Consider the following 57,193-nt stretch of genomic DNA (forward strand, 5'->3'; position numbering starts at 1 on the left):
GGGGTCCAGGAACCATGTGCGCAGAACCTGGGAGGCTTTCACGGCGTACCGCTTCTCACCGGTGTAGTACCAGGCGAGCGCGAGGTCGTACGTCGAGTCGAAGACCTTCTCGACGTCCTGGCGGTCCGTACCGGTGTCCACCTCGGGATTGCGCTGCCCGTCGCGCTGGACGTACGGACAGCCCCAGGGGTTGTCCGCGGTGGCCGGCTGCGAGGGCCACCAGTAGGGGGCCTGGCTGAGGTAGTCGTGAACATCGCCGCCCGGGGCGGGTTTCGGCTTGTCGACGACCGTCCAGGGGCCCTGGTCCAGCCAGTTGTCGGCGCGGGCCGTCAACCGGCGCAGAGCCAGGGCGAGCCGGCGGTCGCCGTGGTCCAGGCGGGCGCGGGTGCGCCTCAGCCGGCCGCCGTCGAGGACCACGGTCCTCGGCAGCCCGGTCGCGGCCCGTCCGGACACCGCGGGGCCGCCCGTGGACTCCGTACGCGCCGACACCGCGTGGGTGGCCGCGGACGCGGCGCGGCCGGATGCCCGAGGCGCGTCCGCGGACGCCGTACGAGCGGACGCCGAGGGGGCGACGAGGGTCGCGAACATGACGGTGGCCGCCACGGCCACCAGGCCCAGTCCGGATCGTGCACTCACAGAACACTCCGATCAGAGATATGAACGATGTTCATGAGAAGGACCGTGCGAGCGTAGAGCGGCTGGTTGGACGTGACAATGGGCCGGACAGATTCACGTACAGAGAAAGCGAACCCTCACCATGGACCTCGGCGTGCGCTGGACACTGCACGGCGACGGGCGGACTCCCGCCCCCGGAGCGGTCGTCCGCCCCGATGAACGCCTCTCCTGGCCCCGGACCTTCGGTCTCGGCGCCCAGCATGTGGTGGCCATGTTCGGGGCGTCCTTCGTGGCACCCGTCCTGATGGGGCTCGACCCCAACCTCGCGATCATGATGTCCGGTGTCGCGACCGTCATCTTCCTGCTCGCCACCCGCGGCCGCGTGCCCAGCTACCTGGGCTGTTCGCTCTCCTTCGTGGGCGTCGCCGCCGTGATCCGCGCGCAGGGCGGCACCAGCGCCACGGTGACCGGCGCGTGCTTCGTGGTCGGCGTCGCGCTGTTCCTGGCGGGTCTGGCCGTCCAGCGGTTCGGGGCGAGGATCATCCATGCCGCGATGCCGCCGATCGTGACCGGCGCGGTCGTCATGCTGATCGGCTTCAACCTGGCGCCGGTGACCGCCTCCACCTACTGGCCGCAGGACCAGTGGACGGCCCTGCTCACCATGCTGGTGACCGGCGCGGCCGTGGTGTGCCTGCGAGGTTTCTGGTCACGCATCGCGATCTTCCTGGGGCTGCTCTTCGGTTACGCCGTCTCCTGGGCCTTCGACCGGATCTTCGGCCGGATCCACTCGGCGGACGCGAGCGGCAAGGTCACCGACCACTGGCGCCTGGACCTCTCCGGGGTCGGGAAGGCCGACTGGATCGGACTGCCGTCGTTCCACGGACCCTCGTTCCAGTGGTCCGCGATCCTCGTCGCCCTGCCGGTGGTCATCGCGCTGGTCGCGGAGAACGCGGGGCACGTCAAGGCCGTCGGCGAGATGACCGGAGACCCGCTGGACGACGAACTGGGCACCGCGATCTCCGCGGACGGCGCCGCCTCCATGCTCTCCACCGCGGTCGGCGGCCCGCCCAACACCACGTACTCCGAGAACATCGGCGTGATGGCCGCGACCCGGGTCTACTCCACCGCCGCCTACTGGGCCGCCGCCGGCTTCGCCCTGCTCTTCGGACTGTGCCCCAAGTTCGGCGCGGTGGTCGCGGCGATCCCGGGTGGTGTCCTCGGCGGCATCACCGTCATCCTCTACGGCATGATCGGCCTGCTCGGTGCCCAGATCTGGCTCAACGCCCGGGTGGACCTGCGCAATCCGCTGAACCTGGTGCCCGCCGCCGCGGGCATCATCATCGGCATCGGCGGCGTCACCCTGAAGTTCACGGACAACTTCTCGCTGAACGGCATCGCGCTGGGCACCATCGTCGTGATCACCGGCTACCACGCGCTGCGGGCGATGGCCCCGGCCCACCTCCGCCAGGAACCGCTGCTCGACTCGGGGACCTCGGCGTACGACGGGCCCGGTGATCAGCCCGCCAGCTCATAGGCGTACTCGGCCGAGAAGGTTCCCGGTTCGCCCCGGCAGCCGTCCGACTCCCCCGGTGGCTTCACCCACAGATAGGCGTCGATCCCGGCCTCCCCGGTGCTCAGCGTCGGCGCCGGACCGATCCTGCGGCCCGGCGGATCGCACCAAGCTCCGCCCGGGGCGGCGCCGTTGCCGTTGCGGCTGGTGTCGATGACGGCACCGAGGCCCGAGGACCCGCCGAGCGCGGCGAGGACGCGCCGGGCGTACGCGATCTCGTCAGTCGTCCGGTTGAAGTTGGAGACGTTGGTGAAGACACCGTCGGAGGAGGCGGCGGAGGAAGCGCCCGCCCGCCGCAGCAGCGCGGCCTGCGCGGCCGCCGGGTTCCAGTCGGAGTTGCCCGCGTCGTAGTAGACCCGGGCCCTGGGGTCCGCCGCCTTCAGGACGCGTCCCGCGCGGGCCAGGGAGGCGAGGCGGCCCGCCCGCTCCGGCCCGGTGAGGCAGTCGGCCTGGGCGATCGAGTCGGGCTCCAGGACGACGACGGCCTCGCGGGAGCCCAGCCCCGCCGCGAAACCGTCGATCCAGCCGTCGTAGGCGGCGAGGTCGGGCGCCCCGCCCTCCGAGGCCCCGCCGCAGTCTCGACGCGGGACGGCGTACGGCACGAGGACCGGCACCCCGCCCCGCTCGGCGGCGGCCGAGGTCACGGCCTCGACCCGCGCGGTGATCGTGGACGGTGCGAAGTCCGCGAACCACACCGCGGCCGGACGGTCGGCGATCCGGGACGCGATGACCGCGCGCCGGGGATCACCGGGGTGGCCGTCGACCCATGCGCGCACCTGGGAATCGGGGTGGCGGTAGAGGAGGGCGGGCCTCGCCGCGGTCCGTGGCCGGCCCTTACCGGGCGAGGGATCGACGGCCGGTTCCGGGGAGGGCGGCCGCGAAGGGGACGGCGTGGCCGAACCGCCAGCCGGTGTCCGCGCACCGGACGGCGAGGGGGCGGACGAGCGGGTCACCGGCGCTCGGGCCTCCGGCGACGGGCTCCCGTCGCCGAGCGCGGACACGGTCCCCGTCACGGTGCCGGCCGCGACCACGACCGAGGCGACGGCGACCATGACACCGCGTCCCACGGATCTGCCGCGCTCCGCCCCGCGCTCGACGAGCCGTTGGACACGTAAGCCTGACACGTACGGTTCCCCCACTCCGGCCCCGTCCGCGTTCCCCCGTTCTGGGGAAGCCGTCGGCCCGGCGGCACGCGGGCCACCCTAGGACTGGGACGCTGCCCCCATGGCGCAGTCGGCACAGTTCACCGTTCCCGTTGACACGGTCGTCGCCCGTATGCGCGCCCTGGACGCGACCCTTCCCGAGCGGGACGGACTCGCGGTCTTCAACCGCGTCTACCTCACGGTCACCGAGGAGTTCGACCGCCGTCTGGACGCCGGGGTGTTCCCCGACCGACGGGCCGCGCAGACACTGGACGTACGGTTCGCGGAACGCTATCTGGCGGTGGCCGAGGAGGGCCGGGCGCCCGCCTGCTGGCAGCCGCTGCTGCGCTTCCGCCGCCATCCGGGAGTACGCCCCCTGCAGTTCGCGCTCGCGGGCATCAACGCGCACATCGGGCACGATCTCGCGCTCGCCGTGGTGGACAGCTGTCGTACGCTCGACTGCGAACCGGCCGACCTGGAGGACGAGTTCGACCGTGTGGGCGATCTCCTCGTCTCGCTGGAGGAACGCGTCCGCGAAGAGCTGATGCCGGGCCCCGACCTGCTCCAGATCGCCGATCCGCTCACCCATCTGCTCGGCTCCTGGAGTCTGGAGCGGGCCCGCGAGGCGACCTGGGCGGCGGCGCGCGCCCTGTGGGCGCTGCGCGGGATCCCCGACCTGGCCGAGGAGTTCGGCGACCGTCTCGACGCGGCGGTGGGCCTGGTCGGCCGGATGCTGCTCACTCCCCTGCGGGCCTGATCCGGCCACGCGCCACGGTCCTCGCCGGAACAGCCGGACGCTCACTGTACGTTGACACTTCGGCACACCCCGATGCGAAGGAGTACAGCTGTATGACGACGCGACTCGGCCTCACTCTCCCGCAGATGAAGCAGTACGACCTCGGACGGGACGTGCCCGCCGTGGCACGCGCCGCTGAGGCGATCGGGTTCGACAGCCTCTGGGTCTTCGAGCGGGCCCTGTTCCCGGACCCCCCGACCCAAGGGCTGTACGGCGTCGCGGGGCTGGCCTGGCCGGACTCCTACCGGGCTGTCGCCGACCCGCTGGTGACCCTGACCCTCGCGGCCGCGGTGACCGAGCGCGCCGAGCTCGGCACCAGTGTCCTGGTCGCTCCGCTGCACACGCCCTTCCAGCTCGCCAAGTCCCTCGCCTCCCTCGACGCGGCCAGCGGCGGCCGGGTCGTGGCGGGCCTCGGCACGGGCTGGTCTCTCGACGAGTACGCGGCGGCCTCCGCGCGGCCCTTCGCGGAGCGCGGCGACGCCCTGGACGAGGTGATCGAGGTGTGCCGCGCGGTGTGGGGCCCCGACCCGGTGGTCTACGACGGCACCCTCACCAGGATCGCCTCGGCCGTCGTCGGCCCCAAGCCGGCCCGGCCGATCCCGATCCTGCTCGCCGCCAACACGGGCAAGGCGCGCCGCAGGCTCGTCGACCACGCGGACGGCTGGATGCCGGTCGGCATGGGCGTCGACCAACTGGCCTCGCAGTGGCGCCAGTTGCAGGACCTGGCCGCCGAACGTGGGCGCACCCGGCCGCTGCGGACCGTGCTGCGCACGAACCCGCGCTACACGCCCAAGCCGTACGCGGGCGACGACCGCCAGGCCTTCCAGGGCGACGTCGGGCAGATCGTGGCGGACCTGGTCGCCCACGCCGAGATCGGCCTCGACGAGATCTTCCTCGATCTCCAGAGCGCGATGCGGGACGCCGAGGAGCTGAAGGACGTGGCGGCCGAGGTGTACGAGGCGGCGCGGGCGGCCGGGGTGTGACCCGACCGCCCGCGCCTCCCGTTCGAGGATCAGTCCTCGGGCAGTTCCACCGGCGCGATCTCGTCGTACACGTCGCCGGGCCCGGGGTTGGTCGGGTCGGTCGTCCCGCCGAGCTGGTGCATGACGCCCCAGACCGCGTTCAGCGCGGTCTGGACGGCGCCCTCGGCCCAGCCGGCCGTCCAGGAGATGTCGTCGCCGGCGAGGAAGATGCCCCGCTTGTCCTCGGGCAGCGACTCCTGCATGAAGTGGGTGAACAGGCGGCGCTGGTAGCGGTAGTGACCCGGCAGGTTGGCCTTGAAGGCGCCCATGAAGTAGGGCTCGTTCTCCCAGGACACGGTCACCGGGTTGCCGATGATGTGCTTCCTGATGTCGACCTTCGGATAGATCTCGCCGAGCGACTTCAGCATGACCTCCATGCGCTCGCTCGCGGACAGCGGCAGCCACTTCAGGCTGTCGTCGCACCACGTGTACGAGAGGCAGATGACGGCGGGCTTGTCCGGGCCGTCGTCGAGGAGGTAGGTGCCGCGCGTCATCCGGTCGGTGAGCGTCATCGACATGACGTCACGGCCGGTCTCCTCGTCCTTGTCCAGCCAGAACGGCCGGTCGACGGGCACGAAGAGCTTGCTGGACTCCATGTAGTGCGTGCGCTCGATCGCCGTCCAGTGGTCGATCGGGAAGAGCGAGTCGTCGCAGGCGACCTTGGAGAGCAGCATCCAGGACTGGGCGGTGAAGATCGCCGCCTTGAAGGTACGGATGTCGCCGTTCGCGTCCGTCACCGTGATGCCGTTGCCCGCGGTGCGGTTCAGCCGGGTCACGGCCGGACGCGGGGTGCCGTCGTGCAGCGTCGACAGCGAGGTGCCGTACGCCCAGTGCACGATCTTCTCCGGTTCGCGCTCCCACAGCCGCAGCGGGAGCTGCTGGGAGCCGCCGACGATGCCGCGGTGGTGGTCGTCGGCCTCGGTGTAGACGACCCGCAGGATCTCCAGGATGGAGTTCGGGAAGTCGGTGTCCCAGCCGCCGGTGCCGAAGCCGACCTGACCGAAGATCTCACGGTGGCGGAAGGACTTGAAGGACTCCGAGTCGCACAGGAAGCCGTAGAAGGTCTGGTTGTCGAGCTTCTCGACGAGCTTCGACCAGATCTCCCGGATGCGCGGAACGTCGCGCTCCCGCATGGCCTGGTTCATGTCGGAGAAGTCGGCGCCGTCCTCCAGGCAGGCGTTCCAGGCGTTCATGACGTCGCGGTAGACCTGCGGGAGGTCGTCGACGGAGGTCGCGTAGTGCGACTCGCCCTTGAGGTCGACGACCGTCGAAGGCGTGGACTCGGCAAGGGGGTTGGGGAACGGGCGGGTCTGAAGGCCGGCCAGGTCGATGTAGTGCTGGAGGGCGGTGGAGGAGGGCGGGAAGCGCATCGCGCCCATCTCGGCGGTCAGCGAGGGGTCGCAGCCCTCGAAGCCGACCGTGCGCAGCCGGCCGCCGATCTCGTCGGCCTCGTACACGACGGGCTTGAGGCCCATCTTCATCAGCTCGTACGCGGCCACGATGCCGGACAGTCCGCCGCCGATCACCGCGATCTCGGTGCCGTGCTCGGTCGCGGGTATCTGCCCGAGGCCCGCGGGGTGCGCGAGGAAGTCGTCGTAGGCGTAGGGGAAGTCCGGGCCGAACATGGTGATCGGCGGCTGCTGCACGTCGGCGTGCTGGACGGCGTTGGGCACGGTGGACGTCATGGGGTACGGACTCCTTGCGCGGAAACTGGTGAGGGAGGGCTTGCGTGACCGGCCGGGGACAGGCCGGGCGGGAGGTCAGACGAGGGACCCGTAGAGTCCGGGGCGGCGGTCCTTCAGATACGGGTTCGTCTCGCGCGAGGCGGCCAGGAAGACCGGGTCGGCGTCCGCCACGACCAGTTCCTCGCCGCGACCGGCGCGGGCACGGGCGACGCCGTCGGGACCGGCCAGCGTGGACAGTCCGACGAACTCGAACTCCCCTTCCGGGCCGGTGCGGTTGACGTAGGCGACGTACATCTGGTTCTCGAACGCGCGCACCGGGACGACGGACTCGGCGACGAACTGGAACGGGTGCATCTGCGCGGTCGGCACGAGCAGCAGGTCGGTGCCGGCGAGAGCGTGCCCGCGGACGTTCTCCGGGAACTCGACGTCGTAGCAGATCATGAGGCCGACCCGCAGGCCGTTCAGTTCCGCCTGTACGACGGGCTGGTCGCCGGGTGTGAAGTGGTCGTGCTCGAAGCAGCCGAAGAGGTGGGTCTTGCGGTAGTTCGCGAGCCGGGTGCCCTCCGCGGAGATCAGCTGCACGGAGTTGAAGATCCTCGCCCCGCCGTCGGTCCCGGGGGCCTCGCTCTCTGTCCGCGCGGCCTCGCGCTCGGGGTAGCCGTAGGCGACGGCGACGCCGTGCCGGGTGGCGATCTCGGCCACCGCGTCGGCGGAGTCGCCGTCGGCGGGCTCGGCGAGGCGCGCGATGTCGTCGCCGATGGCGTAGCCGGTCAGGAACATCTCCGACGTCACGATCAGCCCGGCGCCCGCTGCGGCGGCACGGCCCGCGGCCTCGTCGAGGACCTTGAGGTTCTCGGCGACCGAGCCGGGGCGGCCGGAGCTCTGGAGCAGGGCTGTGCGCATACGGGTTCTCCGCCGGTACGAGGGGGTTCGGGGGGCCACCTAGACGGTACGGTCGGCCGGCTCGGGGGAACAAGAAGGACCCGTTGCGCGCCACTGAACGATTCGTTGCGTGCCTTCGGCCCCCGGCGGCGATTCGTTGCGCGCCCCGCCGCGCCCCCTGCGGTCAAGTACCGAACGTCCTGAACCCCGGGAGACGCAGGTCACAGGCGGGGGCGGTCCCTGTGACGGGACGGAGGCGGCCCGACGCCGGGACGAGGCCGCCACGGCGGGGTGCGCCGGCCCCGGGATGCCGGCTCGGGCTCCCCGGGCCGGGGTCCCCGCCCCCGTCCCCGGGATGCCCCCTCCCGGCCGGGGTCACAGCTCGCGCAGCCGCTCCACGATCTCGCGGAGCAGCTCCGGGTCGGCCGCGGGAGCGCCGTCCGGCGGACGGTACGGCTCGTCGATGGTCAGCAGACCGGCCTCGGCCAGGTCGCCGAGCAGGACACGTACGACGGTCAGCGGCAGGTCGGCGTCCGCGGCGAGCTCGACGACCGGCCGGGGGCCGCGGCGGGCCAGGTCGAGCAGCGCGGCCGCCGCGTGGTCGAGACCGGGCCGACCGGTGTCCGTCTCCAGGACCGTGACCCGCGACATCAGGTCGATGACGTGCCGCCGCGAGGGCCGGGTGCGGCCCCCGGTGACGGTGTAGGGCCGCACCATCGGCCCGGTCTCGTCCTCGTACCAGTGCTCGTCGGTCACAGCCGGATCAGTGGCCCGCGGGGTCTGCCGCCGAGCGTACGGCGGCGGCCATGTGGCGGCCGACGCGGCGGACGAGCAGTTCCATCTCGTGCGCGAGCTGGCCGACGTCCGTCTGCACCTCGCTCAGCACGGCGAGCCGGCTCCCGTCACCCGCCGGGGTGATGAAGAGGTAGGCGTCGTCGAGCATCACCATGGTCTGGCGCACCCCGCCCGCGGCGAAGCGCTCGCCCACCGAGCGGGCGAGGCTGTGGAAGCCCGAGCAGACCGCGGCGAGATGTTCGATGTCCCGTCTGCGCATGCCGTCCGAGCAGCTCAGCGGGAGGCCGTCGGCGGTGAGGAGCACGGCCTGACGGACGTGGTCGGTCCTGGCCACGAGATCGTCGAGCAGCCACCCGAGATCGGTGCCGGGCCGTTCGGCGTCGTCCCCGGACCCGAGGCCGCCGCCCGCCGGATCCGGGTGCCGGGCCTCCAGGGTCCGGGCGGGGTGCTCTGGGAGCTGGTCAGGGCGCATCGTGGGCGTCCGTCCCTTCCTCTGTGTCGGTTCGCTGCGCGGGGCCGGACGGCGCGGAACCGGACCCGCCGGTGTCCGGCTCCGCGGGCAGTCCCTTGCGGCCTCGGTCGAGACCACGCTGGAAGGCTCCGAAGACCGCGCGCATCTCCTCCGGCGTGATCTCACGTTCCGGCGTCCCGTCGGCCACCGGTGCCGCGGTGCGCAGCTCCGGGGCCAGGGCCCGCTGACGGACCCGGGTGGGCAGCACGGGCTGTTCCGGTGCCTCCGGCGGCACGGAGTCGGCCTTCTGTTCCCCGGACGCCTTGCGCTGCGCCGGCAGGAGCGCGGTGCCGGTCCGCGTGGGAAGCGCCACCGGAGCCGTGTCCGCCGCCGGCTGCGTGGTTTCCACCGGTGCGAGGACGGCCTCGGGGAGCAGCACCACTGCCGTCGTACCGCCGTACGGGGAGCGGCACAGCGTGACCTTGATGCCGTGCCGTGCGGCGAGCCGGCCCACGACGTACAGACCGAGCCGGTCGTGCCGGGTCGGGTCGAAGTCCTCCGGCGTGGTGAGGGTGCGGTGGGCCTCGTCGATCTGGTCGGGTTCGAGGCCGAGACCCCGGTCGTCGATCTCCAGGACGAACCCGCTCCCGGCCCGCCCGGTGCGCAGGGTGACCTGGGTGCGGGGCGGCGAGAACACGGTGGCGTTCTCGACGAGTTCGGCGATCAGGTGCACGACATCGGCGACGGCGTCCGCGGCGATGCCCACCTCGGGCATCGGGGGGACCACGACGCGTGTGTACTGCTCGATCTCGCTCACCGCGGAGGACACCACCTCGGCGACGGGTACCGGCCGTCGCCAACGGCGGCCCGGGGCGGAGCCGGAGAGGATGATGAGGCTCTCCGCGTGGCGCCGCATGCGGGTGGTGAGGTGATCGATCCGGAACAGGTCGTCCAGCACGTCGGGGTCGTCGGTACGGCGCTCCAGCGTGTCGACCAGCTTGAGCTGGCGGTGGACGAGCGCCTGGTTGCGGCGGGCGATGTTCAGGAGCACCGCGAACAGCCCGCGGCGCAGGGTGGCTTGCTTGACGGCGGCCTCGACGGCGGCGAGACGGGCGGTGTTGAAGGACCGGCCGACCTGGCCGATCTCGTCGGCCACCGCCTCCACGTCCGCCAGCGGCGGCGCCTCGGCGGCCGCGTCGACCTCCTCACCGGCGCCCAACCGCTCCATGACCTGAGGCAGTTGGCGATTGGTCAGCAGGTCGGCGGCGTCGCGCAGCGCCTCCAGGCGGCGCGAGATGCGACGGGCGCCGCGCACCGCGAACCAGAGGGACAGTCCGACGGCTGCCAGTCCGAGCACACCGACGATCGCCGCCTTGGTCAGCTCCCGGTAGGCGAACGTCCGCCCGCGCGCGGCGGAGTTGATCGCGGACTGGGTGCACAGCCGCATGTACCGCTTGACGGCGCGGTCGCTGGTGGTGCGCCAGGTGCCGGCCGCGACGGCCTTGCCCGCCTGCCGCGCGCCCGCCCGCAGCAGTGCGTCCTCGTCCCGGGTCAGTTCCCGGTGCAGGTCGTCGCGCTGGAAGGTCTCGAAGAGGGCGCGCGAGTCGGCCGGCAGGTCGGGCACATAGGTCTGCTCGAAGACCCGGCGGTCCTCGATGGTCGCGGTGAGGGTGTCGTACTGGCGGTCGGTGAGCGTGCCGGCGGCCCGTGCCCCGGCGACGAGCGCGTCCTCGCGCGACACGAACTCCCGTACCCGCACCAGCTCGACGACGACCTGGGCCTCGCGGGCCAGTTGTCCCGCCTGGAGCGCCGTGAGCGCGGACTGGACGTCGAAGGACGGTTCCACCAGGGTGCTGTATTCGGCCACGGCCCGGTCCCAGGTGACGGTGTGTGCCAGTACCCGGCCGCGCAGCCCCTCCAGCCCGTCGACGGAGTGGAGCAGGGCGTCGAGCGCCTGGCGCTGCTGTCCGGAGAGGCTGCTGCGGTCCCCGTCCCTGACCGCCGCGCGCAGGGCGGTCACGGCGCGGTCGGTGCGGCGTTGCTGGGTCAGCAGGTCGACGCCCGCCGTCGTCCCGCGCTTCGCGCCCAGATACGCGGCGGCGAGGCGGCGTTCGATCTGGATCTGGCCGATCGCCGTGTCGGCCGGAGTGCCGAAGGTGTTGTAGACATCCTGCAGACGGACGAGTGCGCGCAGATCGCCGGTGACGGACACCATGGCGAAACTCCACAGCGTCATGAGGGCGATCACCGGAGCGATCGAGAGGGCCACGATCCGCGAACGGACCGTGGGCGTACGGCCGAAGGGCCAGCGCATGGTCTCCCCAGGGCGACGGGACGGTCGGGTGGCCGGGTGACGTGTGGTGACCCGTGTGTTACTCGCGGGTAGCGGGCGCGCGGCTCAAACTAGTCGATGCCGCGCCCGGACCGCAATGGTCCGGACTGACTGAGCGTTCAACGCGCGCTGCGCGCCGTCACCGGATCCGTCCCGTCAGTCGCCCCTGGCCACGGCGAAGACGGTGACGACCGCCGCGTGATCGGAGGGCCAGTCGTTGCCCGCGACATCCGGCAAGGGCCGCGGGTCACCGCTGACCAGGGTGCGGGAGTCGAGGACGGTCAGGCCCCGGTGCAGGACGAAGTCGATCCGGTCCTGCGGCTCCGGGCGCCCGCTGCCGTCCTCGTGCTCGGCGTGGACGGGCGACCAGGTGTGTCCCGGATCCCGAACCGGGTCGGGGTGGGCCTCCCGGTAGGAGTCGCGCAGGCCCGCCTCCTCGGCGGCGCGCGTCACCGGCCAGGCGACATCGGGCCAGTCCAGGTGCGAGGGCACGTTGAAGTCACCGGTCAGGACGACCGGCACGGACTCGTCGCGGGTGTCGGCGACCCTCCGCAGGATCTCCCGCATCCGGGCGAGCCGGCCGCTCTCGTGCGCGATCAGTCCGGCCGCCGGGAGCCCGTCGAAGCGGGCCTCGTAGGGACCGTACGGCGCACAGTCGAGGTGGACGCTCCAGACGTCCACCCGCTGCCCGCCGTCCAGTTCGATCCGGACCCCGGTTCCCCCGTAGAAGCCGACGTCCGGGTCGCCGAGCACGGAGGTGATCGGGTGGCGGCTGATGACGCCGAGGTTGTCGCCCGCCCGGTGGTGGTACCAGCCGAGGGCGTCGGCGAGTTCGCGGGCCGCGTCCCCGTACGTCTCCTGGAGACCGACCACGTCCGCGCCGGTCTCCGTGATGACCTTGAGCTGCTTCTCGCGGTACCCGTCGACCTGGGTGCCGCCGAACCAGAGGTTCCAGCTCATCACCCGCAGCTCACCCGGGGCGACCATGGCCCGCAGCCGGGCCGGGGAGACGCCCTCCAGGCTGCCGAGCACGGTCCGGCCGGCCGCGGGCTCGATCGGCGCGAGCGAGGGCACCGCGAGGACGGCGCAGCCGGCCGACTCGGCCGAGGTGACACCGGTCTGGGTGTCCTCGACGGCGACGCAGGCCGCGGGGTCGACACCGAGGGCGCGGCAGGCGGCGAGGTAGGGGTCGGGGGCGGGCTTGGTGCGCCCGGTGTCGTCGGCGGTGACGGAAACGGCGAAGTGTCCGGTGCCGAGCGCCTCCAGCACGGTGTCGGCGACCGCGCGCGGGGAGGCGGTCACGAGGGCGGTGGGCACGCGTTCGCGGGCGAGCGCCCGGAGCAGTTCCCTCGCCCCGGGGCGAGGGACGACGCCCGTACGGACCCGGTCCGCGAACTGTCGGTGCAGCTCGGCGGCGGTCTCCTCCCCCGGCGCGCCGGTGACGCCGGCCAGCCATGCGGCGGTGTGCTCGACGGGCCGTCCGAGGACATGCGGCTGATCGGCCGCCGTCAGTACGTGCCCGAGCCCGCCGGCCACCTCCTCCACCGCCTCCCACCACAGCCGCTCGGTGTCCACGAGCGTGCCGTCCATGTCGAACAGAACGGCCTGGAGGGGAGGTCGGGCGGTGGTGCGACGGGTCACGGTGATCTCTTTCTTCGGTGGGGGGATCGAGCGTGGTGCGGCGGCCCCGCCCCCGGGGGCCGGGGGACCACCTGCCGCCCCGGGGCCGGGGCGACATCCCGACCGCAGGCACCGGGGCGGCACGTGTGGCCGGGGGCGGGGTCAGGGGCCGAGGTCGGGGGCCGAGGTCGGAGTCAGGGGTCAGGGTCAGAGGTCGAGGGCGGGGTCAGGGGGCCGGGGGCAGGGCCAAGGCCCGGGCGCCGAGGCCGGGTGCCAGGCGCCGGGTGCCAGGAGCCGGGGCCGCAAGCCGGAGGCCGGAGGCCGAGGGCCGGGGCCCGGGAGCGGGGGCCAAGGGCCGGGGCTGGAAGCCGGAGGCCCTGAGCCGAGGGCCGAGGGCCAAGAGCCGAAGTCCGACACCGGAAGCCAAGAGCCGGAGGCCAAGGCCAAAGACCGGGAGCCGGAAGCCGAAGGCCGAAGCCAGAGGCCGGGAGCCCGTGACCGGAAGCCGGGGCCGGTGACCGGTCATCGATGGCCCGCTGACCGCTGGCCGCTGGCCGCTGGCCGGGGAGGGTACCCCTCGTCCGGGGCGGCACCGGGTGTGCCTCAGCTCGTGCGCTCGGCGACCAGGACCGGACGGTCCGGCAGGGTGACGGTCACAGCGGCGCCCGACGCGAGCGTCGCGGCCTCGTGCGTGGGCAGGTCGGCCTTGGCCTCGGTACCGTCGGCGAGCCGCACGGTCACCCGGGTGGCCGCGCCGAGGAACGCGGTGGCCATGACCCGGGCCGCACCCGACGCGTCGGCGCTCACCCGGACCGCCTCGGGCCGTACCAGCACATCCACCTCCCCCGGTGCGGGCGCGTCCCCGTCCACCGGCAGCCGTCGGCCGAGTACCTCGACCCGGTCGCCGTCGAGGGTCCCCGGGATCCGGCTCATCGTGCCCACGAACTCGGCGACGAAGGCGGTGGCGGGACGCCCGTACAGGTCGGCGGGCGACGCGCACTGTTCCAACCGGCCGGCCCGCATCACCGCGACCCGGTCCGCCATGGACAACGCCTCTTCCTGGTCGTGGGTCACGAACAGGGTGGTGATGCCGAGTTCGAGCTGGAGCCGGCGGATCTCCTCGCGCAACGAGAGCCGCACCTTGGCGTCCAGCGCCGACAGCGGCTCGTCGAGCAGCAGGACACGGGGCCGCAGGGCGAGCGCGCGGGCCAGCGCGACCCGCTGCTGCTGGCCGCCGGAGAGCTGGTGCGGGAACCGGCCGCCCTTGTCCCCGAGGCCCACCAGATCGAGCAACTCGGCGGCACGGGAGCGCCGTTCGGCCGTACGCACCTTACGCATCCGCAGTCCGAAGGCCACGTTGTCCCGTGCGTTCAGATGCGGGAAGAGGCTGTACGACTGGAAGACCATCCCCGCGTCGCGCCGGTGCGCCGGAACCCGGGTGATGTCCTCGCCGTCGACCAGCACCTCGCCGGAGTCGGGGTGTTCGAAGCCGGCGAGCATGCGCAGCGCGGTGGTCTTGCCGCAGCCGGAGGGACCGAGCAGGGCGAGCAGTTCACCGGGCCGGACGGTGAGGTCGAGGCCGTCGAGAGCGACGGTCGGGCCGAACTCCCGCCGGAGTCCCCGGAATTCGACGGTGGCGGCCTTGTCGAGCGTGGCGACGGTCATGTTCATCCCTGGGAGGCGGAAGCGGTACGGGAGCGGCCGCCGAGGACGGCGAGCGCGAGGAGGAGTGCCCAGGTGAGGAACAGGCTGAGCACGGAGACGGCGACGGACATCTGGGCCTGCGAGCCGCCGACGCTGTAGATCCACACGGCGAAGGGCTGATAGCCGAGCAGGGCGGCGACCGTGAACTCGCCCAGCACCAGGGCCAGGGTGAGGAAGGAGGCGTTGAGCAGCGCGCCGCGCAGATTGGGCAGCACAGCGCGCACGAGTGCCTGCGGCATGCTCGCGCCGCAGCTCCGGGCCGCCTCGACGAGCGTGCGCACGTCGACGGCGCGCAGTCCCGCGTCCAGGGCCCGGTACACGAACGGCAGCGCCATCACGACGTACGCGAGGACGAGGACGACCGGGAAGCCGGGATCCTGGATCGCCACGAACGTCTGGAACAGCGGGGTGCGCGAGAGGTGTTCGGGCCCCCATTTGAGGACGGTGGAGATGCCGGCGACGAACGCGATCGGCGGCACGACGAGCGGCAGTGAACAGACCACCTCGACGACCGGCCGCAGCCGGGGTGAGCCGAGCCGCAGCGCGACCGTGGCGGGCACCATCAGGAGCAGCACCACGGCGATGGTCACGGCGGCGAGTTCCAGCGAGAGCAGCAGGCTGGAGACGAATCCGTCGGCGGACACGATCGAGCGGTAGGCGTCGAAGGTGACGCCCTGCCCCGGCACGTCGACCGTGAAGATCACCGACGCGGCCATGGGCACCAGGAAGTACAGCGCGGCGAGGGCGAGGACGGCCCAGCGCCACAGGTTCAGGCGAGCCATCGCGCGCTCCGTCGTTGCAGGGGCAGGTACACGGCCATGACCAGGCCCGCGATGAGGACCATGTCGAGGCTGAGGGCGAGCGCCACGTTCTCCTGGCCGACCAGCACGTTGCCGGAGATGGCGTCGGCGATCTGGAGGGTGACCAGCGGCACCGCACTGCCCACCATGGCGGCGGCGGTGGCGTACGCGGCGAAGGCGCTGCCGAAGAGGAGCACGAGTCCGCCGAGGAGCGAGGGCGCGAGGACGGGCAGAGCCACGTGCCGCCAGTACTGGACGGTGGTGGCGCCGTTGTTCCGCGCCGCCTCGCGCCACTGGGGGCGCAGGCCGTCGAGGGCGGGCGTGATGGTGAGGACCATGAGCGGGATCAGGAAGTACAGGTAGACGACGACCAGGCCCCAGAAGCTGTAGAGGTTCCAGCCTCGGTCGGTGAGGCTCAATTCCCGTGTCAGGACACCGGAGTTGCCGAGTGTGGCGACGAAGGCGAAGGCGAGCGGGACACCGCCGAAGTTGGCGAGCACCCCGGACGCGGTGAGCACGGCCTCACGCAGCGCGCGGAACCGGGAGGTCACCACGGCCTGGGCGAGCGGGAGTCCAAGGACGGTCGCGAGGCCCGCGGAGACGGCGGACAGCTTGACGCTGCCGATCAGCGCGGTCAGGTAGGCGCCCTGGAACGAACCGGTCAGGTTGGCCGTGGTGTACGAACTGGCGCCGGTGGCCTGGTCCTTGACGGTGAACGCGCCGTTGAGCATGGCCAGCGCGGGGACACCGAAGGAGATGGCCACGAAGACGAGCAGCGGGAGGACGGCGAGCGGGCCGGTGGCGCGGCGGCGCCGCCGCTGCCGGTGGGCAGCGGCGGGCGCCACGTCGGCCGGGGCCTCGGTGAGAGCGGTGGTCATCCGGAGACGGCCTTGCCCCAGCCCTGGGCCAGCACGGTCTTGGCCTTGCTCTGCTGGGCCTCGGTCGGGAAGCTCGGGGTGCCCGAGACGGCGGGGAGCTTCGCGGCGGCGGCCTTGTCGAGCGTGCCGGCCTTCTCCATCGCGGTCATCAGGGCCGGGCGGGCGTATCCCTTGAGCCACAGGTTCTGGCCCTCGGCGCTGTAGAGGTACTCCTGCCACAGACGGGCCGCTGCCGGGTGCGGGGCGTCCTTGTTGACGGCCTGGGAGTAGTACTGGGAGAACTGGCCGTCGGAGGGCACCGAGACCTTCCAGTCGACACCCTTGGACTTGAACTCGTCGGCGTATCCGGCGTTCAGGTAGTCCCAGTCGATGCTGATGGGCGTCTCGCCCTTCTCGACGGTGGCCGGGGTCGACTCGACAGGCGTGTAGTTGCCGTTCTTCTTCAACTCGGCGAAGAAGTCGAGGCCGGGCTGGATGTCGTCGAAGGAGCCGCCGTTGGCCAGGGCGGCGGCATACACGCCGCCGAAGGCGGAACCGGACTTGGTGGGGTTGCCGTTGAGCGCGACCTGGCCCTTGTACTGCGGCTTGAGCAGGTCCTTGAAGGTCGTGGGGCACTCCTTGACCTTCTTGGCGTCGCAGCCGATGGAGATGTAGCCGCCGTAGTCGTTGAACCAGCGGCCCGCGGTGTCCTTCTGCCCCTCGGGGAGGTCGCCGAAGGCGGTCACCTTGTACGGGGCGAGCAGCCCCTGCTGGGCCGCGCTCAGCGCGAAGGAGCTGCCGAGGTCGAGGACGTCGGGGGCGCGGTCCTGGCCCTTGCGCGAGGTGACGGCGTTGATCTCGTCCTGGCTGGAGCCGTCGGGGCTCTCGACCTGGATCTTGATGCCGTACTTCTTGGTGAAGCCGTCGATGAGAGCGCCGTAGTTGGCCCAGTCGCGGGGAAGGGCGATCGCGTGCAGCGTGCCCTCCTTCTTCGCGGCCTTGACCAGGGCGTCGAGACCGCCGAAGTCCGCGGCGGAGGTCGCGGTGGCCGCGCTCTTGCCGTCGGCGGTGGTCGCCTTGTCGTCGGGAGCGGCGCCGCAGGCGCTCAGGGTGAGCGCTGCGGCGACGGCGAGGCCGCCGGTGAGGAGGGCGGTCCTCGGCAGGAACACGGTCACGGTCTCTCCAGGGTGACGCACGAGGGTGGGGCGGGACGGAGAACTTGTCTGAACAAGTTGGCCCCAGTAGGCACGCCGATGGTGTCCTGTTCGTAAACTTTGGTGAAACCGTTACCCCCTATTCCCTGCACAATCCCGGCCGACGCGGATCACCGCCCGATGTCGATTAGGCTGATCAAGCTGTGCACAGCAGTCGAATCAGAGGGGAAGAATGGCGGCGCGACACGAGGAGATCGCCGAGGAGCTGCGGCGGGCGATCGACCGCGAGGAGTACACCGTGGGCAGTCTGCTGCCGGCGGAGACGGACCTCGCGGCCCACTACGGCGTCGCGCGCGGCACGGTCCGCCAGGCCGTCGCGGCCCTGACCGCCGAGGGCCTCATCGGGTCACGCCAGGGCGCCCGGCGCGTGGTCCTGGCCGGCCGTCGCAGCCAGAGCTTCGCCGAACTGCGCAGCTTCGCCCAGTGGGCGCGGGCGATGGGGCGCGAGGCGACGGGGCACGTGGTGGCCCAGGAGTACCGTCCGGCGACGGCTGAGGACGTCGTCCGCCTCCAGCTCCAGGAGGGGACGCCGGTGTTGCACGTGCTGCGGGTCCGGGGACTGGACGGCGAACCGGTGCTGCTGGAGCGCACGGTGTACGCGGACTGGATCTCCCCCGCCGTCGCGGCGATCGAGCCCGACTGCCCGTCCGTCACCCAGCGGCTCCTCGAGGACACCGGCCTGGTCTTCGCGTACGGCGAGCACGTCATCGACGCCGTCGCGGCGGGCGCCCAGGACGCCGACCTCCTCGGAGTCCGCCGCACCAGTCCCCTGCTGCGCGTCCGCCGGGTCACCACCACGCGCGAGGGCCGCCCGGTGGAGTGGTCCGACGACCGCTACCGCTCGGACGCCGTGAGCTTCAGCGTCCACAACTCGATCGGCAACAACGCCCTGGCCAGGAAGACGGCGGAGTAAGCGCCTGACGGGCTGCGGAGCGCCCCGTCAGGGGCGCGGGGAACTGCACGGCCAGCCACTACGGGCCCGCGGCCGCGCGGAGTCACAACCCCCACCCCCTGCGGCGCACCCGCGGTTATGGGGGCGCCGACTATGTGGGCGACCCCGAGGAAAACCTCCGCAGCAGTGGCGACAGCACCAGAACGGACTTCGTCCGCTCCACGAACGGCTCCCCCGCGATCCGTTCGAGCACCCGCTCGAAGTGCCGCATGTCCGAGGCGAACACCTGCACCACCGCGTCCGCCTCCCCGGTGACGGTGGAGGCGGCCACGACTTCCTGGTACCGCTCCAGACCGCGCTGGATGGTCTCCGGCGAGGTGTTCCGGCGGCAGTAGATCTCGACGAAGCCCTCCGTCTCCCAGCCGAGCGCCGCCGGGTCCACCCGTACGGTGAACCCGGTGATGGCCCCGGTGGCCCGCAGCCGGTCGACCCTCCGCTTCACGGCGGGCGCGGACAGGCCGACCAGTTGCCCGATGTCCGCGTAGGAGCGACGGGCGTCCTCGGCGAGGGCGTGCACGATGCGTTCGTCGAGATCGTTCAGCACTGCGGGTGGTTCACTTTTCTGCGAGGGGGTCCTGCGACGGTTCTACAGCTGCTCGGCGAAGGCTTCCGCGGTCGCCGTCCGGGACCGGCGGTAGCCGTGACTGAAGTAGAACACGAGCCCGACGGCCGTCCGGACCCCGAAGACCACCCAGGTGACGGCGGAGAGACCGGCCAGCATCCACACGCACGGCAGGAAGCCGATCCCGGGCGGCACCGGCGCGAGCGGAACCCGGAACGTACGGCGCACGGCCGGGCGCGTCCGCCGCGGCAGTCCCCGGCCCGTCGTAGAAGCTCTCCCACGCGTGCGGCCCCCGCTCCCGGCAGGGGAACAGGGGCCGTACGGGAACTGGGCGGATCAGCTCCAGCTGGCGTGCAGCGGCTGGCCCTCGGCGTAGCCGGCCGCGCTCTGGATGCCGACGATCGCGTTCTCGGCGAACTCCTCCAGGGAGTTGGCGCCCGCGTAGGTGCAGGAGGAACGGACGCCCGCGATGATCGAGTCGATCAGGTCCTCGACGCCCGGACGGGACGGGTCGAGGAACATCCGCGAGGTGGAGATGCCCTCCTCGAACAGCGCCTTGCGGGCCCGGTCGTACGCGGACTCCTCGCTGGTGCGGTTCTTGACGGCCCGCGCGGACGCCATGCCGAACGACTCCTTGTACAGGCGTCCGCCGGCGTCCTGGTGAAGGTCGCCCGGGGACTCGTACGTGCCGGCGAACCACGAGCCGATCATGACGTTGGACGCGCCGGCGGCCAGCGCCATCGCGACGTCACGGGGGTGGCGGACACCGCCGTCGGCCCACACGTGCTTGCCGTACTTCTTCGCCTCGGCCGCGCACTCCAGCACCGCGGAGAACTGCGGCCGGCCGACGCCGGTCATCATGCGGGTGGTGCACATGGCACCCGGGCCCACACCGACCTTGATGATGTCGGCGCCCGCGTCGATCAGGTCCTTGACGCCCTCGGCGGCGACGATGTTGCCCGCGACGATCGGCACCTGCGGATCCAGCGCGCGCACCGTCCTGACGGCGCTGATCATCGACTCCTGGTGGCCGTGCGCCGTGTCGATGACGAGCGTGTCGACGCCCGCGTCGAGCAGCTGCTTGGCCTTGCCCTCCACATCGCCGTTGATGCCGACGGCGGCGGCGATGCGCAGCCTGCCGTTCGCGTCGGTGGCCGGCGAGTACAGCGTGGCGCGCAGAGCGCCCTTGCGGGTGAGGATGCCGGCCAGCTTGCCGTCCGCGTCCACGGCGGGGGCGTAGCGGCGGTTGGCGTTGTCGAGGCGGTTGAACGCCTCGCGCGGCTCGATGTCCGCGTCGAGGAGCAGCAGGTCCTTGGACATGACCTCGGACAGCTGGCTGAAGCGGTCCACGCCGGTGAGGTCGGCGTCGGTGACCACACCGACGGGGCGGCCGTCGTCGTCGACGACGACGCCCGCGTTGTGCGCGCGCTTGGGCAGCAGCGCCAGCGCGTCGGCGACGGTCTGGTGGGGCGCGAGGACGATCGGGGTGTCGAGCACCAGATGGCGTCCCTTGACCCAGGAGACGACCTCGGTGATGACCTCGATCGGGATGTCCTGCGGAATGACGACAAGGCCACCGCGGCGGGCGACGGTCTCGGCCATCCGGCGGCCGGCGATCGCCGTCATGTTGGCGACGACGAGCGGGATGGTGGTGCCGGTGCCGTCGGGAGAGGCGAGGTCCACTGCCTGACGCGAGCCCACGGCGGAGCGGCTGGGCACCATGAAGACGTCGTCGTACGTCAGGTCGTACGGGGGCTGGATGTCGTTGAGGAAACGCACGTGCTGCACATCCCAGTCGATCAGAGGTGGCCCCCGGACAGGTCAGCCAGGGGGAAGAGCACGTACCTCATTGTCCCATGACGGCCGGTATGCGGTCCCCGGGCGGATCATCCAGGCTGGTCAGGGGGCAGCTGGTCGGATCCTCCAAGGGAGAGGACGACCGCGAGCGCCGCGTCGGAGGCCTCGTAGTGACCGGAGGCCGCCGCCAGCACCCCCTGCACGGTCTCCCACTCGTCGGGCCGTGCTCGCGCGTAGGGGCGCCAGCCGGTCACCACGATCAGTCTGCCCGGACTGGCCGGGCCCCAGTCGGGGTCGCCCAGGACGTCGCCGAGCGCGTCCCAGTTCCGCCCGAACCACTCCGGCAGGCCGAGGTCGCGGACGCAGCGCGCCATGAAGGCGCCCTTGTCGAGGACCCCGGTGAGGTCGAGTTCGGTGACCTGCCACCCGGCCGAACGGCATACCGCCGCGAGCGGACCGTGCGTCATCTCAGCACCGCCTTGAAGGAGTTGTAGTGATCGTCGGTGTAGAAGATCTCCCCGCCCCGCCCCGTGACCATGCGCCGGGCCCCGCGGTCGCGCTCACCAGGGGTCCGCACCGTGTACTCGCGGTAGTAGCCCCTGGCATGCCCCGGCAGCTCCCGCTCGAAGTTGCCGAAGACGGCGCCGTCCTTGGCGTACGGGAAGGGGCCGCCCCGGTCGATGAGGGCGAGGGTCGCCCGCGCCTCGGCGGGGAGCGCGGCCACGGAAACGGCCGGCAGACCGCCGGCCCAGGACGGGACCGCCGTGGCACGGCTCGCGGCGGTGGCCGCCGGGTCTCGCGGACCGGCCGCGCCCGTCGGCGCGCAGCCCGCCAGCAGGACCGTCAGACAGACCAGCAGGCCGGCGAACAGACGGCCCGTGAACGCGCGAGGGGACGGCCGCAGCGGCATGTCGTCGATGCTGCCACGGCCGTCCCCTCGCGGCGCGCGCTGTGTGCTGTCCTCAGGCCCCGTCCGGGTCCGCCCGGTTCAGCGCCGGACGCGGCGGTGGGCCCGCCGTCATCAGGGCGTCCGCGGCCGACGTGTCCGTGACCAGGCTGGTGACGAGCCCGGACCGCAGTACCGCGTCGATGGCGGCCGCCTTGCGGTGCCCACCCGCTATGGCGACGACCTCGGGGATACGGCGCAGCCGGTCGGCCTCGACCGTGATGCAGCGCTCGCCCAGGTCACGCCCGACCCGACGGCCCTCGGCGTCGAAGAGGTGCGCGGACATCTCGGCGGCGACACCGAGCGACGCGTAGTGCGCGCGTTCCTCGTCGCTGAGCATGTCGTGCACCGTGGAGATGCCGGGCTCCCAGGAGCCGATGGAGACGCAGGCCACCGTCACCTTGTCGAAGTACTCGAAGGCGCGGGCGATCCCCGTCTGGTTGCGCAGCGCCGCCGCGGTGGCCGCGTCGGGCAGGAGCATCGGCGCGTAGATGGGGTGGGCGTCGCCGCCGGACACCTGCGCGGCGCGGCGGACGGCCTCGACGGAGCCGCGTTCGGCCGTCCCGGCGTCGTACACCCCCGTCAGCTGCACCACGGTGCAGGGCGGGAGCCGGTCCAGGGCCGCCGCCATGTGGATGGTGGAGCGGCCCCAGGCGAGGCCGAGCACGTCGCCCTCGTTGACGAGCTCGCCGAGCAGGTCGGCGGCCACCTCACCGAGGTTCTCCGGGTCGGGCGACTCCTCGGCCTCCGCCGGGGACTCGACGACCACGGCGTGCCGCAGGCCGTAGCGAGCGCGCAGCGCGTCCGAGCGCTCCGCGTCCAGCTCGGCGGGGACGCGGATCTCGATCCTCACGAGATCCCGTTCGAGAGCGGTCTCCAGGACCCGGGCCACCTTGAAGCGGCTGACGCCGAACTCCTCGGCGATCTGGATCTTGGATTTGCCCTCGAGGTAGAAGCGGCGGGCCATGGCCGCCGCCTGGACCAGCTCAGCGGGTCCCATCCGCATGGCTGACCGGCCCGCCGACATACCCGACACGGCGTTCTCCTCACTTCTGTTCACACTCTGGATTCGCCGTTCATCCTTGCAGATCCGGCGCACTTGATCCGCCCTGATGGGCGGCGTTCACGTTCCCTTGGCTCAGTGGCCGCACGCCCATGACGCACGGGCCGTCGCCTCCTCGGCCTGGGTGCGCAGTGCACGTACCGCCTGAGCGGGGTCCGCGGCCCCGTACACCGCCGAACCGGCGACGAACACGTCGGCTCCCGCCTCCGCGCACCGCTCGATGGTCGAGGCCGACACTCCACCGTCGACCTGGAGCCACAGTTCCAGGCCGTGCTTGCTGATCAACTCGCGCGTGCGGCGGATCTTGGGGAGCATGATGTCAAGAAAAGCCTGGCCCCCGAATCCGGGCTCGACCGTCATGATGAGCAGCATGTCGAGCTCGGGGAGCAGATCCTCGTACGGCTCGATGGGGGTCGCGGGCTTGAGCGCCATGGAGGCACGGGCGCCCATGGCCCGGATCTCGCGGGCGAGCCGGACGGGCGCGGCGGCGGCCTCCACATGGAAGGTGACGGAGCCGGCACCGGCTTCCACGTACTGGGGCGCCCACCGATCGGCGTCCTCGATCATCAGATGGCAGTCCAGCGGAGTGTCCGTCGCACGGGCCAAAGACTCTACGACCGGCACCCCGAGGGTGAGGTTCGGTACGAAATGGTTGTCCATGACGTCGACATGGAGCCAGTCCGCGCCTTCCACCGACTTTGCCTCCTCGGCAAGACGGGCGAAGTCGGCGGACAGGATGCTGGGGTTGATCTGCGCGGCCATGCCCCAAGACTGCCATGCCCCGGGCCCGTTGCCCGCCCCGGTCCGGACCTGGATCGTCCCGCGGCTGCCGTACGAGGGTCCGCCGTGCCATGCTGGGCGGCCCAGCGGCGCTGTGTCCGGTCCCGGGGGTGGGCATGAAGCGGCTCGACGTCTGGAAGCGCGGCACCATCGGAGTCGTGTGCGGCCGGCGGTCCAAGTGGCTGGTCCTGGCCCTGTGGCTGCTGATCCTGCTCTTCGTGGCACCGCTCGGAGCGAAGCTGAGCGACGCCCAGGACAACGACGCGCAGTCCTGGCTGCCGGGCTCCGCCGAATCCACCCAGGTCCTCGACATCTCGAACGGGTTCAGGCCCGAGCAGATCCCCGCGGTCGTCGTCTACGCGCGCCCCGACGGCCTGACGGCACAGGACCGACGACAGATCTCCGAGGACGTCCGGCAGCTCAAGACGCTGCGGGACCACGGCATCCGCGGCGCCGAGACCCGCGGGCCGGTCCTCGACCGGCAGCCGGACCCGCGCGCGGCGCAGATCTACGTCCCCATCACCATGGACGCGGCGGGCTGGCAGCGGATCGCCCCCGCCGTCGACTCCATCCGTGACCAGGTCGGCAAGGGCGGCGACGGGCTCTCGGTGCACATCACCGGGCCCGGGGGTACGGCCGCCGACTCCTCCAAGGCCTTCGAGGGCATCGACTCGACGCTGCTGTTCTCCGCGATGGCCGTCGTCATCGTGATGCTGCTGATCACCTTCCGCAGCCCGATCCTGCTGTTCGTCCCCCTGCTCGGTGTGGTCGTCGCCCTGTTCACGGCGCAGGCGCTGATCTATCTGCTGGCGAAACACGCCGGTCTGACCGTCAACGGCCAGAGCGCGGGCATTCTCACCGTGCTCGTGTTCGGCGCGGGGACCGACTACGCGCTGCTGCTGGTCGCCCGCTACCGCGAGGAACTGCGCCGTCACGAGGACCGGCACGAGGCGATGACCCTCGCCATGAACCGGGCGGGGCCCGCCATCCTCGCGTCGGGCGCCACGGTCGTGCTGAGCATGCTGGTGCTCCTGGTCGCCGAGATGAACTCGACGCGGGGGCTCGGCCCGGTCGCGGCGATCGGCGTGGCCGTCGGCCTGCTCGCCATGCTCACGCTCTTCCCCGCCCTGCTGCTGGTCTTCGGCCGCTGGATCTTCTGGCCCGCCGTCCCGCACCTCGGCTCGGCCGATCCGACCAGGAGCGGCGTCTGGGCGCACATGGGCCGGCGGATCGCCCGCCGCCCGCGGACCTTCTGGGTGGCCACGGCGCTGGCGCTCGGGCTGCTGTCCCTCGGCCTGATCCAGCTCCGCGCCGCGGGCATCCCCAACGCCGACCAGTTCACCGGGAAACCGGACTCGATCGTCGGCCAGGAGGTGTCGGCGCGCTACTTCCCCGCGGGCGACGGGGATCCGCTGGTCATCGTGTCCGACACGGCGCAGGGCAGACAGGTCGGCGAGGCCGTGGCGGCGGATCCGGGCGTGGTGCCGGCGAGCATCGGTGTGCCCCCGGGCACCGCGCCGGTGCACGACGGCAAGGTGCTGTTCGAGGCGACCACCCGCGCCCCCGCCGACAGCGCGGCGGCCAAGGACACGGTGGAGCGGGTGCGCGACGCGGTGCACGCCGTGCCCGGGGCCGACGCGAAGGTGGGCGGCGGCTCGGCGGCCCTGCTGGACATGGAGAACGCCCAGACGCACGACAACTACCTGGTCATCCCGCTCGTCCTGGTGGTGGTCCTGCTGGTCCTGAGCGTCCTGCTGCGCGCGCTGATCGCTCCGCTCCTGCTGATCGGGACCGTGGTGCTGTCGCTGGCCACCGCCCTCGGTGTGAGCGCGCTGGCGTTCCGGCACGTCTTCGACTACGCGGGCGAGGACGTGGCGTTCCCGCTGTTCGTCTTCGTGTTCCTGGTGGCGCTCGGCATCGACTACAACATCTTCCTGACCACCCGTATCCGCGAGGAGGCCGGCCGCCACGGCACCCGGCAGGGTGTGGTGACGGGCCTCGCCACCACCGGGGCGGTGATCACCTCGGCCGGCCTGGTTCTCGCGGGCACGTTCGCGGCACTGGGCACCCTGCCGATCGTGGGGTTCGCGGAGATCGGCTTCGCGGTCGCCCTCGGCGTGCTCCTGGACACCTTCGTGGTGCGCTCGGTGCTGGTCACCTCGCTCTTCCTCGATGTCGGCCCGAAGGTGTGGTGGCCGAACCGGCTCGCCCACGAGGACGGCGGCTCCCGGCACCCGGACACACCGGACCCGGAGCAGTCCGGGGAGCTCGCGGCGTCCCCGGGGCCCGCGGGACCCCAGGACACCGGGGACCCGGACGACTCCACGAGACCCGCCCGGCCGCCCGACTGACTAGTGCCGCGACAGGCAACGTTCGCCCCGTCGCGACTCCCGGCACGCACCGGAGCCCGGGCCGGTCGCCGGAGCGATGACCCGGACCGAGCCGGACGACGGACCTGGGAACGTCGGGTCAGGCGGTTCGGCGGATCAGGGCCAGGTACATCGCGTCCGTCCCGTGCAGGTGCGGCCACAGCTGGACGTCGGGGCCGTCGCCGAGCGCGGGCACGCCGGGCAGCAGCGGGCGGGCGTCGAGCAGTTCGGCGGAGCCGTCCTCGAAGTGCTTGAGGACGTCGTCGACCACCGCGCGGGTCTCGGCGAGGTGCGGCGAGCAGGTCGCGTACCCGACGACACCGCCGACCCGCACCGATGCGAGCGCCGTGCGCAGCAGCCCGCGCTGGAGCGACGCGAAGCCGTCGAGGTCCTCGGGGCGACGACGCCAGCGGGCCTCGGGACGGCGGCGCAGCGCGCCCAGGCCCGTGCAGGGCACGTCCATGAGCACCCGGTCGAAGGTGCCGGGCCGCCACGGCGGGCGGGTGCCGTCGGCGGCGATGACCTGGTAGGGGCCGGGGTTCCCGGCGAGTGCCTTGGCGACGAGCCCCGCGCGGTGCAGCTGCTTCTCGGAGGCGAGCAGCGTCGCGCCCCGCTGGGAGGCGAGGCCGGCCAGCATCGCGGCCTTGCCGCCGGGTCCGGCGCAGCCGTCCAGCCAGACCCGGTCGGGGCCGTCGAGCGGCGCGTTCGCCAGGGCGATCGCCACCAGCTGGCTGCCCTCGTCCTGGACACCCGCACGGCCCTCCCGTACGGCGTCGATGGCGCCCGGCTCACCGCCCTCGGTGAGCCGCACGGCGTACGGGGACCAGCGCCCAGGAAGCGCCGAGTCCTCGTCGAGGGCGTCGAGGAGTTCCCCGGCGGTGGAGCGTCCGGGCCGGGCGACCAGGGTCACCTCGGGCCGCTCGTTGTCGGCCTCCAGCAGGTCCTCGATGCCGGCCCGGCCGCCGCCGAGGGAGTCCCAGAGCGCGGAGACGACCCAGCGCGGGTGCGAGTGCACGACGGCGAGGTGTTCCTCGGCGTCCTCGGCGTAGGGCGGGGCGACCTGTTCCAGCCAGGCGTCGAGGTCCTGCCGCGCGACCTTGCGCAGCACGGCGTTCACGAACTTGGCCCGCCCGTCGCCGAGCACCACCCGGGCCAGCTCGACCGAGGCGGAGACGGCCGCGTGCGTCGGGATGCGCGTGCCCAGCAGCTGGTGGACCCCGAGGCTGAGCACATCGAGGACCGGCGGGTCGACCTCCCGCAGCGGCCGGTCGACGCAGGCCGAGATGACGGCGTCGTACGTCCCCTGGCGGCGCAGCGTGCCGTACACCAGCTCGGTGGCGAGCGCGGCGTCCCGTGCATCGAAGTCGTCCTTCTGCCTCGCCTTGCGCAGCAGCGGAGGCAGGACGAGGTTCGCGTAGGCGTCCCGCTCGTCCACGGCCCGCAGCGCCTCGAAGGCGAGCATGCGGACCGGGTCCTTCTGGGGGCGGCGGTAGGGCTTGCCGGGCTTCTGCGGCCGACGGGGCTGCTCACTCACGAAAAAGGTGCTCCGGATCCAGGAAAAAAGATGCGCTTATCAGCGTACGCCGCAGGTCCGGCGTCAGACTCCGAGCCGCTCCCCGGACGGAATCCGCACCCCGCGGGCCCAGTCGGCCGCGCGCATGGGCTTCTTGCCCTGGGCCTGCACCCAGAGCAGCTCCACGGCGAAGGAACCGGTGCCCACGTACACATTGTTCTTGGCGACCGACAGCTCGCCCGGGGCGAGATCCGTGCGGTCGGGCACCATCGCGACCTGGATGAGCTTGAGGCGCTCGTCGCGGAAGACGGTCCAGGAGCCGGGTGCGGGCGTGCACCCGCGCACCACGCGGTCGACGCGCAGCGCCGGGGCGGCCCAGTCGACGTGAGCGCTCTCCACGGTGATCTTCGGCGCGGAGCTGATGCCGTCGGCGGGCTGCGGCACGGCCTTGAGCGTGCCGTCCTCGATCCCGTCCATCGTCGCGGCGAGCAGTCCCGACCCGGCGAAGGCGAGCCGTGTGAGCAGGTCCCCGCTGGTGTCGGTGGGCCGGATCTCCTCGGTGACGGTCCCGTACACCGGCCCCGAGTCGAGGCCCTCCTCGATCAGGAAGGTGGAGGCGCCGGTGATCTCGTCCCCGGCCATGATCGCGTGCTGCACGGGAGCCGCGCCGCGCCAGGCGGGCAGCAGCGAGAAGTGCAGGTTGACCCAGCCCTGGGCGGGGATGTCGAGGGCGACCCGGGGCAGCAGCGCCCCGTACGCGACGACGGGACAGCAGTCCGGGCCGATCTCCCGCAGCCGGGCCAGGAATTCCTCGTCCCGGGGCTTCGCGGGCTTGAGCACCTCGATCCCGGCATGCTCCGCCCGCTCGGCGACCGGACTCGCGACGAGCCGTCGCCCCCGTCCGGCCGGCGCGTCCGGCCGGGTCACGACGGCGGCCACCTCGTGCCGCCCAGAGGCGATCAGGGCGTCCAGGGCGGGAACGGCGACCTCGGGGGTGCCTGCGAAGACGAGCTTCATGGGTGGTGGTTGGCCTCTCGGGCGGGAGCACTTCCATCCCCCGCGCGCGTACCGGTTCGGGCCATGCACGGGGCAGCGCACCAGTCTATGCCGCGCGGGACCCGAGAGCCCGGGCGTTCTCCGCAGGGCCATGTCCCCGGGCCCGCACGGGCGGTACGGCCGCGCGGACGGGGCACGGGAACGGGCTGTGGGCGGCGTTCGGTGACGGGCTGTGGGCGGCGCACGGTGACGGGCTGTGGGCGGCGTACGTGGGAGGAACTTGGCCGGGCGGATGCGCGTCGGCCCGCCGAAGCCGGGCTCCGGCGGTACGCGCTGTCCGCGCCGTCCGCGCACAGGCCCGGGTGGTGCGGACCGGCCGTCGGCACAGGCGGAGGGGGCCGCCCGTAGGCGCACGGGGCGCGTCGATCGCACGACAGGGGGCGTACAGCGCGGGACGCGCCCCGTTCATATGCTCTTGCGCCCTTGCACCCGTGACCACTCACCCGTCCACGCGTTGGTCAAGAAAGAGTTGACCACAGCGGACCGCAGACCAGCGGCCCGATCCCTTTCAACGACGGTTCGAGAGGCTTGTTCATGGCCGACCATGCAACCCACGACGCCCAGGCTCGGGCCAGCCTGCACTTGCTGGTGCGGGACATCGAGCGGGTCCGTCGGCAGGTGGACGCACTGCGCACGCTCACCGCCCAGTTGGGCAACGTCTACCGCCCACGCCGCGCCGGCCCCTCCACGGGCTTCGTCGTCTACGGACGCGCCCCCGCGCCGACCGTCCGTCTCGCCCAGGAACTGCGGGACAGCGTCGAGACCCTGGTCACCGCCGCCGTGGACTTCGACCGCTCCCTCGGCTTCTCGTGGGACGCGGTGGGATCGGCCCTCGGGGTCACCAAGCAGGCGGTGCACCGGCGTTACGGTGCCCGCCGAGCCGCCGCCCAGGCCGCCGCCGAGGCGGAGCGCGCCACGGAGGCCGCCGACACGCGTACGGTCGCCGTCGACGCCGCTCTGCCGTCGGTGCCGACCGTCCCCGCCGCCCGTTCCATGCCGACCCAGCCGACGGCCGGCAGCCCGACGCTCCGCGACGAGGTCAGGTCCACGGCCTTCCCGGGCCCGCGCAACGGCTGACCCGACTCCCCGAGACGACAACTGCCTCCCGGCGCCAGACCCCGGGGGGCAGTCCCCTGCGCACGCCCGTGCCCGAGTCCGCCTTCCCGCTCCATCCCCCGGCCCGGCCTGCACCCCCTGCCGATGCGCGGAGGCATGCCCCCTGGCATCGGGCCACCCGGCCACCCCCCGGTCCACGGCGGGCACCCGTGCGGCACACGGTCCGCGACCCGTGCTCGGCGCGACCCCACCGGATCTCACCCGGTCTCATCCGATCCCACCCGGCTGCCTCACCCGATGTCGGGCGGATCGATCCGGATGCGTACGGGGTCAACGCCCCCGCGGGCCATGCGCGCCGCCTGCGCGCTCTTCAGCGCCGCCGCCAGAGCGGCGCCACTGCCCGGGGGCACCCGGATGAGCACCCGTTCCCCGGGCTCCCCGGGAGGCGGTCCACCGGGCCGCCTGGGCCGCCCCGCCTCACCGGCCGACAGCGGCACGGGCCCCAACACCTCGGCGTCGCCCGGCAGTTCGGCAGCCGCGAGAAACCCGGCGAGCGCCTCCGGCGCCCCGGACACCGCCGCCATCCGGGAGACGGGCGGAAATCCCAGCTCGGCCCGCTCGGCGAGTTCACGCACCGCGTGCCCGACCGGATCCCATCGCACGAGCGCCTGCACGGGCCGCAGGGTCGGTTCGGCCACGACCGCGACCGTGCCGCCCTCTCCCTGCGGACGGACCAGCGCGGCGGCCGCCGTCCACCGGCGCAACGCGTCCTCGCCGGCCCGCAGATCGGGCCGTCCGAGCATGGCCCAGCCGTCGAGCAGCAGGGCCGCCGCGTACCCGCCCTCGGCGACCGGTTCGGCCCCCGGCGTGCTGACCACCAGGGCGGGTGCCGCGGACACCGTGTCCAGCACCTGCTCCCGCCCGGACGTGCGCACCGGCACGGCCGGGAACGCCCGCCCCAGCTCCTCGGCGGTCCGCCGGGCACCGACGACCTGCGCCCGCAGCCGGAACCCGCCGCACTCCTGGCAGTGCCAGGCGGTCTCGTCCCGCCCGCACCACCCGCAGCGCAGCGCCTGGGCGTCCTGCGCCTCCAACGGCCCCGCGCAGTGCCGGCACCGCGCGGGCTCCCGGCACCGCGCACAGGCCATCCGGGGCACATATCCCCGCCGGGGCACCTGGACCAGCACGGGCCCGTGCTTCAGCCCTTCCCTGACGGTCTGCCAGGCGAGCGTCGGCAGCCGGGCGGCCCGTGCGGCCTCGTCGCGGGCGAGATCGCCGTCCGAGACGGTCCGCACCAGCGGCGCGGCGGCACGTACCTGGTCCCGGTCGGCGGCCAGCGGCAGCGCCCAGCCACTCTCGACCAGTTGTGCCGCCTCCACCGTGCACGTCCAGCTCCCCAACAGGAAGCCGCACTTGTCACGTGAGGCGCGCAGCTCCAGGACTTCCCTGACATGCGGGAAGGGAGCGTTGTCGTCGCTGTGTCCGTCGTCGCCGTCGTCCCAGACGACGACCAGGCCCAGATCCCGCACCGGCGCGAACATGGCGGCCCGGGTACCGACCACGGCCCGGACGGACCCGCGCCGTACGGCGAGCCAGTCGCGGTAGCGCCGCTCCGGTCCCGCGTCGGCGGTCAGCACGGCGTGATGCCCCTCGCCCAGCAGGGACTTGAGGGCCGTGTCGACGCGGGCGGCGGGCCGGCCCGCCGGGACGACGACGAGCGCGCCGCGCCCGGAGGCGAGCGTCGCCTGCACCGCGCGGGCGATCTCCTCGGCCCACTCGGGACCGGGCAGCGCGGTCCACACCGCGCGCGGGGCGCCGCCTGAGGCCAGCGAGGCGAGGAAGTCGGCACCTCGCCCGTAGCGCCGCCAGGTCCCGGGGTCGGGTGCGGCGGGCGGCGGCGGGGGCTCCGGCGACTCCCGCGCCTCGGCACGGGCGTGCCGGGGCGGCACGGCCAGCTGCAGAACGTCGGCCAGCGAACCCGCGTACCGGTCGGCGACGGCGCGGGCCAGCCCCAGCAGTTCGGGTCCGAGGACGGGTTCGGGCGAGACGACCTGGGCGAGGGCGGCCAGCGGCCCGGAGTAGTCGGACTCGGCGACCCGCTCGACGAGATACCCGTCGATGAGACCGCCGCCCTCGCGCCGTCCCTCGCGCACCGTGCGCCCGCCCGCGCCGAAGCGGACCCGCACCCGCACGCCCGGCTGCGCGGCGGCGTCGAGGTCCTCGGGCACGGCGTAGTCGAAGTACCGGTCGAGGTGCAGTACGCCCTTGTCGACGAGCACCCGCGCGACGGGCAGTTCCTTCGCCAGCGGGGCACCCCGCCAGGTCCGCGGCTTCGCCTTCGGTGCCTTGACCTGCCGCACGGCCTCCCGGATCAGCGCAAGCTGCTCGGGCGGTGCGCCGTCCGCGCCGCCCGCGCTGTCCTCGGATCGCCCGTTCGCGCTGCTCACAGCAGTATTCCTACCAGACCGCACTGACAGCGCCGCCCGCCCGAGATCGGGCCAGCGACGCCGGTTCTCCCGAGATCAGGGCGGCAGCGGAACGTGATCCAGATTCACCGCACGCCGTGGGCGTACTCCACCGAAGTAACCGCGGCCATCGCACCGGGAGATCATCAGCGTACGAACCCAGGCCCGGACCGGCCACCGTTTTTCCGCGCAGCCGTGAGGCCCGGCACCCCTCGGGGTACCGGGCCTCACGGCTGTGGCGAAGCGTTCGCGGACTACAGGCCCGCGGCCTTGCGCAGCGCGTCCACCCGGTCCGTCCGCTCCCACGTGAAGTCGGGCAGCTCACGGCCGAAGTGGCCGTAGGCGGCGGTCTGGGAGTAGATCGGGCGGAGCAGGTCGAGGTCGCGGATGATGGCCGCCGGACGGAGGTCGAAGACGTCCGTGATGGCGGTCTCGATCTTCTCCGCGTCGACCTTGGCGGTGCCGAAGGTCTCGACGAACAGACCGACCGGCTCGGCCTTGCCGATCGCGTAGGCGACCTGGACCTCGCAGCGCGAGGCGAGGCCCGCGGCCACGACGTTCTTCGCGACCCAGCGCATCGCGTAGGCGGCCGAGCGGTCGACCTTGGACGGGTCCTTGCCGGAGAAGGCGCCGCCGCCGTGGCGGGCCATGCCGCCGTACGTGTCGATGATGATCTTGCGGCCGGTGAGGCCGGCGTCGCCCATCGGGCCGCCGATCTCGAAGCGGCCGGTCGGGTTCACCAGCAGGCGGTAGCCCTCGGTCTCCAGCTTGATGCCGTCGTCGAGGAGGGCCTTCAGCTCCGGCTCCACCACGAACTCGCGGATGTCGGGAGCGAGCAGGGAGTCCAGGTCGATGTCCGAGGCGTGCTGCGAGGACACGACGACGGTGTCCAGGCGGACCGCCTTGTCGCCGTCGTACTCGATGGTGACCTGGGTCTTGCCGTCGGGACGCAGGTACGGGATGGTCCCGTTCTTGCGGACGTCGGACAGCCGGCGCGCGAGCCGGTGCGCGAGGTGGATCGGGAGCGGCATCAGGTTCGGGGTCTCGTCCGTCGCGTACCCGAACATCAGGCCCTGGTCGCCGGCGCCCTGCCTGTCCAGCTCGTCCTCGTCGCCCTCGACACGGGACTCGTACGCCGTGTCGACACCCTGCGCGATGTCCGGGGACTGGGACCCGATCGACACCGACACGCCACAGGACGCTCCGTCGAAGCCCTTCTTCGAGGAGTCGTAACCGATCTCCAGGATCTTGTCGCGGACGAGCTGGGCGATCGGCGCGTACGCCTTGGTCGTGACCTCTCCGGCCACGTGCACCAGGCCGGTGGTGATGAGCGTCTCCACGGCGACCCGGGATGTCGGGTCCTCGCGCAGAAGGGCATCGAGAATGGTGTCGCTGATCTGGTCAGCGATCTTGTCGGGGTGACCCTCGGTCACGGACTCCGAGGTGAACAGGCGACGGGACACAACGCTCCCTGTGGTTGCAGCGGCTGCTGGCTGATCATGGGTGGACGGGTCGGGGGCTGCGCCCGGCGTCGTCCGAGAACAGTTTATCGGTCGCACTCGGCCGCGGGACCCCTGTCTCGCCTCTCGGAAGGCCTGTGACCTGCGGCACGGGCATTCTGCGCCATCGTCGGGGCTCTCCGCCAGGGTCGCCACGCCCGATTTTGCGGGCTTTGTGGTGACGGGTGTGATGGATGAGCTTTTCACACGAGTCGGCGTGCCACCAGGTCCCACACCGTCTCGGCCAGCGCTTCCTTGGGTCCGTGGGGCACCGCGGTCTCACTTCCGTCGGCTCCGAGCACCACCGCCTCGTTCTCCTCGGAACCGAAGGTCTTGCGCTCCCCCACCTCGTTCACCACCAGGAGATCGCAGCCCTTGCGCTCCAGTTTGGTCCGTCCGTTGGACAGGACGTCGTCGGTCTCGGCGGCGAATCCCACCACGACCTGGCCGGGGCGCGCGCGGTCCGCGGAGATCTCCGCGAGGATGTCCGGATTACGGACCAGAACGATCGGCTCCGGTTCCTTGCCGTCCTTCTTCTTGATCTTCCCGGCCGCGTACACCTGGGGGCGGAAGTCGGCCACCGCGGCCGCCATCACCACCGCGTCGGCGTCCGGGGCCGCCTTCAGCACGGCTTCCCGCATCTGCACGGCGGTGCCGACCTGGACCACGTCGACCCCGGCCGGGTCCGCGAGCCCCGTGTTCGCGGCGATCAGGGTGACCCTGGCGCCGCGCGCGGCGGCGGTGCGGGCGAGCGCGTACCCCTGCTTGCCGGAGGAGCGGTTGCCGAGGAAGCGGACCGGGTCGAGGGGCTCGCGGGTGCCGCCGGCGCTGACGACGACGTGCCGTCCGGCGAGATCCGGCTCGGTGACCCCGCGGGCGAGGACACGGCGGCAGACCTCGAAGATCTCTCCCGGGTCGGACAGCCGCCCCTTGCCGGTGTCGACGCCGGTCAGACGCCCCACGGCGGGCTCGATGACGACGGCGCCGCGCCGCCGCAGCGTCGCCACGTTCTCCTGCGTCGCCGGGTGCTCCCACATCTCGGTGTGCATGGCGGGCGCGAAGACGACCGGAGAGCGGGCGGTGAGCAGCGTGTTGGTCAGGAGGTCGTCGGCCAGCCCGTGGGCGGCCTTGGCGAGCATGTCGGCCGTCGCGGGGGCGACCACCACGAGGTCGGCGTGCTGTCCGATGCGGACGTGCGGGACCTCGTGGACGTCCGACCAGACCTCGGTGGACACGGGGTGGCCCGAGAGGGCGGACCAGGTGGCGGCGCCGACGAAGTTCAGCGCGGAGGCGGTGGGCACGACGCGTACGTCGTGTCCCGACTCCGTCAGTCGTCGCAGCAGCTCACAGGCCTTGTACGCGGCGATGCCACCGCTGACCCCCAGAACGACCTTCGGCTTGTCCACCGTTTCTCCCCGGGCTCGGAAATCTACGACTCCATGACACACCACAGGCCCGACAGTCGCGCCGCCGGGCCTGGGATGAGCAAGTGAACGACTACTGAGCGGGGCCCTCGACGGCCTCGGAGGTCAGCAGTCCCGCGTTGATCTCGCGCAGGGCGATCGACAGCGGCTTCTCGTGGACGTGGGTGTCGACGAGCGGACCGACGTACTCGAGGAGGCCCTCGCCGAGCTGCGAGTAGTACGCGTTGATCTGGCGGGCACGCTTGGCCGCGTAGATCACCAGGCTGTACTTCGAGTCGGTGGCCTCGAGAAGCTCGTCGATCGGAGGGTTGATGATGCCCTCGGGAGCAGTGATGGAAGAGGACACGCTCTGCCTTCCGAAAGGTGGAAATTGACCTGAAAGATCAAACAACTGCCACCAAGGCTAGCAGCTCACGCGCCACGTCCTCGACGGAGGTGTTGACAAGGGTGACGTCGAACTCCGGCTCGGCGGCCAGTTCGATCTTGGCCGCGTCCAGTCGGCGCTCGATCACCTCGGGCGGTTCGGTGCCGCGCCCGGTGAGCCTGCGCACCAGCTCCTCCCAGGAGGGCGGGGCCAGGAACACGAGCAGCGCTTCCCGCATGGACTCGCGGACCTGCCGGGCTCCCTGGAGGTCGATCTCCAGGAGGACCGGTACACCCGACTCCAGGTGCTCCAGGACCGCGGCACGCGGAGTGCCGTAGCGGTTGCCGGCGAATTCGGCCCACTCCAGGAGCTCGCCGTTGGCGATCAGCTTGTCCATCTCGTCGTCGGTGACGAAGAAGTAGTGGACTCCATGCTTCTCGCCGGGGCGGGGCTTGCGGGTCGTCGCCGACACCGAGAGCCAGACCTCGGGGTGCGCCTTGCGCATATGAGCGACGACCGTGCTCTTGCCGACCCCTGAGGGGCCGGAGAGCACGGTCAGCCGCGGACGTACGTCCGGGGGTACGGGGGTTGTCCCCCGGGGTGTTGCAGCCATACAGCGATTATTCCAGCAATCCTGGTGTGTCCAGGACTCAGGCGCCGGAACCGCCGAACTCGCGCTCCAAAGAGGCGATCTGGTTCGAGCCGAGACCGCGCACGCGGCGGCTCTCGGAGATCCCGAGTCGCTCCATGATCTGCTTGGCGCGGACCTTGCCCACGCCCGGCAGGGACTCCAGGAGAGCGGAGACCTTCATCTTGCCGATGACGTCGTTCTCCTGACCCTGCTTGATGACCTCGTGAAGAGAGGCGCCGGAGTGCTTGAGTCGATTCTTGACCTCGGCCCGCTCCCGGCGAGCCGCGGCGGCCTTTTCGAGCGCGGCTGCGCGCTGTTCAGGGGTAAGGGGCGGAAGAGCCACGCCTACGTCACCTCGGATGTCGAACTGTCGGATACGGACCGGTGAGGAACCTAGTCGCCCCACACCTGGGAGCCACGGGCAACACGCTCGCCCGTTCTCCCCCGCCGCCTTGACAGCGCGGGAGGTGCTCCCACTCGACGGAGACTAGCGGGCAAGTGCGCCGGAGTCAGCGAGAACAGAGGAAAAGTCCTGGTCAGCCTCCCTGGAGCCCGACATTTACGACATAACTCCCCGGATTTGAGAATGTATTCAGACTCGGGGAGCCCGCAAGGCACTCGTCGGAGGACTCTCGAACGGTTGTCGGAGGTCTCAGGCGGCCGCCACGGCCGCCCTGATCTCCTCCGCGAACCCCTCGGCCGACTCACGCAGGGCCATGACGTCGGGACCGTGACGCAGAACACCCCGGCTCACGTTCGGGACGACGTTGCGCACGGCGGACCCGAAGACACCCGCCAGATCGGCCGCCGTCGCCCCCTGGGCGCCGATGCCGGGCGCGAGGAGCGGGCCGTTGATGTCCAGGTCGTAGGAGGAGAGATCGCCCAGGGTGGCGCCGACGACCGCTCCGAAGGAGCCGAGCGGGCTCTCGTCCGCGTTCTCGGCGGCCAGGTGCCCGAGCATCGTCGCCCCGACGCTGCGTCCGTCCGCCCGGACCGCGTGCTGCACCTCGCCGCCCTCCGGGTTGGAGGTGAGCGCGAGGACGAAGAGCCCGGCCCCGCTCTCGCGCGCCAGCTCCACCGCGGGCTTCAGCGAGCCGTAGCCGAGGTACGGCGACACGGTCAGCGCGTCCGAGAAGAGCGGCGCGTCCTTGCGCAGGAAGGTCTCGGCGTACGCGGCCATGGTCGAGCCGATGTCGCCGCGCTTGGCGTCCATCACGACCAGCGCGCCGGCCTCCCGCGCCTGTTCGACCGACTTCTCCAGAACGGCGATCCCGCGCGAGCCGAACCGCTCGAAGAACGCGCTCTGCGGCTTGAGGACGGCGACCCGCTCGGCGAGCGCCTCGACGACCGTACGGCTGAAGCGCTCCAGGCCCGCGATGTCGTCGCCGAGCCCCCAGTCGGCGAGCAGGGACGCGTGCGGGTCGATGCCCACGCACAGGGGACCGCGCTCGTCCATGGCGCGGCGAAGGCGCGCGCCGAAGGGTTCCAGGCTCATACGGACTTCCTCACGTCGGCGCCGACCGCGTCGGCGAGGGTGGCGTACGGGCTCGTCCGCAGACGGGCGGCGAGACCCTTGTGGATGGCGCGGCCCCAGAAGGGGCCCTCGTAGATGAAGGCGCTGTAGCCCTGGACCAGGGTGGCGCCGGCCAGGATGCGCTGCCAGGCGTCCTCGGCGCTCTCGATACCGCCGACACCCACCAGGGTGATCCGGTCGCCCACGCGCGCGTAGAGGCGGCGCAGCACCTCCAGGGAGCGCGCCTTGAGCGGCGCGCCGGAGAGGCCGCCGGTCTCCTCGACCAGGGAGGGGTCGGACGTCAGTCCGAGTCCCTCTCGGGCGATGGTCGTGTTCGTGGCGATGATCCCGTCCAGGCCGAGCTCGACGGCGAGGTCGGCGACCGCGTCGATGTCCTCGTCGGCGAGATCGGGCGCGATCTTGACGAGGAGCGGGACGCGCCGGTCGGTGACGGCACGGTCGGCGGCCTCGCGCACGGCGCTGAGCAGCGGCCGCAGCGCCTCGGTGGCCTGGAGGTTGCGCAGTCCCGGGGTGTTCGGGGAGGACACGTTCACGACGAGGTAGTCGGCGTGCCGGGCGAGGCGTTCGGCGGACTTCACGTAGTCGCCGACGGCTTCCGCCTCGGGGACGGTCTTGGTCTTGCCGATGTTGACGCCCACGACGGTCCTGAACACGGGCGTACGGGCCGCCAGGCGCTCGGAGACGGCCGCGGAGCCCTCGTTGTTGAATCCCATGCGGTTGATCAGCCCGCGGTCCGGCACGAGGCGGAACAGCCGTTTTTTGGGGTTGCCCGGCTGCGGCTCCCCGGTGACCGTGCCGATCTCGATGTGGTCGAAGCCGAGCATCGACATCCCGTCGATGGCCACGGCGTTCTTGTCGAAGCCCGCCGCGAGGCCGAAGGGCCCGTGCATACGCAGGCCGAGCGCCTCGGTGCGCAGCTCCTTGTAGCGGGGCGCGAGCGCGGCGGCGACGAAGGTGCGCAGGACGGGGACGCGGGCGACGAGCCGGATCCAGCGGAAGGCGAGATGGTGGGCCTGCTCCGGGTCCATCCGCTTGAAGACGAGGTTGAAGAACAGCTTGTACATGATCATGTCCTCGAAAGTGCCCGGTGAAGGGCGCCTCTTGAAGGGGCAGGGGGCCTCATGAAGAGGGGGACACCGTTTCCGGTGTCCCCCTCAGGGCTGCTAGTCGCGCGCCGCGGTCAGATGCTCGGCGTGTTCCTGGAGCGAGCGCACGCCCACGTCGCCGTGGTTGAGCGCGTCGATGCCCTGGACGGCGGCGGCGAGCGCCTGCACCGTCGTCAGGCACGGGACCGAGCGGGCCACGGCCGCCGTGCGGATCTCGTAGCCGTCGAGACGGCCGCCGGTGCCGTACGGCGTGTTGACGATGAGGTCGACCTCGCCGTCGTGGATGAGCTGGACGATGGTCTTCTCGCCGTTCGGGCCCTCGCCCTCGCTCTGCTTGCGCACGACCGTGGCGTTGATGCCGTTGCGCTTGAGCACCTCGGCCGTGCCGGAGGTGGCCATCAGCTCGAAGCCGTGGGCGACGAGTTCCCGCGCCGGGAAGATCATCGAGCGCTTGTCGCGGTTGGCGACCGAGATGAAGGCGCGGCCCTTGGTGGGCAGCGGGCCGTAGGCGCCGGCCTGCGACTTGGCGTACGCGGTGCCGAACACCGAGTCGATGCCCATGACCTCGCCGGTGGAGCGCATCTCCGGGCCGAGCACCGTGTCGACGCCGCGGCCGTGGATGTCGCGGAAGCGCGACCACGGCATGACGGCCTCCTTGACGGAGATCGGCGCGTCGAGCGGCAGCGTTCCGCCGTCGCCGTTCGCCGGGAGCAGGCCCTCGGCGCGCAGCTCGGCGACGGTCGCGCCCAGCGAGATGCGGGCGGCGGCCTTCGCGAGCGGCACCGCGGTCGCCTTCGAGGTGAAGGGGACGGTGCGCGAGGCACGCGGGTTGGCTTCGAGGACGTAGAGGATGTCGCCGGCCATCGCGAACTGGATGTTGATCAGGCCGCGGACGCCGACGCCCTTGGCGATGGCCTCGGTCGAGGCGCGCAGCCGCTTGATGTCGAACCCGCCGAGGGTGATCGGCGGCAGCGCGCACGCCGAGTCGCCGGAGTGGATGCCGGCCTCCTCGATGTGCTCCATGACGCCGCCGAGGTAGAGCTCCTCGCCGTCGTACAGCGCGTCGACGTCGATCTCGATCGCGTCGTCGAGGAACCGGTCGACCAGGACCGGCCGGGAGGGGCTGATCTCGGTGGACTCGGCGATGTAGGAGGCCAGCCGGGTCTCGTCGTAGACGATCTCCATGCCGCGTCCGCCGAGGACGTACGAGGGGCGCACCAGGACGGGGTAGCCGATCTCGTCGGCGATGGCCTTGGCCTCGGTGAAGGTGGTGGCGGTGCCGTGCTTGGGAGCCGGCAGACCCGCCTCCGCGAGGACGCGTCCGAAGGCGCCGCGGTCCTCGGCGGCGTGGATCGCCTCGGGCGGGGTGCCCACGATCGGCACGCCGTTGTCCTTCAGCGCCTGCGCGAGGCCGAGCGGCGTCTGGCCGCCGAGCTGCACGATCACACCGGCGACCGGACCGGCCAGGGACTCCGCGTGCACGATCTCCAGCACGTCTTCCAGCGTGAGCGGCTCGAAGTACAGGCGGTCGGAGGTGTCGTAGTCCGTGGAGACGGTCTCGGGGTTGCAGTTGACCATCACGGTCTCGTAGCCCGCGTCGCTGAGCGCGAAGGAGGCGTGGACGCAGGAGTAGTCGAACTCGATGCCCTGGCCGATGCGGTTCGGGCCGGAGCCCAGGATGATCACCGCGGGCTTCTCGCGGGGCGCGACCTCGGTCTCCTCGTCGTAGGAGGAGTAGAAGTACGGCGTGTTCGCGGCGAACTCGGCGGCGCAGGTGTCGACCGTCTTGTAGACCGGGCGCACGCCCAGCGCGTGCCGCACCTCGCGGACGACGTCCTCGCGCAGCCCGCGGATCTCGGCGATCTGCGTGTCGGAGAAGCCGTGCCGCTTGGCCTCGGCGAGCAGCTCGGGGTAGAGCTTGTCGGCGGCGGCCAGCTCGTCCGCGATCTCCTTGATCAGGAACAGCTGGTCGACGAACCACGGGTCGATCTTCGTGGACTCGAAGACCTCCTCCTGCGTGGCGCCCGCGCGGATGGCCTGCATGACGGTGTTGATGCGGCCGTCGGTGGGCCGGACGGCCTCGCGCAGCAGCTCGGCCTTGTCGCCGGGCTCGCCGACGAAGGTGAACTGGCTGCCCTTCTTCTCCAGCGAGCGCAGCGCCTTCTGCAGCGCCTCGGTGAAGTTGCGGCCGATCGCCATGGCCTCGCCGACCGACTTCATGGTGGTCGTGAGGGTGGAGTCGGCGGAGGGGAACTTCTCGAAGGCGAAGCGCGGGGCCTTCACGACGACGTAGTCGAGGGTCGGCTCGAAGGACGCCGGGGTCTTCTCGGTGATGTCGTTCGGGATCTCGTCGAGCGTGTAGCCGACGGCGAGCTTGGCCGCGATCTTGGCGATGGGGAAGCCGGTCGCCTTGGAGGCGAGCGCTGAGGACCGCGAGACGCGCGGGTTCATCTCGATGACGATGATGCGGCCGTCGTCGGGGTTGACGGCGAACTGGATGTTGCAGCCGCCGGTGTCGACGCCGACCTCGCGGATGATCGCGATGCCGATGTCGCGCAGCCGCTGGTACTCGCGGTCGGTCAGCGTCATGGACGGGGCGACGGTGATGGAGTCGCCGGTGTGGACGCCCATCGGGTCGAAGTTCTCGATGGAGCAGACGACCACGACGTTGTCGTTCCTGTCGCGCATCAGCTCCAGCTCGTACTCCTTCCAGCCGAGGATGGACTCCTCCAGGAGCACCTCGGTGGTCGGGGAGAGCGTGAGGCCCTGGCCGGCGATGCGGCGCAGCTCCTCCTCGTCGTGCGCGAAGCCGGAGCCGGCGCCGCCCATGGTGAAGGAGGGGCGGACGACGACGGGGTAGCCGCCGAGCGTGTCGACGCCCCCGATCACGTCGTCCATGGTGTGGCAGATGACGGACCGGGCGGACTCGCCGTGGCCGATCTTCTCGCGCACGGCCTCGACGACGCCCTTGAAGAGGTCGCGGTCCTCGCCCTTGTTGATCGCCTCGATGTTGGCGCCGATGAGCTCGACGCCGTACTTCTCCAGCACACCCTGCTCGTGCATGGAGATCGCGGTGTTGAGGGCCGTCTGGCCGCCGAGGGTCGGCAGCAGGACGTCGGGGCGCTCCTTGGCGATGATCTTCTCGACGAACTCGGGGGTGATCGGCTCGACGTAGGTGGCGTCGGCGATCTCCGGGTCGGTCATGATCGTCGCCGGGTTGGAGTTGACGAGGATGACCCGCAGGCCCTCGGCGCGCAGGACGCGGCACGCCTGGGTGCCGGAGTAGTCGAACTCGGCGGCCTGGCCGATGACGATCGGGCCGGAGCCGATGACCAGGACGGACTGGATATCGGTGCGCTTAGGCACGCTGGCCCTCCATCAGAGCTGTTTCCATCAAAGACGTGAAGCGGTCGAACAGGTAGGCGGCGTCGTGCGGGCCGGCTGCCGCTTCGGGGTGGTACTGGACGCTGAAGGCCGGCTGGTCGAGCAGGTGGAGGCCCTCCACCACGTTGTCGTTGAGGCAGACGTGGGAGACCTCGGCGCGGCCGTAGGGGGTCTCGGAGACCTTGTCGAGCGGGGCGTCGACGGCGAAGCCGTGGTTGTGCGCGGTCACCTCGACCTTGCCGGTCGTACGGTCCTGCACGGGCTGGTTGATGCCGCGGTGGCCGTACTTCAGCTTGTACGTGCCGAAGCCGAGGGCCCGGCCGAGGATCTGGTTGCCGAAGCAGATGCCGAAGAGCGGGGTCTTGCGGGCGAGGACTTCCTGCATGACGGCGACGGGACCGTCGGCGGTCGCCGGGTCACCGGGGCCGTTGGAGAAGAAGACGCCGTCCGGGTTCACGGCGTAGATGTCCTCGGCGGTGGCCGTCGCGGGCAGCACGTGCACCTCGATGCCGCGTTCGGCCATCCGGTGCGGGGTCATGCCCTTGATGCCCAGGTCGACGGCGGCGACGGTGAACTTCTTCGTGCCGATCGCGGGGACGACGTACGTCTCCTTGGTGGCGACCTCGGCGGCGAGGTTCGCGCCCTTCATCTCGGGCGCCTGGCGCACCTCGGCGAGCATGGTGCCCGCGTCGGGCAGCGCGTTGCCGGAGAAGATGCCGACGCGCATGGCGCCGCGCTCCCGCAGGTGGCGGGTGAGGGCGCGGGTGTCGATGCCGCTGATGCCGACGACGCCCTGGTTGCGCAGTTCCTCGTCCAGGGAGCGCCGGGAGCGCCAGTTGGAGGGCACGCGCGCGGGGTCGCGGACGACGTATCCGGCGACCCAGATCCGCTGCGACTCGGGGTCCTCGTCGTTGACGCCGGTGTTGCCGACGTGCGGGGCGGTCATCACGACGACCTGGCGGTGGTACGACGGGTCGGTGAGGGTCTCCTGGTAGCCGGTCATGCCGGTGGAGAACACCGCTTCGCCGAAGGTCTCCCCCACGGCCCCGTAGGAACGGCCGCGGAAGACCCGGCCGTCCTCCAGGACGAGTACGGCGGGAAGCGCCTTTTCCTTCTGTGAGGCGTTCCCCTGAGTGGAGGTCGTCATCGTGCGCCTTCCGTTTCCGTCTTGTTGATCATGTCGTTCAGGGTGTCGGCCCATTCGTTGTGCTCGGCCGCGCGGTCCGAACGGAATCCGGAGTCGAGGAGCCTGTCGCCGTGCGCCCAGGTGACGACGAGGAGTCCGCCCTCGGTGAGGACCTTGCCCGCGATGCCCTTGTCGAGCCGGGCCTCGCGCAGCTGCGAGACCGGGATGAAGAAATCGCCGGCTCCGGGGCGTACGACGTCCAGTCCCGCGTCCGTCAGGGTGAGCTCGGCCCGGCTGCGGGTGCCCAGGCCGTGCGCCACGATGCGGTCGAGCCACTGCCCGGCGGTGGTGGAGCCGTGGTAGCGGCCGCTCATGCTCAGTCTCGCCGGACCGGGGTCTTCCGGCGCGTCGGGAAGCTCGGGCAGGTCGCCCTGGAGGGTGCCGCGCCACTTCCAGCCCTCGCGCATCAGCCAGTAGACGAGCGCGACGAAGAGCGCGAGGCCGACGAGCCAGCCGATCCGGGCGGACCAGTCGGTCACTTCCGCGGACTTCTGTGCGGCGGCGATGGAGAGGAGAGGTGTCACGCGAGCTTCCCGTCGACGAGGGTGGCCTTGCCCCGCAGCCAGGTGTGGGTGACCCGGCCCGGCAGCTCACGGCCCTCGTAGGGGGTGTTGCGGCTGCGCGAGGCGAAGCCAGCGGGGTCCACCGCCCCACGGTATGCGGTGTCGACGAGCGTGAGGTTGGCGGGCTCACCTGCCGAGACGGGACGTCCGTGGCCGGTGGCCCGGCCGATCGCGGCGGGCTTCACGGACATGCGGTCGGCGACGCCGGCCCAGTCGAGCAGTCCCGTCTCGACCATCGTCTGCTGGACGACGGACAGCGCGGTCTCCAGGCCGACCATGCCCATGGCGGCGGCGGCCCACTCGCAGTCCTTGTCCTCGTGCGGGTGCGGCGCGTGGTCGGTGGCGACGATGTCGATCGTGCCGTCGGCGAGGGCCTCACGCAGCGCCATGACGTCCCGCTCGGTGCGCAGCGGCGGGTTGACCTTGTAGACCGGGTTGTACGACCGCACCAGTTCGTCGGTGAGGAGCAGGTGGTGCGGGGTGACCTCGGCGGTGACGTCGATGCCGCGGGACTTGGCCCAGCGGACGATCTCGACGGAACCGGCGGTCGACAGGTGGCAGATGTGGACGCGGGAGCCGACGTGCTCGGCGAGCAGGACGTCCCGGGCGATGATCGACTCCTCGGCCACCGCGGGCCAGCCGCCGAGACCGAGCTCGGCGGAGACGACGCCCTCGTTCATCTGGGCGCCCTCGGTGAGGCGGGGCTCCTGGGCGTGCTGGGCGACGACACCGCCGAAGGCCTTCACGTACTCCAGCGCGCGGCGCATGATCACCGCGTCGTCGACGCACTTGCCGTCGTCGGAGAAGACCGTGACACCGGCGGCGGACTCGTGCATCGCGCCCAGCTCGGCGAGCTTCTTGCCCTCCAGGCCGACGGTGACTGCGCCGATGGGCTGCACATCGCAATAACCGTGCTCCCGGCCGAGCCGGTAGACCTGCTCGACCACACCGGCGGTGTCGGCGACCGGGAAGGTGTTGGCCATGGCGAACACGGCCGTGAAGCCGCCGCTCGCCGCGGCACGGGTGCCGGTCAGCACGGTCTCGGAGTCCTCGCGGCCGGGCTCGCGCAGATGGGTGTGCAGGTCGACCAGGCCCGGCAGCAGCACCTTGCCGTCGGCCTCGACGACCTCCGCGCCCTCGGCGGACAGCCCGGCGCCGACGGCCTCGATGACCTCGCCGTCGATCAGGACGTCCTGCGGCTCGCCGCCGAGCACCCTCGCACCACGGATAAGGATCTTGCTCATGTTCTTACTTCTCCTCGGTACGGGTGTGGGTGACGGCGGGTTCGTTGCCGCCCAGGAGCAGGTACAGGACGGCCATGCGGATGGAGACACCGTTGGCGACCTGCTCGACGACGGTGCAGCGCTCGGAGTCGGCGACCTCCGCGGTGATCTCCATGCCGCGGACCATCGGACCGGGGTGCATCACGATGGCGTGCTCCGGCATTTTCGCCATGCGGTCGCCGTCGAGCCCGTAGCGACGCGAGTACTCGCGCTCGGTGGGGAAGAACGCCGCGTTCATCCGCTCGCGCTGCACGCGCAGCATCATCACGGCGTCGGACTTGGAGAGGGTGCTGTCGAGGTCGTACGAGATCTCGCAGGGCCAGCTCTCCACGCCGACCGGCACCAGGGTGGGCGGCGCGACGAGGGTGACCTCGGCCCCGAGGGTGTGCAGCAGGTCGACGTTGGAGCGGGCGACGCGGCTGTGCAGGACGTCGCCGACGATCGTGATGCGCTTGCCGGCCAGGTCCTGGCCGATCCCGGCGTCCCGGCCGACGAGCCGGCGGCGCATGGTGAAGGCGTCGAGCAGGGCCTGCGTGGGGTGCTGGTGGGTGCCGTCGCCCGCGTTGATGACGACGGCGTCGATCCAGTCCGAGGTGGCCAGGCGGTACGGGGCGCCGGAGGCGCCGTGCCGGATGACGACGGCGTCGACACCCATCGCCTCCAGGGTCTGGGCGGTGTCCTTGAGGGACTCGCCCTTGGAGACGCTCGACCCCTTGGCGGTGAAGTTGATGACGTCCGCGGAGAGGCGCTTCTCGGCGGCCTCGAAGGAGATCCGGGTGCGGGTCGAGTCCTCGAAGAAGAGGTTGACGATCGTGCGGCCGCGCAGGGTCGGCAGTTTCTTGATCGGCCGGTCGGCGACCCGGGCCATCTCCTCGGCGGTGTCGAGGATCAGGACGGCGTCGTCGCGGGTGAGGTCGGCGGCCGAGATGAGATGACGCTGCATCTGTCAGGCTCCGTAGGGAAGTTCAGGGAGGATTCGGACATGCGGGCGCGCGGGAGCGCACGTCGCGGCACGGGCCGGAGTGCTACTGGCGCTCGCCCGGGGAGGTCCGCTTGGCACCGAGCAGCACGGTGTCGCGACCGTCCTCCTCGGCGAGCTGGACCTTGACCGTCTCCCGCAACGACGTGGGGAGGTTCTTGCCGACGTAGTCGGCGCGGATGGGCAGTTCGCGGTGGCCCCGGTCGACGAGGACCGCGAGCTGCACGGCGCGCGGCCGGCCGATGTCGTTCAGCGCGTCGAGCGCGGCGCGGATGGTGCGGCCGGAGAAGAGCACGTCGTCGACGAGGACGACGAGGCGGCCGTCGATGCCGTCACCGGGGATCTCGGTGCGGGCCAGCGCACGGGGCGGGTGCATGCGCAGGTCATCGCGGTACATGGTGATGTCGAGGGAGCCGACCGGGATCTTGCGGTCGGTGATCTCCTCGAGCTTGTCGGCCAGCCTGCGGGCCAGAAACACACCCCGGGTCGGAATGCCGAGGAGCACCACGTCGTCGGCGCCCTTGGCGCGTTCGACGATCTCGTGGGCGATGCGGGTCAGCACCCGCGCGATGTCGGGCGCCTCCAGAACGGGCCGCGCATCGGCTTCGTACTGCTGCTTGTCGTGCTCGGTGTCCATAAGAAACGGACCTCCTTCTCCGCCTCACGGGACGGATCATTAAAGGACGTCGGATTTGCGCCATCAACGGTACCAGCCCGGCAACGGACCTGATCACCCCCCTTTGAGCCACCCCCGGTGACCCCGGTGCGGGACCGGTCGAAAATCCTTCGGCTTGACGGGGGAGAGTAACGCTGCGTAACCTCACAGTGAGTCACCAGCCGCGCGGCGGAGCCGCACGTTGATACAGCGTCCGGGGAGCTATATGTCCAGCGAATACGCCAAACAACTCGGGGCCAAGCTCCGCGCCATCCGCACCCAGCAGGGCCTTTCCCTCCATGGCGTGGAGGAGAAGTCGCAGGGCCGCTGGAAGGCGGTCGTGGTCGGTTCGTACGAGCGCGGCGACCGCGCCGTCACCGTACAGCGTCTCGCCGAGCTGGCGGACTTCTACGGGGTTCCGGTCCAGGAGCTGCTGCCCGGGACCACTCCGGGCGGGGCCGCCGAGCCGCCGCCGAAGCTGGTTCTCGACCTCGAGCGGCTCGCGCACGTGCCGGCCGAGAAGGCGGGCCCGCTCCAGCGCTACGCGGCGACGATCCAGTCGCAGCGCGGCGACTACAACGGCAAGGTGCTGTCGATCCGCCAGGACGACCTGCGCACCCTCGCCGTGATCTACGACCAGTCCCCCTCGGTCCTGACCGAGCAGCTGATCAGCTGGGGCGTCCTGGACGCGGACGCGCGCCGCGCGGTCGCCCACGACGAGGGCTGAATCCCTTAGGACAGCTCAGCAGAAACGTGCCGCCGGGGTGGCCGGAACCTGATGGTTCCGGCCACCCCGGCGGCCGTCTGCGGGCCTGAGGAGTCGTCGGGGTACACGAACGCCGGAGGGCCCGCAGCGTGATCGCTGCGGGCCCTCCGGCGTTCCGTACGCCCCCTTGGGGCCGTACGGCTACGGCGGTTGCTGCTGCCGGTCAGTCCTCGTCGCGGCGGAGCGACGGCTTCAGGTCCTTCAGCCGGCCCAGCAGGCCGTTCACGAACGAGGGCGACTCGTCCGTGGAGAACTCCTTCGCCAGCTGGACCGCCTCGTCGAGCACCACGGCGTCCGGGGTCTCGTCGACCCAGATCAGCTCGTAGGCACCGAGGCGCAGGATGTTGCGGTCGACGACCGGCATCCTGTCCAGCGTCCAGCCGACGGCGTACTGCGCGAGCAGGTCGTCGATCCGCCGCGTCTTGGTGGCGTAGCCCTCGACCAGCTCCATCGTGTATTCGCTGACCGGCGGCTGCCGGGTGTCAGACCGGGAGTGCCGGATCCAGTCCGCGAGGACCGTCAGTACGTCCACACCGCGCTGGTCGCCCTCGAAGAGGATCTGGAAGGCGCGCTTGCGGGCCGTGTTGCGGGCAGCCACGGTTAGCTGTTCACCCGGCCGAGGTAGTCACTGCTGCGGGTGTCGACCTTGATCTTCTCACCGGTGGTGATGAAGAGGGGGACCTGGATCTGGTGACCGGTCTCCAGGGTGGCGGGCTTGGTGCCACCGGTGGAACGGTCGCCCTGGACACCCGGCTCGGTCTCCTGGATGACCAGCTCGACGGCGGCGGGCAGCTCGACGAAGAGCACCTCGCCCTCGTGCTGGGCGACGGTGGCCGTGAAGCCCTCGATCAGGAAGTTGGCGGCATCGCCGACGGACTTGCGGTCGACCATGAGCTGGTCGTACGTGTCCATGTCCATGAAGACGAAGTACTCGCCGTCCATGTACGAGAACTGCATGTCGCGCTTGTCGATCGTGGCCGTCTCGACCTTGACGCCGGCGTTGAACGTCTTGTCGACGACCTTGCCGGAAAGCACGTTCTTCAGCTTGGTGCGCACGAAGGCCGGGCCCTTGCCGGGCTTGACGTGCTGGAACTCGACGACGGACCAGAGCTGGCCTCCGTCGAGCTTGAGCACCAGGCCGTTCTTGAGGTCGTTCGTGGAAGCCACGGTTGCGGAATCTCCTGGACTGACGTGGACGACCCCGGCGCACGCGCACAGCTGCGAGAGCTAGAGCGCGAGCAGCTCCTTGGTCGTGATGGTGAGTAGCTCGGGTCCGCCGTCCGCCTCAGGGCGTACGACGAGCGTGTCATCGATCCTGACACCGCCCCGGCCCGGAAGGTGGACCCCCGGTTCGACGGTGACCGGCACGCAAGCGTCCAGTTTACCCATGGCCGCGGGGGCAAGCTGCGGGTCCTCGTCGATTTCGAGCCCGACCCCGTGTCCCGTCAGGGGCGGAAGGCCTTCGGTATGGCCTCCGGCGTCCAGTACCTGACGGGCCGCGCGGTCCACGTCCCGGTAGGCGGCGCCGGGTGCCAGCGCCTCCCGGCCGGCGCGCTGGGCGGCGAAGACGAGGTCGTACAGCTCGATCTGCCAGCCGGCCGGCGAGGTGCCGATCACGAACGTACGACCGATCTCACAGCGGTAGCCGCGGTAGGTCGCACCGAGACAGACGGAGAGGAAGTCGCCCTCCTCGACACGCCGGTCACTGGGCCGGTGGCCGCGGCGTCCCGAGTTCGGGCCGGTGCCGACCGAGGTCGCGAAGGCCGGTCCGTCGGCGCCGTGGTCGACGAGCCGGCGCTCCAGTTCCAGGGCGAGATGGCGTTCCGTGCGGCCGACGAGAATGGATTCGAGGAGTTCGCCGAGCGCCTGGTCGGCGATCTCGGCGCCGATCCGCAGCGCGGAGATCTCCTCCTCGTCCTTGATCACGCGCAGCTGCTCCACCGCGCCGCCCAGGTCGTCCAGGCGCAAGCGCGGCGCGACCGAGCCGAGGGCGCGGTGCCGGGTCACGGTCAGGTGGTGTTCCTCGACCGCGAGGGAATCGGCGCCCTGATCGGCCGCCAGTCCTGCGGCGGCGACGGCCGGATCACCTCCGGCACGCGGCAGCACCCTGACGTCCAGCGCCTCGTCGGGGCGCCCTTCCATGGCTTCGCCGGACGGCGGGCCGGCGCACAGCAGCATGTCCTCGTCGCTGCCGAGCAGCAGCACCGCGCCGGGCGGCGCGGCGCCGGCGAGATACCTCACGTTGGCGGGACGGGTGACGAGCGCTGTCGCGCTGCCGCCCGCCGTACAACGCTCCCGGAGCCGCTCTCTGCGGGTCGCGTACACCTCTGGCATGACCCGAGCCTACGAGCGGTGGCCGGATGTCGCCGGTTCAGAGGGCCGGACGGGTAGGTCCGGCGCCGGACGGACGGCCACGGAGCCGCGGGCCGGACCCTTTCAGCACCGCGGCGGGCCGGATCCTTTCACGACCGCGCGGCGGGCCGAACCCTTTCTTCACTTCGGCGGGCCGGACCCTTTCACCACTGCGGCGGGCTGGCGATCGAGCGTGCCAGGACGTCGTCCAGGACGCGGGCCGTGGCCGCCACGTCGAGCTGGGAGTTGTCGATGATCGGGAGCCCGGAGCCGTACCAGCCCGCCATGCGGCCGTGGATGCGCGCGACCTCCTCGTCGCTGAGCCTGCGGTTCCCCGAGCGCTCCGCGTTGCGCTCGAGGACCACTTCCAGGCCCGGCAGGAGCACGACCGGCAGCAGCCCGGGGCCCACGTGCCGCTTCCAGCCGCCGAGGCCGACGACCGGCCGGTCCGGGAAGACGGCGTCGTCGAGGATGCACGAGATGCCGTTGGCCAGGAAATTGCGGGCGGCGAAGCCGCAGGTTCGGCGGGCGAGACGATACTGCGCCTCGGAATGGTCGTTCCAGCCCGACTGCGGGTCGGCGAAGCCCGAGCGCACCCATTCGCGTACGTCGTCGAGGCTGATGTGGGCCGTGGGTACCCGGCGGTGGTCGGCCCAGTACTTGGCGACGCTGGTCTTCCCGGCGCCCGCGGGCCCGATGAGCAGGACCGCGAGCGTGGTCGCCGCCGGGTCGGGCGCGCCCGTGGCGGGCGGCAGGCTCGGCATGGCCACCGACACACCCGGAGGCAGCCGCACATGCCCGGTGGTGTCCGGCGCGGGCGGCACCGGCGGGTGCTGCGGAGGCTGCGCCGACGGATGCTGCGGCTGCACCGACGGGTGCTGCGGAGGCTGCTGGGGCATCTGATGCGGTGGCAGATGATGCTGCGGCACCTGGGCGGGTGGGGCGCCGGGCGGCACCGGCGCTCCGGAGAAGCCCGGAGCGGGCGCGGGGCCCTGCTGCCCCGGGTACTGTCCGGCCGGCGACCATCCGGCGGCCGGCCCTTGCCCCGGCTGGTGGGGCGGCGGCAGCGGAGCCCCCACTGCGTGCTGCATCCGGTGCCACTCCGTCTCGTACAGGCGATGTGCGCTGGCGGACGGGACGCCGGTCCCGTCGCTACCGAACGGTACCTTCCCCGGCCGCCGTTGTGTGAACGGCCGGGGACCGTGCGAAGTGCCCGGTGAGGAGAGGCAAAACGGGCTGAGCAGGTGTTCTTCGGACCTTACGTCGTCGCCGGGCGCCGCCCGTTACTCGCCGACCTCGCCGTAGGCCGCGAGCAGGACGGCCGGATCCGGGCCCTCCAGGACGGTCGGCTTGGCCAGCCCGTCGAGGACGATGAAGCGCAGCAGGTCGCCGCGGGACTTCTTGTCGACCTTCATGTTCTCCACGAGTTTGGGCCACTGGTCGTAGCGGTAGCTGAGCGGGAGACCGACGGACTGAAGGATCGTGCGGTGCCGGTCGGCGGTCGCGTCGTCCAGCCGGCCCGCGAGGCGGCCGAGTTCGGCGGCGAAGTGCATGCCGACGGAGACGGCCGCGCCGTGGCGCCATTTGTAGCGCTCGTTCTTCTCGATGGCGTGCGCGAGGGTGTGGCCGTAGTTGAGGATCTCGCGCAGCCCCGACTCCTTGAGGTCGCCGGAGACGACCTCGGCCTTGACCTTGACGGAGCGTTCGATCAGCTCGGCGGTGTGCGGGCCCGCGGGCGTCCGGGCCGCTTCCGGGTCGGACTCGATGAGTTCCAGGATCGCCGGGTCGGCGATGAAGCCGGCCTTGATGATCTCCGCGAGTCCGGAGACGTAGTCGTTGACCGGCAGCGAGTCCAGCGCGGCCAGGTCGCACAGCACGCCCGCGGGCGGGTGGAAGGCGCCGACGAGGTTCTTGCCCTCGGCGGTATTGATGCCGGTCTTGCCGCCGACCGCCGCGTCGACCATGGCGAGCACGGTGGTGGGGACGGCGATCCAGCGGACCCCGCGCAGCCAGGTCGCGGCCACGAATCCGGCGAGGTCGGTGGTGGCGCCTCCGCCGACGCCGACGATGACGTCGGTGCGGGTGAAGCCGGACTGGCCCAGCGCCTTCCAGCAGTAGGCCGCGACCTCGGCGGTCTTGGCCTCCTCGGCGTTCGGCACCTGGATGGCGACGGTCTCGAAGCCCTGCTCCGCCAGGTCGGCGCGCAGCGCCTCACCGGTGTCGGCGAGCGCCTCGGGGTGAATCACCGCGACACGCTTGGCCTTGCTGCCGATCAGCCCGCCCAGCTCACCGAGGAGCTGACGGCCGATCAGGACCTCGTAGGGGTCGGTGCCCGCGGTGCCGCCGACCTGGACACGGGTCACTGCCTCGCTCATGCTTCCTTCAACTCCAGTGCGTCGAGGACCCCTTGGGCGACCTCATCGGGGGTGCGGCCGTCGGTCGCCACGACCGCGCGGGCGACTTCGGTGTACAGGTGGCGGCGTGCCTCCATCAGCTCGCGCCACTGTCGGCGGGGGTTGACGGCGAGCAGCGGCCGGGCTGCGTTCAGGCCGGTGCGCTGCACCGCCTCCTCGACGTCCATGGAGAGATAGACGACCTGGTGGCCGGCGAGCAGCGCCCGGGTGTCGGCGTCGAGGATCGAACCGCCGCCCAGCGCCAGGACACCCTCGTGCCCGGCGAGCGCCTCGCGCACCGCCCGCTTCTCGATCGCGCGGAAGGCCGTCTCGCCCTCGTCGAGGAAGATGTCGGCGATCGTGCGGCCCTCGGCGGCCACGATGTCGTCGTCCGTGTCCCGGTAGGCGCAGCCGAGCCGCTCGGCGACGAGCGCGCCCACCGTGGACTTGCCGACCCCCATAGGTCCGACCAGGACCAGCCGTGGGGCGGTCACCGGATGGCCAGGTTCTCGAGGTACGAGCGGACGTTGCGGCGGGTCTCGGTCACGCTGTCGCCGCCGAACTTCTCGGCCACCGCGTCCGCCAGCACGAGGGCGACCATGGCCTCGGCGACGATGCCGGCGGCCGGCACCGCGGAGACGTCGGAGCGCTGGTGGTGGGCCTTGGCGGCCTCGCCGGTGGCGACGTCGATGGTGGCCAGCGCGCGCGGCACGGTGGCGATCGGCTTCATCGCGGCACGCACCCGCAGCAGTTCACCGGTGCTCAGACCGCCCTCGGTGCCGCCGGCGCGGCCGGAGACACGGCGGATGCCCTCGGGGGTGTTGACGATCTCGTCGTGGGCCTGGGAGCCGGGCACCCGGGCCAGTTCGAAGCCGTCGCCGATCTCGACGCCCTTGATCGCCTGGATGCCCATCAGGGCACCGGCCAGCCGGGCGTCCAGCTTGCGGTCCCAGTGAACGTGCGAGCCAAGCCCCACCGGAACGCCGTAGGCGAGTACCTCGACGACGCCGCCGAGGGTGTCGCCGTCCTTGTGGGCCTGGTCGACCTCGGCGACCATCGCCTTCGAGGTGTCGGCGTCCAGGCAGCGCAGCGGGTCCGCGTCGAGCTTCTCGACGTCGGCCGGGGTGGGGTAGACACCCTGCGGGGCCTTCACGGCGCAGAGTTCGACGACGTGGGAGACGATCTCGATCCCGGCCGTCTCCTTCAGATACGAGCGGGCCACCGCGCCCAGCGCCACGCGGGCCGCGGTCTCCCGGGCCGAGGCGCGCTCCAGGATCGGGCGGGCCTCGTCGAAGCCGTACTTCTGCATCCCGGCCAGATCCGCGTGACCGGGCCGCGGCCGGGTCAGCGGGGCGTTGCGGGCCAGACCGTCGAGAATCTCCCGGTCCACCGGGTCGGCCGCCATCACCTGGTCCCACTTGGGCCATTCGGTGTTGCCGACCATGACCGCGACCGGCGAGCCGAGGGTGAGACCGTGCCGGACACCACCCAGGAAGGTGACCTCGTCACGCTCGAACTTCATCCGCGCACCACGGCCATAGCCCAGCCGGCGCCGCGCCAGATGGTCACCGACCATCTCCGTCGTGATCGGCACGCCGGCGGGAAGACCCTCCAGCGTCGCGACAAGTGCGGGACCGTGGGACTCCCCAGCGGTCAGCCAGCGCAACCTGCTCAACGGTGCTCCTCATGCTCGCGCCCTGTACTGCTGCTGCGTACACGTGTCCTCGCGTACGGCGACGGCGCGACCGGGTGCGCGGCCCAGGCCCGCCATGTCCGATCCTCCCACGTCCGGAGGCGGGAACCGGCCGCAAGTCCATCAGGCGGGACGGCCGGGCACGGACGGCGGGCTCAGTGCGTCGCGTTCTGCCCTTGACTCTGCCCCTGGCCCGGAGCGTAGGAACCGAGGAAGTCGGCACCGCTGGGCCCGCTCTGCGTCGGGGTCGGGGTCGGCGGGAGCTGGTTCTGCGGGTCCTGCTGGTTCTGGTTCTGGTTCTGCTGCGGGGCGTACGCGCCCAGGTAGTCCGCGCCGCGTCCCTGCCCGTGCCGCGCCGCGGCGTGCACGGGCACACCCGCCCGCACGGCACGCCAGTACTGGATCTTGCGCGTGAGCTTCAGGATCCACGAGCCGAGGACGGCGAGCACGATCAGCGCGAGCACCGTGACCTGCACCCAGTCGGGCATGAACTTCAGGACGAGCTCGACGATCTCGCCCTTGCCGGACGCCAGTGGCACCCCGGTGGACACGCTGGTCATGTACCTGACTCCCCCTACCCCGTGCTCCGCTCCCTGCGGAACTCAGCGGATCCTAGCGGGAAGCGAGCGCGTGTTCCCCGGCTTTTCTCATGGCACCCAGAGGGGCCGGGTGCCGCCCGGTCATCTGCTCCACCTGGAGCACCGCCTGGTGCACGAGCAGATCCAGTCCGCCGACCACCGCTCCGCCGTACGCGGACCAGCGCGCGGCGAGGTCGGTCGGCCAGGGGTCGTACAGCACGTCGAAGAGAGTCGTGGGGCGCCCCGGTACGGCGGCGGCCAGCGCGTCCGTGGTCCCGGCCGGCGTCGTGGCGATCACCAGCGGCGCCCGCAGCGCCTGTTCGGCGTCGCCCCAGTCCTCGGTGCGCACCTCGACGCCGAGGCGCTCGCCCCACTGCCGCATCTCGGCGGCCCGCTCCCGGCTTCGTACGTACGCGACGACCTCACCGGTGCAGATCCGGGCGAGGGCGGCCAGTGCCGACGAAGCGGTGGCGCCGGCGCCGAGAACGGCGGCCGAGTCGACCTGCTCGATCCCCCGCTCGCGCAGCGCGGCGACCATCCCGGGGATGTCGGTGTTGTCGCCGACGCGCCGCCCGTCCTCGGTGAACACGACGGTGTTGACGGCCTCGACGGAGGCGGCCGTCTCGGTGATCTCGTCGAGCAGCGGCATGACGGCCCGCTTGAGCGGCATCGTCAGCGACAGCCCGGCCCACTCCGGTCCGAGGCCCTCGACGAAGGCCGGCAGCGCCGCCTCGTCGATCTCGAAGCGGTCGTACGTCCACGCGCCGAGGCCCAGTTCCCGGTACGCGGCGCGGTGCAGCACCGGCGAGAGGGAGTGCGCGATCGGCGAACCGAGCACGGCAGCCCGGCGAGCGTCAGTTGCCCGAGCTGGCATTGAACTTGTCCTTGAGTTTCTCGAACTGGGCCAGCGTCTTGGCGAATTCCGTATTGTTCTGACCGTCGGTCGCCACGAAATACATCCAGCCGTCCTTCGTGGGGTTGAACACCGCCCTGAAGGCGTCGTCGCCCGGATTGCCGATCGGACCGGGCGGCAGACCCCTGTGGTAATACGTGTTGTACGGGTCCGGATTGCTGTTGATCTCGGACTCGCCGATGTTGATCTTGCTCTGGCCCTTCAGGTAATTGAAGGTCGAGTCGAACTGCAGCTTCTGGTTGGTCTCGGTGTTGGTGCTCTTCAGACGGTTGTAGACGACCTCGGCCATCTTGCGGTAGTCGTCGTGCGTCTTGCCCTCGGCCTGGACCAGGCTCGCGACCGTGACCACCTGAAGGGGATTGTCGAGCTTGAGCGCCTTCGCCTTCGCCACGAGCCCCAACGCCGTGTACCTCTTGTTGGCCTGCGCGACCATGCTCTTCAGCACGACCTCGGGCTTCATGCCCTTGGCGGCGGGATACGTGAGCGGATAGAGGAACCCCTCCAAGGGGTCTTTTATGTCCTTTTCGCTGTTCGCCCAGCTCGGCAGCCCGAGGGTCTTGTACTTCTTCTTCGCGACGGCGCTCGTCGTGCCCTTGGCGAGTCCGAGCTTTTCGTCGATCTTCGCGTACACCTGGACGTTGCGGGCGCCGGGAGGCACGACCACATTGTTCTGGCTCTTGGGGTCGAGCATCAGCGCGACGGCGCTCTTGGCCGACATCCCCTTGCGCAGAATATAGGCGCCCGCCTGGATCGACTTGCCCTTGGGATTCTCCGCCTGAGCGGACACGAACGCGTCCACGCTCTTGACGACACCGGCCGCTTTGAGCTTCTGGCCGATCACATAACCGACCTCGCCCTTGGAAATCTCGACGGGGACTTGCCCCGAACCCTCGCCCGCGAAGTCGGGAGCCGCGCTGAAACGATTCTGGTAGTACTGGTACCCGAAATACCCGGCTCCGGCGATACCGCCGCCGAAGACCATGACGACCACCAGACAGGCGAAACCGTTGCGGCGCTTCTTGCCCTTGCCGCCACCGCGCTCCTTGCGGTCCCCGCGGCCCCGGCGCTTCTTCGGGTCGTCGTCGTCCTCGTCGAGGTCGTCCTCGTCGTCGTCGCCGCCGGCGAAGAAGGCGTGCTCGCCCTGGTCCGGTCCCGGGTCCCAGTCCGGCTCGGGGTCGGGCTCGGCACGGCGCCGGGCGGGCGGCTCGGGCGGCGGATAGGCGTCCGGGGTGTTGTAGCCGTCGGGCTGCTCAGCCGTGTACTGGCCCGCGTAGGGGTCTGCGGGGTCGGCCGCGTACGGCACCTGGGACTGCGCGCCGGTGCCGTTGTCCGCGTACTGCTGCTGCCCCTGGTTCGGGTACTGCTGCCCGCCCTGGGTGTCGTACTGCTGCTGCCCCTGGCCCGGGTACTGCTGCTGCCCCTGGTTCGGGTACTGCTGCTGCCCCTGACCGTCGAACTGCTGCTGCCCCTGGCCCGGGTACTGCTGCTGACCCTGGTTCGGGTACTGCTGCCCGCCCTGGGTGTCGTACTGCTGCTGACCCTGGCCCGGGTACTGCTGCTGACCCTGGTTCGGGTACTGCTGCTGCCCCTGGAACTGCTGGTCCTGGTACTGCTGCTGGCCCGGGTACTGACCGTGCTGGCCCTGCGGCGGGTACTGCTGGCCCTGGTACTGCTGACCCTGGCCCCAGTCGCCCTGCTGCGGATAATGCTGCGGCTGGCCGCCGTCGTAGGCGGACTGGCCGTCGGCGGCCTGCCCGCCCCATCCGCCGTCCCCGTACAACGGGTCCTCCGGATGCCACGGTTCGGAGCCAGAGCCCCGGCCATACTCAGTCATCGATCCCCTACG

At 71.6% G+C, this 57,193-nt stretch carries 51 protein-coding genes and 1 pseudogene (1 of these 52 cut by a window edge); 7 read left to right on the forward strand and 45 right to left on the reverse strand.

Features of this window, described 5'->3' with window-relative positions; genetic code table 11:
- Positions 1-636 carry the 5' end (the start) of an alginate lyase family protein gene (locus OG410_RS08590; protein ID WP_329298571.1) on the reverse strand. Its footprint begins 741 nt before the window's first position, so only the first 636 of its 1,377 coding nucleotides appear in the window; its start codon is at positions 634-636; the stop codon falls past the left edge of the window.
- A 121-nt stretch (positions 637-757) separates the two neighbouring features.
- Between OG410_RS08590 and OG410_RS08595 the strand changes: the two genes are divergently transcribed.
- On the forward strand, positions 758-2,149 hold the full coding sequence (locus tag OG410_RS08595; RefSeq protein WP_329298572.1) for a uracil-xanthine permease family protein: 1,392 nt from the start codon (positions 758-760) through the stop codon (positions 2,147-2,149).
- Here the strand turns inward: OG410_RS08595 and OG410_RS08600 are convergent.
- Positions 2,131-3,237, reverse strand: a complete 1,107-nt coding sequence (locus OG410_RS08600; protein WP_329304058.1) for a glycoside hydrolase family 6 protein — start codon at positions 3,235-3,237, stop codon at positions 2,131-2,133. The two genes, OG410_RS08595 and OG410_RS08600, sit on opposite strands and share 19 nt — an antisense overlap.
- A 172-nt stretch (positions 3,238-3,409) precedes the next feature.
- Between OG410_RS08600 and OG410_RS08605 the strand changes: the two genes are divergently transcribed.
- Both OG410_RS08605 and OG410_RS08610 read left to right on the forward strand, forming a co-directional pair.
- Positions 3,410-4,084 carry a DUF5995 family protein gene (locus tag OG410_RS08605; protein ID WP_329298573.1) on the forward strand — a complete coding sequence of 225 codons (675 nt, stop codon included), beginning with the start codon at positions 3,410-3,412 and terminating at the stop codon, positions 4,082-4,084.
- A gap of 92 nt (positions 4,085-4,176) precedes the next feature.
- Positions 4,177-5,106, forward strand: a complete 930-nt coding sequence (locus tag OG410_RS08610; RefSeq protein ID WP_329298574.1) for an LLM class F420-dependent oxidoreductase — start codon at positions 4,177-4,179, stop codon at positions 5,104-5,106.
- A gap of 29 nt (positions 5,107-5,135) precedes the next feature.
- Here the strand turns inward: OG410_RS08610 and OG410_RS08615 are convergent, their stop codons facing one another.
- From OG410_RS08615 to OG410_RS08660, 10 genes are all read right to left on the reverse strand, one after another.
- On the reverse strand, positions 5,136-6,830 hold the full coding sequence (locus OG410_RS08615) for a flavin monoamine oxidase family protein (protein WP_329298575.1): 1,695 nt from the start codon (positions 6,828-6,830) through the stop codon (positions 5,136-5,138).
- Between the two features lie 75 nt (positions 6,831-6,905).
- On the reverse strand, positions 6,906-7,733 hold the full coding sequence (locus OG410_RS08620; protein WP_329298576.1) for a carbon-nitrogen hydrolase family protein: 828 nt from the start codon (positions 7,731-7,733) through the stop codon (positions 6,906-6,908).
- 354 nt (positions 7,734-8,087) lie between these two features.
- Positions 8,088-8,429, reverse strand: a complete 342-nt coding sequence (locus tag OG410_RS08625) for a DUF742 domain-containing protein (protein WP_329304059.1) — start codon at positions 8,427-8,429, stop codon at positions 8,088-8,090.
- Between the two features lie 46 nt (positions 8,430-8,475).
- Complete coding sequence (locus tag OG410_RS08630) at positions 8,476-8,979, reverse strand: roadblock/LC7 domain-containing protein (RefSeq protein ID WP_329298577.1); 504 nt, start codon at positions 8,977-8,979, stop codon at positions 8,476-8,478.
- Positions 8,969-11,272, reverse strand: a complete 2,304-nt coding sequence (locus OG410_RS08635; protein WP_329298578.1) for a sensor histidine kinase — start codon at positions 11,270-11,272, stop codon at positions 8,969-8,971. Before OG410_RS08635 ends, OG410_RS08630 begins: the two co-directional genes overlap by 11 nt.
- A 174-nt stretch (positions 11,273-11,446) precedes the next feature.
- Complete coding sequence (locus OG410_RS08640) at positions 11,447-12,931, reverse strand: HAD-IA family hydrolase (protein ID WP_329298579.1); 1,485 nt, start codon at positions 12,929-12,931, stop codon at positions 11,447-11,449.
- 582 nt (positions 12,932-13,513) lie between these two features.
- Entirely contained in the window at positions 13,514-14,575 is a 1,062-nt protein-coding gene (locus OG410_RS08645; RefSeq protein ID WP_329298580.1) for an ABC transporter ATP-binding protein, read from the reverse strand.
- A 2-nt stretch (positions 14,576-14,577) separates the two neighbouring features.
- A complete protein-coding gene (locus OG410_RS08650; protein ID WP_329298581.1) occupies positions 14,578-15,396 on the reverse strand; it encodes an ABC transporter permease in 819 nt (272 codons plus the stop codon).
- Entirely contained in the window at positions 15,384-16,292 is a 909-nt protein-coding gene (locus OG410_RS08655; protein WP_329298582.1) for an ABC transporter permease, read from the reverse strand. Before OG410_RS08655 ends, OG410_RS08650 begins: the two co-directional genes overlap by 13 nt.
- Positions 16,289-17,446 carry an ABC transporter substrate-binding protein gene (locus tag OG410_RS08660; protein WP_329298583.1) on the reverse strand — a complete coding sequence of 386 codons (1,158 nt, stop codon included), beginning with the start codon at positions 17,444-17,446 and terminating at the stop codon, positions 16,289-16,291. Before OG410_RS08660 ends, OG410_RS08655 begins: the two co-directional genes overlap by 4 nt.
- Positions 17,447-17,657: 211 nt before the next feature.
- On the opposite strand from OG410_RS08660, the gene OG410_RS08665 reads away from it, so the two are divergent.
- Positions 17,658-18,398: a GntR family transcriptional regulator gene (locus tag OG410_RS08665; RefSeq protein ID WP_329298584.1), complete on the forward strand. Its 741-nt coding sequence runs from the start codon at positions 17,658-17,660 to the stop codon at positions 18,396-18,398.
- Between the two features lie 130 nt (positions 18,399-18,528).
- Here the strand turns inward: OG410_RS08665 and OG410_RS08670 are convergent, their stop codons facing one another.
- The 7 genes and pseudogenes from OG410_RS08670 to rpe all read right to left on the reverse strand — a co-directional run bounded on the left by OG410_RS08670 (position 18,529) and on the right by rpe (position 23,567).
- On the reverse strand, positions 18,529-18,981 hold the full coding sequence (locus OG410_RS08670; RefSeq protein ID WP_015661832.1) for an Lrp/AsnC family transcriptional regulator: 453 nt from the start codon (positions 18,979-18,981) through the stop codon (positions 18,529-18,531).
- A 42-nt stretch (positions 18,982-19,023) separates the two neighbouring features.
- Positions 19,024-19,245: pseudogene (locus OG410_RS08675) on the reverse strand (amino acid permease C-terminal domain-containing protein); the annotation flags it as partial.
- Between the two features lie 90 nt (positions 19,246-19,335).
- Positions 19,336-20,778, reverse strand: coding sequence for a GuaB1 family IMP dehydrogenase-related protein (locus OG410_RS08680; protein ID WP_329304060.1), 1,443 nt, complete (start codon positions 20,776-20,778; stop codon positions 19,336-19,338).
- 107 nt (positions 20,779-20,885) lie between these two features.
- The gene (locus OG410_RS08685; RefSeq protein WP_328666883.1) at positions 20,886-21,263 is read right to left on the reverse strand and encodes a barstar family protein; all 378 of its coding nucleotides are present in this window, start codon (positions 21,261-21,263) and stop codon (positions 20,886-20,888) included.
- A complete protein-coding gene (locus tag OG410_RS08690) occupies positions 21,260-21,706 on the reverse strand; it encodes a ribonuclease domain-containing protein (protein ID WP_329298585.1) in 447 nt (148 codons plus the stop codon). Before OG410_RS08690 ends, OG410_RS08685 begins: the two co-directional genes overlap by 4 nt.
- A gap of 52 nt (positions 21,707-21,758) precedes the next feature.
- The gene (locus OG410_RS08695) at positions 21,759-22,802 is read right to left on the reverse strand and encodes a sugar-binding transcriptional regulator (protein ID WP_329298586.1); all 1,044 of its coding nucleotides are present in this window, start codon (positions 22,800-22,802) and stop codon (positions 21,759-21,761) included.
- A gap of 78 nt (positions 22,803-22,880) precedes the next feature.
- Positions 22,881-23,567 carry a ribulose-phosphate 3-epimerase gene (gene rpe, locus OG410_RS08700; RefSeq protein ID WP_329298587.1) on the reverse strand — a complete coding sequence of 229 codons (687 nt, stop codon included), beginning with the start codon at positions 23,565-23,567 and terminating at the stop codon, positions 22,881-22,883.
- A 134-nt stretch (positions 23,568-23,701) separates the two neighbouring features.
- On the opposite strand from rpe, the gene OG410_RS08705 reads away from it, so the two are divergent.
- Positions 23,702-25,936, forward strand: coding sequence for an MMPL family transporter (locus OG410_RS08705; protein WP_329298588.1), 2,235 nt, complete (start codon positions 23,702-23,704; stop codon positions 25,934-25,936).
- 118 nt (positions 25,937-26,054) lie between these two features.
- Here OG410_RS08705 and OG410_RS08710 read toward each other — a convergent pair whose 3' ends face one another.
- The gene (locus tag OG410_RS08710) at positions 26,055-27,488 is read right to left on the reverse strand and encodes an RsmB/NOP family class I SAM-dependent RNA methyltransferase (protein WP_329298589.1); all 1,434 of its coding nucleotides are present in this window, start codon (positions 27,486-27,488) and stop codon (positions 26,055-26,057) included.
- 63 nt (positions 27,489-27,551) lie between these two features.
- Positions 27,552-28,484 (reverse strand): methionyl-tRNA formyltransferase, encoded by a 933-nt coding sequence (gene fmt / locus OG410_RS08715; RefSeq protein WP_329298590.1) that lies wholly within the window; start codon positions 28,482-28,484, stop codon positions 27,552-27,554.
- Between the two features lie 573 nt (positions 28,485-29,057).
- Between fmt and OG410_RS08720 the strand changes: the two genes are divergently transcribed.
- On the forward strand, positions 29,058-29,600 hold the full coding sequence (locus OG410_RS08720) for a hypothetical protein (protein ID WP_329298591.1): 543 nt from the start codon (positions 29,058-29,060) through the stop codon (positions 29,598-29,600).
- Positions 29,601-29,869: 269 nt separating this feature from the next.
- Here OG410_RS08720 and OG410_RS08725 read toward each other — a convergent pair whose 3' ends face one another.
- From OG410_RS08725 to pyrR, 14 genes are all read right to left on the reverse strand, one after another.
- Entirely contained in the window at positions 29,870-32,026 is a 2,157-nt protein-coding gene (locus tag OG410_RS08725) for a primosomal protein N' (RefSeq protein ID WP_329298592.1), read from the reverse strand.
- A 272-nt stretch (positions 32,027-32,298) separates the two neighbouring features.
- Positions 32,299-33,507 (reverse strand): methionine adenosyltransferase, encoded by a 1,209-nt coding sequence (metK, locus tag OG410_RS08730; protein ID WP_328454579.1) that lies wholly within the window; start codon positions 33,505-33,507, stop codon positions 32,299-32,301.
- A gap of 239 nt (positions 33,508-33,746) precedes the next feature.
- Positions 33,747-34,949 carry a bifunctional phosphopantothenoylcysteine decarboxylase/phosphopantothenate--cysteine ligase CoaBC gene (coaBC, locus tag OG410_RS08735; protein WP_329298593.1) on the reverse strand — a complete coding sequence of 401 codons (1,203 nt, stop codon included), beginning with the start codon at positions 34,947-34,949 and terminating at the stop codon, positions 33,747-33,749.
- A 91-nt stretch (positions 34,950-35,040) separates the two neighbouring features.
- Complete coding sequence (gene rpoZ, locus OG410_RS08740) at positions 35,041-35,313, reverse strand: DNA-directed RNA polymerase subunit omega (RefSeq protein ID WP_003982715.1); 273 nt, start codon at positions 35,311-35,313, stop codon at positions 35,041-35,043.
- Between the two features lie 37 nt (positions 35,314-35,350).
- Entirely contained in the window at positions 35,351-35,944 is a 594-nt protein-coding gene (gene gmk, locus OG410_RS08745; RefSeq protein WP_329298594.1) for a guanylate kinase, read from the reverse strand.
- A 37-nt stretch (positions 35,945-35,981) separates the two neighbouring features.
- The gene (locus OG410_RS08750) at positions 35,982-36,305 is read right to left on the reverse strand and encodes an integration host factor (protein WP_016638838.1); all 324 of its coding nucleotides are present in this window, start codon (positions 36,303-36,305) and stop codon (positions 35,982-35,984) included.
- 309 nt (positions 36,306-36,614) lie between these two features.
- Positions 36,615-37,457 (reverse strand): orotidine-5'-phosphate decarboxylase, encoded by an 843-nt coding sequence (gene pyrF, locus OG410_RS08755; protein ID WP_329298595.1) that lies wholly within the window; start codon positions 37,455-37,457, stop codon positions 36,615-36,617.
- A complete protein-coding gene (locus OG410_RS08760; RefSeq protein ID WP_329304061.1) occupies positions 37,454-38,560 on the reverse strand; it encodes a quinone-dependent dihydroorotate dehydrogenase in 1,107 nt (368 codons plus the stop codon). The genes pyrF and OG410_RS08760 overlap by 4 nt, the downstream gene beginning before the upstream one ends.
- Positions 38,561-38,659: 99 nt before the next feature.
- Positions 38,660-41,968, reverse strand: a complete 3,309-nt coding sequence (gene carB / locus OG410_RS08765; protein ID WP_329298596.1) for a carbamoyl-phosphate synthase large subunit — start codon at positions 41,966-41,968, stop codon at positions 38,660-38,662.
- A complete protein-coding gene (gene carA / locus OG410_RS08770) occupies positions 41,961-43,133 on the reverse strand; it encodes a glutamine-hydrolyzing carbamoyl-phosphate synthase small subunit (RefSeq protein ID WP_329298597.1) in 1,173 nt (390 codons plus the stop codon). Before carA ends, carB begins: the two co-directional genes overlap by 8 nt.
- On the reverse strand, positions 43,130-43,696 hold the full coding sequence (locus tag OG410_RS08775; protein ID WP_329298598.1) for a PH-like domain-containing protein: 567 nt from the start codon (positions 43,694-43,696) through the stop codon (positions 43,130-43,132). The genes carA and OG410_RS08775 overlap by 4 nt, the downstream gene beginning before the upstream one ends.
- Positions 43,693-44,979 carry a dihydroorotase gene (locus OG410_RS08780; RefSeq protein ID WP_329298599.1) on the reverse strand — a complete coding sequence of 429 codons (1,287 nt, stop codon included), beginning with the start codon at positions 44,977-44,979 and terminating at the stop codon, positions 43,693-43,695. The genes OG410_RS08775 and OG410_RS08780 overlap by 4 nt, the downstream gene beginning before the upstream one ends.
- A 4-nt stretch (positions 44,980-44,983) precedes the next feature.
- Positions 44,984-45,961 carry an aspartate carbamoyltransferase catalytic subunit gene (locus OG410_RS08785; RefSeq protein ID WP_329298600.1) on the reverse strand — a complete coding sequence of 326 codons (978 nt, stop codon included), beginning with the start codon at positions 45,959-45,961 and terminating at the stop codon, positions 44,984-44,986.
- Between the two features lie 82 nt (positions 45,962-46,043).
- Positions 46,044-46,634 carry a bifunctional pyr operon transcriptional regulator/uracil phosphoribosyltransferase PyrR gene (gene pyrR, locus OG410_RS08790; RefSeq protein ID WP_326788929.1) on the reverse strand — a complete coding sequence of 197 codons (591 nt, stop codon included), beginning with the start codon at positions 46,632-46,634 and terminating at the stop codon, positions 46,044-46,046.
- 244 nt (positions 46,635-46,878) lie between these two features.
- Here pyrR and bldD point away from each other — a divergent pair, with 244 nt between their 5' ends.
- Positions 46,879-47,379 carry a transcriptional regulator BldD gene (gene bldD, locus OG410_RS08795; protein ID WP_037621142.1) on the forward strand — a complete coding sequence of 167 codons (501 nt, stop codon included), beginning with the start codon at positions 46,879-46,881 and terminating at the stop codon, positions 47,377-47,379.
- Between the two features lie 202 nt (positions 47,380-47,581).
- Here the strand turns inward: bldD and nusB are convergent, their stop codons facing one another.
- The 10 genes from nusB to mltG form a co-directional block, all read right to left on the reverse strand.
- Positions 47,582-48,016, reverse strand: a complete 435-nt coding sequence (gene nusB / locus OG410_RS08800) for a transcription antitermination factor NusB (RefSeq protein WP_329298601.1) — start codon at positions 48,014-48,016, stop codon at positions 47,582-47,584.
- A gap of 2 nt (positions 48,017-48,018) precedes the next feature.
- The gene (efp, locus tag OG410_RS08805) at positions 48,019-48,585 is read right to left on the reverse strand and encodes an elongation factor P (protein ID WP_081223344.1); all 567 of its coding nucleotides are present in this window, start codon (positions 48,583-48,585) and stop codon (positions 48,019-48,021) included.
- A 60-nt stretch (positions 48,586-48,645) separates the two neighbouring features.
- Positions 48,646-49,752, reverse strand: a complete 1,107-nt coding sequence (locus OG410_RS08810) for an aminopeptidase P family protein (RefSeq protein WP_329298602.1) — start codon at positions 49,750-49,752, stop codon at positions 48,646-48,648.
- 182 nt (positions 49,753-49,934) lie between these two features.
- Positions 49,935-50,861, reverse strand: a complete 927-nt coding sequence (locus OG410_RS08815) for a Pro-rich N-terminal domain-containing protein (RefSeq protein WP_329298603.1) — start codon at positions 50,859-50,861, stop codon at positions 49,935-49,937.
- A gap of 192 nt (positions 50,862-51,053) precedes the next feature.
- The gene (gene aroB / locus OG410_RS08820; RefSeq protein WP_329298604.1) at positions 51,054-52,145 is read right to left on the reverse strand and encodes a 3-dehydroquinate synthase; all 1,092 of its coding nucleotides are present in this window, start codon (positions 52,143-52,145) and stop codon (positions 51,054-51,056) included.
- Positions 52,142-52,624 carry a shikimate kinase gene (locus OG410_RS08825; protein ID WP_329304062.1) on the reverse strand — a complete coding sequence of 161 codons (483 nt, stop codon included), beginning with the start codon at positions 52,622-52,624 and terminating at the stop codon, positions 52,142-52,144. Before OG410_RS08825 ends, aroB begins: the two co-directional genes overlap by 4 nt.
- A gap of 29 nt (positions 52,625-52,653) precedes the next feature.
- A complete protein-coding gene (aroC, locus tag OG410_RS08830; protein WP_329298605.1) occupies positions 52,654-53,838 on the reverse strand; it encodes a chorismate synthase in 1,185 nt (394 codons plus the stop codon).
- 173 nt (positions 53,839-54,011) lie between these two features.
- Entirely contained in the window at positions 54,012-54,416 is a 405-nt protein-coding gene (locus OG410_RS08835) for a hypothetical protein (RefSeq protein WP_329298606.1), read from the reverse strand.
- A 52-nt stretch (positions 54,417-54,468) separates the two neighbouring features.
- Positions 54,469-55,308, reverse strand: a complete 840-nt coding sequence (locus OG410_RS08840; protein WP_329298607.1) for a shikimate dehydrogenase — start codon at positions 55,306-55,308, stop codon at positions 54,469-54,471.
- Positions 55,289-57,181 (reverse strand): endolytic transglycosylase MltG, encoded by a 1,893-nt coding sequence (gene mltG / locus OG410_RS08845; protein WP_329298608.1) that lies wholly within the window; start codon positions 57,179-57,181, stop codon positions 55,289-55,291. Before mltG ends, OG410_RS08840 begins: the two co-directional genes overlap by 20 nt.
- Between the last annotated feature and the right edge of the window lie 12 nt (positions 57,182-57,193).

The organism is Streptomyces sp. NBC_00659 (genome assembly GCF_036226925.1).
Taxonomy (GTDB): Bacteria; Actinomycetota; Actinomycetes; order Streptomycetales; family Streptomycetaceae; genus Streptomyces.

Excerpts from the sequence above, each read along its gene's own strand:
- OG410_RS08690 (WP_329298585.1), bottom strand. The coding sequence starts at position 21,706 with ATGCCGCTGCGGCCGTCCCCTCGCGCGTTCACGGGCCGTCTGTTCGCC.
- OG410_RS08635 (WP_329298578.1), bottom strand. The coding sequence starts at position 11,272 with ATGCGCTGGCCCTTCGGCCGTACGCCCACGGTCCGTTCGCGGATCGTG.
- OG410_RS08605 (WP_329298573.1), top strand. The coding sequence starts at position 3,410 with ATGGCGCAGTCGGCACAGTTCACCGTTCCCGTTGACACGGTCGTCGCC.
- OG410_RS08610 (WP_329298574.1), top strand. The coding sequence starts at position 4,177 with ATGACGACGCGACTCGGCCTCACTCTCCCGCAGATGAAGCAGTACGAC.
- mltG (WP_329298608.1), bottom strand. The coding sequence starts at position 57,181 with ATGACTGAGTATGGCCGGGGCTCTGGCTCCGAACCGTGGCATCCGGAG.
- OG410_RS08665 (WP_329298584.1), top strand. The coding sequence starts at position 17,658 with ATGGCGGCGCGACACGAGGAGATCGCCGAGGAGCTGCGGCGGGCGATC.
- OG410_RS08655 (WP_329298582.1), bottom strand. The coding sequence starts at position 16,292 with ATGACCACCGCTCTCACCGAGGCCCCGGCCGACGTGGCGCCCGCCGCT.
- pyrR (WP_326788929.1), bottom strand. The coding sequence starts at position 46,634 with ATGGACACCGAGCACGACAAGCAGCAGTACGAAGCCGATGCGCGGCCC.
- OG410_RS08645 (WP_329298580.1), bottom strand. The coding sequence starts at position 14,575 with ATGACCGTCGCCACGCTCGACAAGGCCGCCACCGTCGAATTCCGGGGA.
- OG410_RS08810 (WP_329298602.1), bottom strand. The coding sequence starts at position 49,752 with ATGCCAGAGGTGTACGCGACCCGCAGAGAGCGGCTCCGGGAGCGTTGT.
- OG410_RS08650 (WP_329298581.1), bottom strand. The coding sequence starts at position 15,396 with ATGGCTCGCCTGAACCTGTGGCGCTGGGCCGTCCTCGCCCTCGCCGCG.
- OG410_RS08705 (WP_329298588.1), top strand. The coding sequence starts at position 23,702 with ATGAAGCGGCTCGACGTCTGGAAGCGCGGCACCATCGGAGTCGTGTGC.
- OG410_RS08760 (WP_329304061.1), bottom strand. The coding sequence starts at position 38,560 with ATGTACAAGCTGTTCTTCAACCTCGTCTTCAAGCGGATGGACCCGGAG.
- OG410_RS08630 (WP_329298577.1), bottom strand. The coding sequence starts at position 8,979 with ATGCGCCCTGACCAGCTCCCAGAGCACCCCGCCCGGACCCTGGAGGCC.
- OG410_RS08785 (WP_329298600.1), bottom strand. The coding sequence starts at position 45,961 with ATGCAGCGTCATCTCATCTCGGCCGCCGACCTCACCCGCGACGACGCC.
- OG410_RS08595 (WP_329298572.1), top strand. The coding sequence starts at position 758 with ATGGACCTCGGCGTGCGCTGGACACTGCACGGCGACGGGCGGACTCCC.
- bldD (WP_037621142.1), top strand. The coding sequence starts at position 46,879 with ATGTCCAGCGAATACGCCAAACAACTCGGGGCCAAGCTCCGCGCCATC.
- OG410_RS08840 (WP_329298607.1), bottom strand. The coding sequence starts at position 55,308 with ATGCCAGCTCGGGCAACTGACGCTCGCCGGGCTGCCGTGCTCGGTTCG.
- OG410_RS08625 (WP_329304059.1), bottom strand. The coding sequence starts at position 8,429 with ATGGTGCGGCCCTACACCGTCACCGGGGGCCGCACCCGGCCCTCGCGG.
- fmt (WP_329298590.1), bottom strand. The coding sequence starts at position 28,484 with ATGAAGCTCGTCTTCGCAGGCACCCCCGAGGTCGCCGTTCCCGCCCTG.
- pyrF (WP_329298595.1), bottom strand. The coding sequence starts at position 37,457 with ATGAGCCTGGAACCCTTCGGCGCGCGCCTTCGCCGCGCCATGGACGAG.
- carA (WP_329298597.1), bottom strand. The coding sequence starts at position 43,133 with ATGACGACCTCCACTCAGGGGAACGCCTCACAGAAGGAAAAGGCGCTT.
- OG410_RS08720 (WP_329298591.1), top strand. The coding sequence starts at position 29,058 with ATGGCCGACCATGCAACCCACGACGCCCAGGCTCGGGCCAGCCTGCAC.
- rpe (WP_329298587.1), bottom strand. The coding sequence starts at position 23,567 with ATGGCCGCGCAGATCAACCCCAGCATCCTGTCCGCCGACTTCGCCCGT.
- OG410_RS08615 (WP_329298575.1), bottom strand. The coding sequence starts at position 6,830 with ATGACGTCCACCGTGCCCAACGCCGTCCAGCACGCCGACGTGCAGCAG.
- OG410_RS08835 (WP_329298606.1), bottom strand. The coding sequence starts at position 54,416 with ATGACCAGCGTGTCCACCGGGGTGCCACTGGCGTCCGGCAAGGGCGAG.
- gmk (WP_329298594.1), bottom strand. The coding sequence starts at position 35,944 with ATGGCTGCAACACCCCGGGGGACAACCCCCGTACCCCCGGACGTACGT.
- OG410_RS08815 (WP_329298603.1), bottom strand. The coding sequence starts at position 50,861 with ATGCAGCACGCAGTGGGGGCTCCGCTGCCGCCGCCCCACCAGCCGGGG.
- aroB (WP_329298604.1), bottom strand. The coding sequence starts at position 52,145 with ATGAGCGAGGCAGTGACCCGTGTCCAGGTCGGCGGCACCGCGGGCACC.
- OG410_RS08825 (WP_329304062.1), bottom strand. The coding sequence starts at position 52,624 with ATGGGGGTCGGCAAGTCCACGGTGGGCGCGCTCGTCGCCGAGCGGCTC.
- OG410_RS08780 (WP_329298599.1), bottom strand. The coding sequence starts at position 44,979 with ATGAGCAAGATCCTTATCCGTGGTGCGAGGGTGCTCGGCGGCGAGCCG.
- OG410_RS08600 (WP_329304058.1), bottom strand. The coding sequence starts at position 3,237 with ATGGTCGCCGTCGCCTCGGTCGTGGTCGCGGCCGGCACCGTGACGGGG.
- OG410_RS08620 (WP_329298576.1), bottom strand. The coding sequence starts at position 7,733 with ATGCGCACAGCCCTGCTCCAGAGCTCCGGCCGCCCCGGCTCGGTCGCC.
- OG410_RS08685 (WP_328666883.1), bottom strand. The coding sequence starts at position 21,263 with ATGACGCACGGTCCGCTCGCGGCGGTATGCCGTTCGGCCGGGTGGCAG.